This window comes from Enterobacter roggenkampii, from assembly GCF_001729805.1.
GTDB classification, from domain to species: Bacteria; Pseudomonadota; Gammaproteobacteria; order Enterobacterales; family Enterobacteriaceae; genus Enterobacter; species Enterobacter roggenkampii.
In genome coordinates this window covers 56,880-114,550 of record NZ_CP017184.1, presented here as the reverse complement: position 1 = coordinate 114,550, position 57,671 = coordinate 56,880, and the positions used below count along the sequence as shown (strand labels likewise).

General features: G+C 55.4%; 46 protein-coding genes, 1 tRNA gene and 3 pseudogenes (2 of these 50 cut by a window edge). 25 read left to right on the top strand and 25 right to left on the bottom strand.

Annotated elements, in window-relative coordinates; all coding sequences use genetic code 11:
- The 4 genes from BFV67_RS00500 to coaD form a co-directional block, all read left to right on the top strand.
- On the top strand, positions 1–778 hold the end of the coding sequence (locus BFV67_RS00500) for a sulfatase-like hydrolase/transferase (RefSeq protein ID WP_069597729.1). 857 nt of this gene lie to the left of the window's left edge; only the last 778 of its 1,635 coding nucleotides appear in the window; the start codon falls outside the window, past its left edge; the stop codon is at positions 776–778.
- A 156-nt stretch (positions 779–934) separates the two neighbouring features.
- Positions 935–2,209 (top strand): lipid IV(A) 3-deoxy-D-manno-octulosonic acid transferase, encoded by a 1,275-nt coding sequence (waaA, locus tag BFV67_RS00495; RefSeq protein WP_023294798.1) that lies wholly within the window; start codon positions 935–937, stop codon positions 2,207–2,209.
- Positions 2,209–2,979, top strand: coding sequence for a glycosyltransferase family 2 protein (locus BFV67_RS00490; protein WP_045406923.1), 771 nt, complete (start codon positions 2,209–2,211; stop codon positions 2,977–2,979). The genes waaA and BFV67_RS00490 overlap by 1 nt, the downstream gene beginning before the upstream one ends.
- Positions 2,980–2,982: 3 nt before the next feature.
- Positions 2,983–3,462, top strand: a complete 480-nt coding sequence (coaD, locus tag BFV67_RS00485) for a pantetheine-phosphate adenylyltransferase (protein ID WP_008502695.1) — start codon at positions 2,983–2,985, stop codon at positions 3,460–3,462.
- Between the two features lie 2 nt (positions 3,463–3,464).
- Here the strand turns inward: coaD and mutM are convergent, their stop codons facing one another.
- The 4 genes from mutM to radC all read right to left on the bottom strand — a co-directional run bounded on the left by mutM (position 3,465) and on the right by radC (position 5,660).
- On the bottom strand, positions 3,465–4,274 hold the full coding sequence (gene mutM, locus BFV67_RS00480; protein WP_008502694.1) for a bifunctional DNA-formamidopyrimidine glycosylase/DNA-(apurinic or apyrimidinic site) lyase: 810 nt from the start codon (positions 4,272–4,274) through the stop codon (positions 3,465–3,467).
- Between the two features lie 72 nt (positions 4,275–4,346).
- Positions 4,347–4,514, bottom strand: a complete 168-nt coding sequence (gene rpmG, locus BFV67_RS00475) for a 50S ribosomal protein L33 (RefSeq protein ID WP_003024094.1) — start codon at positions 4,512–4,514, stop codon at positions 4,347–4,349.
- A gap of 22 nt (positions 4,515–4,536) precedes the next feature.
- On the bottom strand, positions 4,537–4,773 hold the full coding sequence (rpmB, locus tag BFV67_RS00470) for a 50S ribosomal protein L28 (protein ID WP_002436699.1): 237 nt from the start codon (positions 4,771–4,773) through the stop codon (positions 4,537–4,539).
- Positions 4,774–4,991: 218 nt separating this feature from the next.
- A complete protein-coding gene (radC, locus tag BFV67_RS00465; RefSeq protein ID WP_008502693.1) occupies positions 4,992–5,660 on the bottom strand; it encodes a RadC family protein in 669 nt (222 codons plus the stop codon).
- A 172-nt stretch (positions 5,661–5,832) separates the two neighbouring features.
- Here radC and coaBC point away from each other — a divergent pair, with 172 nt between their 5' ends.
- From coaBC to slmA, 3 genes are all read left to right on the top strand, one after another.
- Positions 5,833–7,044, top strand: a complete 1,212-nt coding sequence (gene coaBC, locus BFV67_RS00460) for a bifunctional phosphopantothenoylcysteine decarboxylase/phosphopantothenate--cysteine ligase CoaBC (protein ID WP_025910617.1) — start codon at positions 5,833–5,835, stop codon at positions 7,042–7,044.
- Positions 7,022–7,480 carry a dUTP diphosphatase gene (dut, locus tag BFV67_RS00455; protein WP_008502691.1) on the top strand — a complete coding sequence of 153 codons (459 nt, stop codon included), beginning with the start codon at positions 7,022–7,024 and terminating at the stop codon, positions 7,478–7,480. Before coaBC ends, dut begins: the two co-directional genes overlap by 23 nt.
- A 120-nt stretch (positions 7,481–7,600) precedes the next feature.
- On the top strand, positions 7,601–8,197 hold the full coding sequence (gene slmA, locus BFV67_RS00450) for a nucleoid occlusion factor SlmA (protein WP_008502690.1): 597 nt from the start codon (positions 7,601–7,603) through the stop codon (positions 8,195–8,197).
- 82 nt (positions 8,198–8,279) lie between these two features.
- Here the strand turns inward: slmA and pyrE are convergent, their stop codons facing one another.
- Positions 8,280–8,921 carry an orotate phosphoribosyltransferase gene (gene pyrE / locus BFV67_RS00445; RefSeq protein ID WP_069597728.1) on the bottom strand — a complete coding sequence of 214 codons (642 nt, stop codon included), beginning with the start codon at positions 8,919–8,921 and terminating at the stop codon, positions 8,280–8,282.
- A gap of 67 nt (positions 8,922–8,988) precedes the next feature.
- Positions 8,989–9,705 (bottom strand): ribonuclease PH, encoded by a 717-nt coding sequence (gene rph / locus BFV67_RS00440; protein ID WP_006812424.1) that lies wholly within the window; start codon positions 9,703–9,705, stop codon positions 8,989–8,991.
- A 125-nt stretch (positions 9,706–9,830) separates the two neighbouring features.
- Between rph and BFV67_RS00435 the strand changes: the two genes are divergently transcribed.
- From BFV67_RS00435 to BFV67_RS00425, 3 genes are all read left to right on the top strand, one after another.
- On the top strand, positions 9,831–10,694 hold the full coding sequence (locus BFV67_RS00435; RefSeq protein WP_008502687.1) for a YicC/YloC family endoribonuclease: 864 nt from the start codon (positions 9,831–9,833) through the stop codon (positions 10,692–10,694).
- A 206-nt stretch (positions 10,695–10,900) separates the two neighbouring features.
- Positions 10,901–11,518 carry a trimeric intracellular cation channel family protein gene (locus tag BFV67_RS00430; protein ID WP_008502677.1) on the top strand — a complete coding sequence of 206 codons (618 nt, stop codon included), beginning with the start codon at positions 10,901–10,903 and terminating at the stop codon, positions 11,516–11,518.
- Between the two features lie 113 nt (positions 11,519–11,631).
- Positions 11,632–13,284, top strand: coding sequence for a phosphoethanolamine transferase (locus tag BFV67_RS00425; protein ID WP_008502676.1), 1,653 nt, complete (start codon positions 11,632–11,634; stop codon positions 13,282–13,284).
- On the opposite strand, the gene ligB is transcribed toward BFV67_RS00425, so the two are convergent.
- The gene (ligB, locus tag BFV67_RS00420; protein ID WP_069597727.1) at positions 13,281–14,951 is read right to left on the bottom strand and encodes an NAD-dependent DNA ligase LigB; all 1,671 of its coding nucleotides are present in this window, start codon (positions 14,949–14,951) and stop codon (positions 13,281–13,283) included. The two genes, BFV67_RS00425 and ligB, sit on opposite strands and share 4 nt — an antisense overlap.
- 251 nt (positions 14,952–15,202) lie before the next feature.
- Between ligB and gmk the strand changes: the two genes are divergently transcribed.
- Genes gmk through recG form a run of 5 tightly spaced genes read left to right on the top strand, consistent with a single transcriptional unit; the run spans position 15,203 to position 21,069 of the window.
- Complete coding sequence (gene gmk / locus BFV67_RS00415; RefSeq protein WP_008502674.1) at positions 15,203–15,826, top strand: guanylate kinase; 624 nt, start codon at positions 15,203–15,205, stop codon at positions 15,824–15,826.
- Positions 15,827–15,880: 54 nt separating this feature from the next.
- Positions 15,881–16,156, top strand: coding sequence for a DNA-directed RNA polymerase subunit omega (rpoZ, locus tag BFV67_RS00410; protein WP_000135058.1), 276 nt, complete (start codon positions 15,881–15,883; stop codon positions 16,154–16,156).
- A gap of 19 nt (positions 16,157–16,175) precedes the next feature.
- Positions 16,176–18,290 (top strand): bifunctional GTP diphosphokinase/guanosine-3',5'-bis pyrophosphate 3'-pyrophosphohydrolase, encoded by a 2,115-nt coding sequence (spoT, locus tag BFV67_RS00405; protein ID WP_069597726.1) that lies wholly within the window; start codon positions 16,176–16,178, stop codon positions 18,288–18,290.
- 4 nt (positions 18,291–18,294) lie between these two features.
- Complete coding sequence (gene trmH / locus BFV67_RS24080; protein WP_021242410.1) at positions 18,295–18,984, top strand: tRNA (guanosine(18)-2'-O)-methyltransferase TrmH; 690 nt, start codon at positions 18,295–18,297, stop codon at positions 18,982–18,984.
- Positions 18,985–18,987: 3 nt separating this feature from the next.
- Entirely contained in the window at positions 18,988–21,069 is a 2,082-nt protein-coding gene (gene recG / locus BFV67_RS00395; protein ID WP_069597725.1) for an ATP-dependent DNA helicase RecG, read from the top strand.
- A 2-nt stretch (positions 21,070–21,071) separates the two neighbouring features.
- Here recG and gltS read toward each other — a convergent pair whose 3' ends face one another.
- Positions 21,072–22,274: a sodium/glutamate symporter gene (gene gltS, locus BFV67_RS00390; protein ID WP_023293746.1), complete on the bottom strand. Its 1,203-nt coding sequence runs from the start codon at positions 22,272–22,274 to the stop codon at positions 21,072–21,074.
- 225 nt (positions 22,275–22,499) lie between these two features.
- On the opposite strand from gltS, the gene xanP reads away from it, so the two are divergent.
- Positions 22,500–23,891, top strand: a complete 1,392-nt coding sequence (gene xanP / locus BFV67_RS00385; protein WP_023326426.1) for a xanthine/proton symporter XanP — start codon at positions 22,500–22,502, stop codon at positions 23,889–23,891.
- 119 nt (positions 23,892–24,010) lie between these two features.
- Entirely contained in the window at positions 24,011–25,705 is a 1,695-nt protein-coding gene (locus BFV67_RS00380; protein ID WP_069597724.1) for an AsmA family protein, read from the top strand.
- Between the two features lie 128 nt (positions 25,706–25,833).
- Here the strand turns inward: BFV67_RS00380 and yicI are convergent, their stop codons facing one another.
- Both yicI and BFV67_RS00370 read right to left on the bottom strand, forming a co-directional pair.
- Positions 25,834–28,152, bottom strand: coding sequence for an alpha-xylosidase (gene yicI / locus BFV67_RS00375; RefSeq protein ID WP_069597723.1), 2,319 nt, complete (start codon positions 28,150–28,152; stop codon positions 25,834–25,836).
- Between the two features lie 12 nt (positions 28,153–28,164).
- Positions 28,165–29,556 carry a glycoside-pentoside-hexuronide family transporter gene (locus BFV67_RS00370; RefSeq protein WP_063453703.1) on the bottom strand — a complete coding sequence of 464 codons (1,392 nt, stop codon included), beginning with the start codon at positions 29,554–29,556 and terminating at the stop codon, positions 28,165–28,167.
- 290 nt (positions 29,557–29,846) lie between these two features.
- On the opposite strand from BFV67_RS00370, the gene BFV67_RS00365 reads away from it, so the two are divergent.
- Positions 29,847–29,941 (top strand) — tRNA-Sec (locus BFV67_RS00365).
- 224 nt (positions 29,942–30,165) lie between these two features.
- On the opposite strand, the gene BFV67_RS23065 is transcribed toward BFV67_RS00365, so the two are convergent.
- The 3 genes from BFV67_RS23065 to BFV67_RS23060 form a co-directional block, all read right to left on the bottom strand.
- Positions 30,166–31,668, bottom strand: a complete 1,503-nt coding sequence (locus tag BFV67_RS23065; protein WP_071965048.1) for an anti-phage dCTP deaminase — start codon at positions 31,666–31,668, stop codon at positions 30,166–30,168.
- Positions 31,669–31,734: 66 nt separating this feature from the next.
- Positions 31,735–31,914 (bottom strand): hypothetical protein, encoded by a 180-nt coding sequence (locus BFV67_RS24075; protein WP_127341526.1) that lies wholly within the window; start codon positions 31,912–31,914, stop codon positions 31,735–31,737.
- Positions 31,915–32,154: 240 nt separating this feature from the next.
- Positions 32,155–32,337: a toxin-antitoxin system HicB family antitoxin gene (locus tag BFV67_RS23060; RefSeq protein ID WP_071965046.1), complete on the bottom strand. Its 183-nt coding sequence runs from the start codon at positions 32,335–32,337 to the stop codon at positions 32,155–32,157.
- A 136-nt stretch (positions 32,338–32,473) separates the two neighbouring features.
- Here BFV67_RS23060 and BFV67_RS00355 point away from each other — a divergent pair, with 136 nt between their 5' ends.
- The 3 genes and pseudogenes from BFV67_RS00355 to rhuM all read left to right on the top strand — a co-directional run.
- Positions 32,474–32,815, top strand: coding sequence for a SymE family type I addiction module toxin (locus BFV67_RS00355; protein WP_069597721.1), 342 nt, complete (start codon positions 32,474–32,476; stop codon positions 32,813–32,815).
- Between the two features lie 58 nt (positions 32,816–32,873).
- Positions 32,874–33,122: a hypothetical protein gene (locus tag BFV67_RS24960; RefSeq protein WP_069597720.1), complete on the top strand. Its 249-nt coding sequence runs from the start codon at positions 32,874–32,876 to the stop codon at positions 33,120–33,122.
- Positions 33,123–33,341, top strand: a pseudogene (gene rhuM / locus BFV67_RS24955) (RhuM family protein); the annotation flags it as partial.
- Here the strand turns inward: rhuM and BFV67_RS00345 are convergent.
- The 3 genes and pseudogenes from BFV67_RS00345 to BFV67_RS00335 all read right to left on the bottom strand — a co-directional run bounded on the left by BFV67_RS00345 (position 33,331) and on the right by BFV67_RS00335 (position 35,502).
- Positions 33,331–33,786 (bottom strand): annotated as a pseudogene (locus BFV67_RS00345) (acetyltransferase). The pseudogenes rhuM and BFV67_RS00345 overlap by 11 nt on opposite strands.
- Before the next feature lie 66 nt (positions 33,787–33,852).
- Positions 33,853–34,899 (bottom strand): class I SAM-dependent methyltransferase, encoded by a 1,047-nt coding sequence (locus tag BFV67_RS00340; protein ID WP_069597719.1) that lies wholly within the window; start codon positions 34,897–34,899, stop codon positions 33,853–33,855.
- 78 nt (positions 34,900–34,977) lie between these two features.
- A complete protein-coding gene (locus BFV67_RS00335; protein ID WP_008500115.1) occupies positions 34,978–35,502 on the bottom strand; it encodes a lipocalin family protein in 525 nt (174 codons plus the stop codon).
- A gap of 117 nt (positions 35,503–35,619) precedes the next feature.
- On the opposite strand from BFV67_RS00335, the gene BFV67_RS00330 reads away from it, so the two are divergent.
- From BFV67_RS00330 to BFV67_RS00315, 4 genes are all read left to right on the top strand, one after another.
- Positions 35,620–36,345 carry a MerR family transcriptional regulator gene (locus tag BFV67_RS00330; protein WP_008500116.1) on the top strand — a complete coding sequence of 242 codons (726 nt, stop codon included), beginning with the start codon at positions 35,620–35,622 and terminating at the stop codon, positions 36,343–36,345.
- A gap of 99 nt (positions 36,346–36,444) precedes the next feature.
- Positions 36,445–36,855 (top strand): hydroxyisourate hydrolase, encoded by a 411-nt coding sequence (gene uraH, locus BFV67_RS00325; RefSeq protein WP_069597718.1) that lies wholly within the window; start codon positions 36,445–36,447, stop codon positions 36,853–36,855.
- Between the two features lie 102 nt (positions 36,856–36,957).
- The gene (locus BFV67_RS00320; protein WP_069597717.1) at positions 36,958–37,917 is read left to right on the top strand and encodes a YbgA family protein; all 960 of its coding nucleotides are present in this window, start codon (positions 36,958–36,960) and stop codon (positions 37,915–37,917) included.
- Between the two features lie 145 nt (positions 37,918–38,062).
- Positions 38,063–39,151 carry an AAA family ATPase gene (locus tag BFV67_RS00315; protein ID WP_069597716.1) on the top strand — a complete coding sequence of 363 codons (1,089 nt, stop codon included), beginning with the start codon at positions 38,063–38,065 and terminating at the stop codon, positions 39,149–39,151.
- 56 nt (positions 39,152–39,207) lie between these two features.
- Here BFV67_RS00315 and BFV67_RS00310 read toward each other — a convergent pair whose 3' ends face one another.
- The 9 genes and pseudogenes from BFV67_RS00310 to BFV67_RS00275 form a co-directional block, all read right to left on the bottom strand.
- Positions 39,208–39,459 (bottom strand): hypothetical protein, encoded by a 252-nt coding sequence (locus tag BFV67_RS00310; RefSeq protein WP_025910659.1) that lies wholly within the window; start codon positions 39,457–39,459, stop codon positions 39,208–39,210.
- A gap of 184 nt (positions 39,460–39,643) precedes the next feature.
- The gene (locus tag BFV67_RS00305) at positions 39,644–39,994 is read right to left on the bottom strand and encodes a hypothetical protein (protein WP_025910661.1); all 351 of its coding nucleotides are present in this window, start codon (positions 39,992–39,994) and stop codon (positions 39,644–39,646) included.
- A 295-nt stretch (positions 39,995–40,289) separates the two neighbouring features.
- Entirely contained in the window at positions 40,290–40,745 is a 456-nt protein-coding gene (locus BFV67_RS00300; protein WP_008500120.1) for a hypothetical protein, read from the bottom strand.
- A gap of 1,126 nt (positions 40,746–41,871) precedes the next feature.
- The gene (locus tag BFV67_RS23050; RefSeq protein WP_071530939.1) at positions 41,872–42,072 is read right to left on the bottom strand and encodes a hypothetical protein; all 201 of its coding nucleotides are present in this window, start codon (positions 42,070–42,072) and stop codon (positions 41,872–41,874) included.
- A 192-nt stretch (positions 42,073–42,264) separates the two neighbouring features.
- The gene (gene cdiI / locus BFV67_RS23045) at positions 42,265–42,627 is read right to left on the bottom strand and encodes a ribonuclease toxin immunity protein CdiI (protein ID WP_071965044.1); all 363 of its coding nucleotides are present in this window, start codon (positions 42,625–42,627) and stop codon (positions 42,265–42,267) included.
- A gap of 10 nt (positions 42,628–42,637) precedes the next feature.
- Positions 42,638–43,742: pseudogene (locus BFV67_RS00290) on the bottom strand (CdiA family toxin C-terminal domain-containing protein); the annotation flags it as partial.
- 214 nt (positions 43,743–43,956) lie between these two features.
- Positions 43,957–44,244, bottom strand: coding sequence for a hypothetical protein (locus tag BFV67_RS00285; RefSeq protein WP_045337177.1), 288 nt, complete (start codon positions 44,242–44,244; stop codon positions 43,957–43,959).
- Positions 44,219–56,752 (bottom strand): contact-dependent inhibition toxin CdiA, encoded by a 12,534-nt coding sequence (gene cdiA / locus BFV67_RS00280; protein WP_084833280.1) that lies wholly within the window; start codon positions 56,750–56,752, stop codon positions 44,219–44,221. Before cdiA ends, BFV67_RS00285 begins: the two co-directional genes overlap by 26 nt.
- Before the next feature lie 14 nt (positions 56,753–56,766).
- Positions 56,767–57,671: the 3' portion of a ShlB/FhaC/HecB family hemolysin secretion/activation protein gene (locus BFV67_RS00275; protein ID WP_235610634.1), read on the bottom strand. The gene runs 793 nt beyond the window's last position; the window shows 905 of its 1,698 coding nt (coding positions 794–1,698); its start codon lies beyond the right edge, outside the window — the gene reads right to left on this strand; it ends in the stop codon at positions 56,767–56,769.

Below are 57,671 nucleotides of genomic sequence, written 5' to 3'. Positions count from 1 at the left end.
GCTGGTGAATAATCTGCGCGAGCCGGATAACTACGGGGCCTATAAATCGAAATCCACCAATATCTTCGCCAACGCGAAGAAACAGGGTTATCAGACCGCCTTTATCTCCGCCCAGGGGCTGGAAGGGCTGAGCAACTGGATTGGCATCCATGATATCGATCTGTGGGAAGATACCCAGATCCGCCCGGCACCAGATGTCGGCGCAGACGTTGTTCTGACGCCATCCGTTGAGAAAGCAACCCTGGACTGGAACAAACCGTTCCTGATGGTGCTCAACAGCCGCGCGCCACATATCCCGTACGAGCGTAATATTCCGCAGGGCTTCGCGAAATTCTCTACGCCGCGTCTGAGTGATGATGTGGCGCAGAAGAAAAATGAGTATGACGATGCGGTCCGCCTGTATGACAAAGAACTCGCGTCCGCGATTCGCACCGCGCTGGCAAAATCCAAACTGCCGGTGCTGGTGTTTATCACCTCCGATCACGGTGAACGCGTGGGCGATAACGGTCTGTTTGGCCACTCGGTTGTTGAAATGCCAATTGCTCAGGTACCGTTCCTCTACTTCAGCAACGATCCGGCTTACGCCATGAAGGAGATCAGCCCGCAGGTACCTCTCAACCATTACCAGGTGGCAACGCTCATCAACAAGATGCTGGGCTACGACGTCACCAATCCGAATCAAAAAGATGACAGCTTCTTTATCACTGGCGGTGATATTCGCGGGCTTTCGGAGCGCGTAACCTACCATCTGAATGCCCTCCCCGAAGCGGAGCGCTAAACGGTCAGACATGAAACGGGCAAGAAATTGCCCGTTTTTTTTCAGGCGAATGAGCGTAACGCAGGCAAATGGGTATCTTAAAACACCAAAGAGATAGCTTTAGACGGCTCAAATGCTTAGAATTTGCCCGCCGAAACTAAAAAAACGGATAATCGCTTGGAATTGTTGTATACCGCCCTGCTCTACATTATTCAGCCACTGGTGTGGCTGAGACTGTTGCTTCGTAGCCGTAAAGCGCCTGCGTATCGTAAACGCTGGGCTGAACGCTATGGCTTCTGCCGCAATAAAGTCGCGCCGGACGGTATTTTGCTGCATTCCGTTTCTGTCGGTGAAACGCTGGCGGCGATCCCGCTGGTTCGCGCCCTACGTCACCGCTACCCGTCGCTGCCGATTACCGTCACGACGATGACGCCAACCGGCTCGGAGCGCGCGTTATCCGCTTTCGGCAAAGACGTTCATCACGTCTATCTCCCTTACGATCTCCCCTGCGCCATGAATCGTTTCCTGAATACCGTTCGCCCGAAGCTTGTGATTGTGATGGAAACCGAACTGTGGCCAAACATGATTTCCGCCCTGCATGCCCGTAAAATTCCGCTGGTGATTGCCAACGCGCGCCTGTCAGAGCGCTCGGCGAAAGGTTACGGCAAGCTGGGTAAATTTATGCGCCGCCTGCTGAGCAAAATCACCCTGATTGCCGCGCAGAATGAAGAAGATGCGGCACGCTTTATCTCTCTGGGCCTCAAACGCAACCAGCTTGCGGTGACGGGCAGCCTGAAATTTGATATTTCGGTTACCCCTGAACTCGCCGCCCGCGCCATCACGCTTCGCCGCCAGTGGGCCCCGCGTCGTCAGGTCTGGATTGCGACCAGTACCCATGACGGTGAAGAAGAGATCATCCTGCAGGCGCACCGCAAGCTGCTGGAAAGCTTCCCTGATTTACTGCTGATCCTCGTGCCACGCCATCCGGAACGTTTTAAAGATGCCCGCGAAATGGTTCAGAAAGCCGGTTTCAGCTTCACGCTGCGCAGCAGCGGGGAGATCCCGTCTGGCAGCACCCAGGTGGTGATTGGCGATACGATGGGCGAGCTGATGCTGCTGTACGGCATTGCTGACCTCGCGTTTGTCGGCGGCAGCCTGGTGGAGCGCGGAGGCCATAACCCGCTCGAGCCGGCAGCCCACGCGATTCCGGTGCTGATGGGGCCACACACGTTTAACTTCAAAGATATCTGCGCGAAATTACAGCAGGCCGATGGTTTAATTACCGTGACCGATGCGGATTCGGTAGTCAAAGAGGTCTCAACCCTTCTGACTGACGAAGATTATCGCCTGTGGTACGGGCGACATGCGGTCGAAGTGCTGCACCAGAACCAGGGTGCCCTGACCCGTCTGCTGCAACTTCTGCAACCTTACCTGCCCCAGCGGAGCCACTGATGTCAACGCGTCTGTCGGTCGTGATGATCGCCAAAAACGCCGCCGACCTGCTTCCGGACTGCCTGGCGTCGGTAGCCTGGGCTGACGAGATAGTCATTCTTGATTCCGGAAGTACGGACAACACGGTGGACGTTGCCCGGGCAGCGGGCGCAAAAGTCTTTATCAATACTGACTGGCAAGGCTATGGCCTCCAGCGCCAGCGCGCGCAGGGGTTTGCCACCGGAGATTATGTCCTGATGCTCGATACTGACGAGCGCATCACGCCGGAGCTTCAGCAGGCCATTCAGGCGGTGCTTTCCTCACCTCAACCTGATGCTGTATACAGCATTGCCCGCCGCAACTACTTCCTTGGCCGTTTTATGCGCCACAGCGGCTGGTATCCTGACCGCGTGACGCGCCTCTACGAGCGCGAGCGGTATCAGTACAACGACAATCTGGTGCATGAATCTCTGGCCTGCGACAACGCCCAGATCATCCCCCTGACGGGCGATTTGCTGCACCTGACCTGCCGCGATTTCGCAAGCTTCCAGCGCAAACAGCTCAACTATGCCACCGCATGGGCGCAGGAGCGTCACCAGCGCGGCAAGAAGGCCTCGCTGACCGGAATCTTCACCCACACGCTGGGCGCGTTTCTGAAAACGCTGCTGCTGCGTGGTGGCGTGCTGGACGGTAAGCAGGGCTGGTTACTCGCGGTGGTCAATGCCCAGTATACTTTTAACAAATACACCGAGCTGTGGGCGCTCTGCCGCGGCTACTCAGAGAAAACGTGAGCCATGAGCACAAAAGCGATTTATCCGGGTACCTTCGATCCGATCACCAACGGTCATCTTGATATCATCACCCGTGCGGCGTGCATGTTTGACAAGGTGATCCTGGCCATTGCCGCCAGCCCCAGCAAAAAGCCGATGTTTGACCTCCACGAGCGCGTGCAGCTCGCCACCGATGCCATTTCGCACCTGCCGAATGTTGAGGTTGTCGGATTCAGCGACCTGATGGCGAACTTCGCCCGGGCCCAGCAGGCGAACATTCTGATCCGCGGTTTACGCGCGGTGGCAGACTTCGAATATGAGATGCAGCTGGCGCACATGAACCGCCACCTGATGCCGGAACTGGAGAGCGTATTCCTGATGCCCTCCAAAGAGTGGTCGTTTATCTCGTCCACGCTGGTGAAAGAGGTGGCGCGCCATCACGGGGACGTAACCCATTTCCTGCCGGTTAACGTCCACCAGGCCTTGATGGAAAAGCTCAAGTAGCCCTATTTCTGGCACTGACGGCAGTAGAACGTGGCGCGCTGGGCGTGCTTCGTGGCAATAATGGGTGTGCCGCAGACTCTGCACGGTTCGCCCTTACGGCCATACACCTGCAGCTCCTGGGCAAAATAGCCCGGCTTGCCGTCACTTTGCAGGAAGTCCTTCAACGTTGTCCCCCCCTGCTCAATCGAGCGCAGCAATACGGCTTTAATCACCCGGACCAGCAGCTCGCACTCCTGCGCCGACAGCGACGAGGCCAGCCGATCGGGGTGGATCCCGGCCGCAAACAGCGATTCGCTGGCGTAGATATTCCCCACGCCGACCACCAGCTTGTTATCCATCAGCCAGGGCTTAATCGGGCTTTTCTTCTTCGCGCACTTCGCCTTGAGGTATTCCGCGTTAAACGCGTCTGAGAGCGGCTCCGGGCCCAGATGCGCCAGCACGTTATGCCCTTCCAGCTCCTTCGTCCACAGCCACGCGCCAAAGCGCCGTGGATCGGTGTAACGGAGCACTTTGCCGTTGCTCATCACCAGATCCACGTGGTCGTGCTTTTCCGCAGGCAGTTCTTCGGTAAGAACGCGCAGGCTCCCGGACATCCCCAGGTGGATAATGATCCAGCCGTCGGGCAGCTCCAGCAGCAGGTATTTCGCGCGGCGCTGCACGCTAAGGACGGGTTTATCGCTCAGGGCATGGATCTCATCGGACACCGGCCAGCGCAGACGCCCGTTACGGACAACCGCGTGAAGAATCGTCGCGCCGACCAGATGGGGCTCAATGCCGCGACGGCTGGTTTCTACCTCAGGTAATTCAGGCATGGTTCCTCCGTTGAGATACAGAATGCAAAAAACCCCGCAGTTGCGGGGTTTTTCGATACAAGGAGACTAAAATTATTTGATTTTAGCTTCTTTGTACAGTACGTGCTGGCGTACAACTGGATCGAATTTTTTCAGTTCCAGTTTTTCCGGCTTAGTACGTTTGTTCTTCGTGGTGGTGTAGAAGTGACCTGTACCAGCAGAAGAAACCAGCTTGATTTTCTCGCGAATACCTTTAGCCATGATTTATTTCCTCTTTAAGTACTTAGTACTTTTCGCCACGGGCACGCAGTTCAGACAGAACTGTATCGATGCCTTTCTTATCGATTACACGCATACCTTTAGCAGATACGCGCAGGGTGACAAAACGCTTCTCGCTCTCAACCCAGAAACGGTGAGAGTGCAGGTTCGGCAGGAAACGGCGTTTAGTCGCGTTCAGTGCGTGGGAACGGTTGTTACCGGTCACCGGACGCTTGCCAGTAACTTGGCAGACTCGGGACATGTCTATTCTCCAAAAATCAAATTAGCTCGAGCTTCGTATGGGGTATCGGCGCCTCGTCAGGCTTTACAGCCCGGTCATCGCATAGTTCTAAGTGAACTCTCGATTGCCAGGCCCAAATGCCAAACCCGAGATTCTCAAAGGTGGCGTAGTATACGCTGACTCGGCGGTGTGCTCAAGTCCCGAACAGACAAAGATCCCGATGGATCGCGAGAAATAGCCTAAATCCAGCCATGTTCTGCAAAAGAAATGTACTCTCCGCGGCCAATTATCAGATGGTCCAGCACACGAATGTCCATGAATTGACAGCATTTGATAATGCGCTCGGTGATTTCTTTGTCCGCTCTGCTCGGTTCTGCACAGCCTGAGGGGTGATTATGCGCGAGGATCACGCCCGCTGCATTCACTTTTATCGCTTCCCGCACAATTTCTCGCGGATGCACCTCAACGTGGCTTAACGTGCCGGCAAAGAGGCAGCTATGTTTCAGTACCCGGTTTCTGTTATCGACAAAGATCACCATAAAGATCTCGCGCTCGATATCGGTTAACTGGCTTTGCAGATATTCACGCGTCATCGCTGGCGTCAGGATCGGATCGTCCTTCTCCATGCGGACATTGTAAAAACGGCGGGCAAGTTCAGCAATGGCCCGCAACTGGGCATATTTCGCCACACCGATCCCTTCTACGTGCTTAAACTGCGCCAGTTCGGCGGTCAGCAAACCGTGCAGAGAACCGAAATGTACGATCAGCTCTTTTGCCAGCGTAAATACCGTTTTACCGGGCGTTCCGGTACGTAAAAAGAGCGCCAGCAGTTCATCATCTTTTAACAGGGTGACGTCATAGCGCAGCAGTTTTTCGCGCGGCAGCAGCGGCTCATCCTCTTCTTCCATGCTCTTTCTCCCTTTTTTAACCGCATGCTGCCACAGGCCAGTCAGGCACTCGACGACCACGTTGCGTTCTTGCGTAGCGCCTCGCAAAGTGGTCGAAGGACAAAATCACCCCGTTTTGGGGATTGTGATAAAATGCCCGCTCTCTGGTGAACCCCAACAGGAAAGAATCATGATGAGCCTGGCCGGTAAAAAAATCGTTCTTGGCGTGAGCGGCGGTATTGCTGCCTACAAAGCGCCGGAGCTGGTGCGTCGTCTGCGCGAGCGCGGGGCAGATGTACGGGTCGCGATAACCGAAGGCGGTAAAGCCTTTATCACTCCTCTGAGCCTGCAGGCCGTTTCAGGATACCCGGTATCTGACAGCCTGCTCGATCCGGCCGCCGAAGCCGCGATGGGCCATATTGAGCTTGGGAAATGGGCAGACCTGGTTATCCTCGCCCCCGCCACGGCTGATTTAATCGCCCGGGTAGCGGCCGGTATGGCAAACGACCTGGTCTCCACCATTTGTCTGGCCACACCTGCGCCTGTTGCCGTCGTGCCTGCCATGAACCAGCAGATGTACCGTAACGCGGCTACGCAGCACAATCTTGAGACCTTAGCCTCACGCGGCCTGCTTATCTGGGGTCCGGACAGCGGTAGCCAGGCCTGCGGCGATGTTGGCCCGGGCCGCATGCTTGATCCGCTGACGATTGTTGATATGGCCGCGGCCCACTTTTCGCCTGTCAACGATCTGCAACATCTCAACATCATGATAACCGCGGGCCCCACGCGCGAGCCGCTGGATCCGGTGCGCTATATCACCAACCATAGCTCCGGCAAAATGGGCTTTGCGATTGCCGCCGCCGCCGCGAAGCGCGGTGCGAACGTCACGCTGGTGAGCGGCCCGGTCTCTCTGCCTACCCCTGCGTGTGTGAAGCGAATTGACGTTACCACCGCGCTGGAGATGGAAGCCGCCGTGCAGGCACATGCGCAAAGCCAGCAGATTTTTATCGGCTGTGCGGCCGTTGCAGACTATCGTGCTGAGACGATCGCCGAGGCTAAAATTAAAAAGCAAGGCGATGAATTAACACTAAAAATGGTGAAAAACCCGGACATTGTTGCCGGTGTCGCCGCACTAAAAAGCCACCGTCCATACGTTGTTGGGTTTGCCGCAGAAACGAATAATGTGGAAGAATATGCCCGGCAAAAACGTACCCGCAAAAACCTCGATTTGATTTGCGCGAACGACGTATCGCTGGCCACACAAGGATTTAACAGCGACAGCAACGCACTGCACCTTTTCTGGCAGGATGGAGATAAAGTCTTACCGCTTGAGCGCAAGGAACTCCTGGGCCAACATTTACTCGACGAGATCGTTACCCGTTATGATGAAAAAAATCGACGTTAAGATTCTGGACCCGCGTGTTGGCGAGCAATTCCCGCTGCCAACCTATGCCACCTCCGGCTCTGCCGGTCTTGACCTGCGCGCCTGTCTCGATGACGCCGTAGAACTGGCCCCGGGTGCCACGACCCTGGTTCCGACTGGCCTGGCGATTCACATTGCTGACCCGTCGCTGGCAGCGGTTATCCTGCCGCGTTCTGGCCTGGGCCATAAGCACGGCGTTGTGCTGGGTAACCTGGTGGGCCTGATCGACTCCGACTATCAGGGTCAACTGATGGTCTCCGTCTGGAACCGTGGTCAGGACAGCTTCACCATTGAACCGGGCGAGCGTATCGCACAGATGGTCTTTGTACCGGTGGTACAGGCAGAATTTAACCTGGTGGCAGACTTTGACGCCACCGACCGTGGCGAAGGCGGCTTCGGCCATTCCGGGCGCAAGTAACGGCCCGACAAACACGTATCTCACAGCGTCATAATGCAATAACAAACCGCAAACGTCCGTTTGCGGTCGCTGTGTGGATGCCAGCCTGGCAAGTGCTTATTTTCAGGGGTATTTTGTAACATGGCAGAAAAACAAACCGCGAAAAGGAATCGTCGCGAAGAAATACTTCAATCTCTGGCTCTGATGCTTGAATCCAGCGATGGCAGTCAACGCATCACCACCGCTAAACTGGCCGCCTCTGTGGGCGTGTCTGAGGCGGCGCTGTACCGTCATTTTCCGAGCAAAACCCGGATGTTCGACAGTCTGATCGAGTTTATTGAAGACAGCCTGATCACGCGCATCAACCTGATTCTGAAAGACGAAAAAGACACTACCGCGCGTCTGCGTCTGATAGTGCTGTTAATCCTGGGCTTCGGTGAACGCAATCCGGGCTTAACTCGTATCCTGACCGGCCACGCGCTGATGTTTGAGCAGGACAGACTCCAGGGCCGCATTAACCAGCTTTTCGAACGCATTGAAGCGCAGCTGCGCCAGGTGCTTCGCGAGAAGAAAATGCGTGAAGGTGAAGGATACAGCATTGATGAAACGCTGCTGGCGAGCCAGATTCTGGCGTTTTGTGAAGGGATGCTTTCCCGCTTTGTGCGCAGCGAGTTTAAATACCGTCCAACGGACGATTTTGACGCCCGCTGGCCGTTAGTGGCGGCACAATTACAGTAACGCCATCGCCGGATGGCGGCTTCGCCTTATCCGGCCTACGAACGGGTAGGCCCGGTAAGCACAACGCCACCGGGCAATGCACTTAAACCCCGAACTCTTCGCGATACGCTTTTACCGCTGCCAGATGGTCCGCCATCTCAGGCTTCTCTTCCAGATACGCAATCAGATCTTTCAGGGTGATTATTGACGTCACAGTGCAGCTGTAATCCCGCTCCACTTCCTGAATGGCGGAAATTTCTCCGCGACCACGCTCCTGACGATCCAGCGAAATCAACACGCCAGCCAGCGTTGCACCGTTGGCCTGGATAATCTCCATTGATTCGCGGATTGCCGTACCCGCGGTGATCACGTCGTCCACCAGCATGACGCGGCCCTGCAGCGGGCTGCCGACCAGATTCCCGCCTTCACCGTGGGTTTTGGCTTCTTTGCGGTTAAAGCAGTACGGCACGTCGCGATCATGATGTTCCGCCAGCGCCACCGCGGTAGTGGTCGCAATCGGAATGCCTTTATAGGCCGGGCCAAATAGCAGGTCAAAATCAATCCCGGAATCCACCAGCGCTTCGGCATAGAAACGGCCTAACAGTGCCAGATCGCGCCCGGTATTAAACAGCCCGGCGTTGAAGAAATAAGGACTTTTACGCCCGGATTTCAGCGTAAATTCGCCAAACTTAAGTACCTGCTTGTTAAGCGCAAACTCAATAAACTGGCGCTGATACGATTTCATGGATTAGCTCCTTTGGTTTTTCTGTCTTACAGGCAAAAAAAAGGCGACTCATTGGTCGCCTTTAAAATCAATTTTCTAACGCCGCTTTCTGCGTCGTGACAATGGATTCGATTCCCCCTCGGGCCAACGCCAGCAGGGAGAGAAGCTCTTCGTGGGTGAACGGCTCGCCTTCTGCCGTGCCCTGCACCTCAATGATGCGACCGTCTTCGGTCATCACCACGTTCATGTCTGTCTCTGCAGCGGAATCTTCAACGTATTCCAGATCGCAAAGCGCTTCACCGTTAACGATGCCTACGGAGACCGCCGCAACCATGCCTTTCATTGGATTGGTTTTCAGCTTACCGGCAGCAACCAGCTTGTTCAGAGCATCGGCCAGCGCTACACAGGCGCCGGTAATAGAGGCCGTACGCGTGCCACCATCGGCCTGAATCACGTCGCAGTCCAGGGTAATCGTGAATTCGCCGAGGGTTTTCAGATCAACGGCGGCGCGCAGCGCACGCGCGATCAGACGCTGAATTTCCATGGTACGACCGCCCTGCTTACCCTTCGCCGCTTCACGGGCGTTACGGGTATGGGTCGCGCGCGGCAGCATGCCGTACTCGGCGGTGATCCAGCCCTGGCCCTGACCTTTCAGGAAGCGCGGAACGCCTTCTTCGATGGATGCGGTACACAGCACTTTGGTGTCACCAAACTCAACCAGCACGGAGCCTTCAGCGTGTTTTGTATAGTTACGGGTCAGGGTGACGGGACGCACCTGATTGGCGCTACGACCTGATGGACGCATGATGGATTCTCCGGCTTGAAACGAATGTGGCTGCGCATTATACGGATAAAGGACGCTTATTCCTATCCTGAGAAGCCCCCGAAAGCTATAATCCCCCCATCTCTCCTTTAAAAACGGGAATGTCTATGATCCGCAGTATGACCGCCTACGCCCGGCGTGAAATCAAGGGTAGCTGGGGTAGCGCTACATGGGAAATGCGCTCGGTAAACCAGCGTTACCTGGAAACGTATTTCCGTATGCCGGAGCAGTTCCGCAGCCTTGAGCCTGTTGTTCGCGAGCGTATCCGTACGCGTCTGACGCGCGGTAAAGTGGAATGTAACCTGCGCTTTGAGCCTGATGCCAGCGCACAAGGCGAGCTGATCCTCAACGAAAAACTGGCGAAACAGCTCGTGAATGCGGCGAACTGGGTCAAAATGCAGAGCGATGAAGGCGAAATCAACCCGGTTGATATTCTGCGCTGGCCTGGCGTCATGGCCGCCGGCGAGCAGGATCTGGACGCGATTGCCGCTGAAATTCTGGCCGCCCTCGACGGCACGCTGGATGACTTTATCGTTGCCCGCGAAACCGAAGGTCAGGCGCTGAAAGCGATGATTGAGCAGCGCCTTGAAGGCGTGAGTGCGGAAGTGGCTAAGGTTCGCACCCATATGCCGGAAGTGCTGCAGTGGCAGCGCGAGCGCCTGGTCGCCAAACTGGAAGAGGCAGAAGTTCAGCTGGAAAACACCCGTCTGGAACAAGAGCTGGTGCTGATGGCGCAACGTATTGATGTCGCTGAAGAGCTGGACCGTCTGGAAGCGCACGTTAAAGAGACCTACAACATTCTGAAGAAAAAGGAAGCGGTAGGCCGCCGTCTGGACTTTATGATGCAGGAGTTCAACCGCGAGTCGAACACTCTTGCGTCTAAGTCGATCAATGCGGAAGTGACGAATTCAGCGATTGAGTTGAAAGTGCTGATTGAGCAAATGCGCGAGCAGATCCAGAATATTGAGTAATGCCTTTTCGGGTGGTGCCGACGGCATCACCCATTATTATTTCTAATCCATTCCGGCACCTGATTTTGCATGCCACCGCCTTTCATCAAGCTTATTCAACATCATTTGATAAAAATTTATAGGGCAAACGCAGTCGCCTTAGAAAAACTCAATCGTGATCTTGCGCACAAATCGCTAACCTCCCCCGCGTTCACACCGGAGGAAATATGCTGCTTCACATCCTTTATCTCATTGGCATCACCGCAGAAGCCATGACCGGCGCACTTGCTGCCGGACGTCGCCGTATGGACACCTTCGGCGTGATCATTATTGCTACAGCGACCGCGCTGGGCGGCGGCTCGGTACGCGATATTCTGCTGGGACATTATCCGCTTGGCTGGGTCAAACACCCCGAGTACGTCATTATCGTGGCGACAGCAGCCGTGTTAACTACCATAGTGGCGCCCGTCATGCCCCATCTTCGCCGCCTGTTTTTAGTCCTTGACGCTTTAGGTCTGGTGGTTTTCTCGATTATCGGAGCACAAATCGCGCTCGATATGGGGGAAGGACCTGTTATCGCTACCATTGCCGCCGTGGTCACGGGCGTATTCGGCGGTGTGCTGCGCGATATGTTCTGCAAGCGTATTCCACTGGTTTTCCAGAAAGAGCTTTACGCCGGAATATCCTTTGCGTCTGCCGTTCTGTATATTGCTTTACAACATTATGTTTCGAGCCATGATGTTGTGGTCATTGCCACGTTATTATTTGGCTTTACGGCTCGCTTGCTGGCACTGCGCTTAAAACTGGGATTGCCTGTTTTTCATTACACGCAGGACACACATTGAATTCTCAACAAAACCACAACAAAGTAGTAAAAAGCACTTTTTGTTATCTCATATAACCGGGCCAAACGCGATAAACTGTCGCATCTTTGTCCCCATAAACTTGCGTTAAAACAATGTCCTTTGCCAAAACGTCAGCCCTGATTATTAATAAAAAACTCAGCAGCCATTTTTTAATTTTGCTGCTCGTTTCCGTGCTGATTCAGTTATGGCCAGTATTTTTAACGCAACCTGCACGATTCGCAGTGCGCATTGCGATTTGTAATGCGCTTTTACTGGTTTGCGCCGCAGCAATCTTTCGCTCGCTTCCCGGCAAGATCCTCGCATTTTTTTTAACCGCCCTGCTCACGTTAAATTTTGCGATTGCTTACAGTACCTGGAGCGTCTACCAGAGCGAATTTAACACGGTATTCGCGATGAGTATTCTCGGCACTCACGTAGCCGAAGCGAAAAGCATGTCAGGTTTATACCTGCACTGTTTACCAGCCGCGTTTGCTTACTTTATTGTCACCTGGTTCGCAATCAAAGCAGCTAGCGAGCATGTTTCTTCCCGCGTCAAAACTATCGGCTTCGTTCTGCTTGCCGTTTATTTTGGCTGGTATTCGACGGCAAATTGGCTAAAAAAACGCCACGACCTTGAAGTTTATTATCCGCTAAGCTCCCGGATTTTAACCAATACGCCATTTTACACCGGCGCAGAGTTCATTATTGCCCATCGCGATAACGCGCTGGCGGAGAAAATTAGCCAGCACAGCGTCAATTATCCTGCGTTGCAGTATCATGAAACGGGCATCGAAAACTATGTTGTTATCGTGGGTGAATCCGCACGTCGCAGCAATATGAAGCTCTACGGTTTTCACCAGGATACCACGCCAGTGGAATCCTTGCTGGCGAAGGACTCCCTCATTTTTAGCAATGCTATTGCCCCTGCGTCAGCCACCGTGCTTTCCGTGCCGATGATATTAAGTAAAGCTGATCCAGACCACTTCACCACCGATAAGCTTGCTGACAATATCGTTAGCGTCGCTAAAAAAACGGGCTATCACACCGAATGGATTAGCGCCCAGGGTAATACAGGCAAGAGCAATAACTATATTGTGGCGATTGCCTCTATTAGCCATAAAGCTCAGTGGATTGACACCCGTTATGACACCGAACTTTTACCTGCCCTGGATGAGGCGCTTAAAGCACCCGGCAGGAAGTTAATTTTCCTGCATATCAACGGCAGTCATGAGATGGCCTGCGATCGGTATCCGCCATCCGCAAATATTCTGCATACCGGCAACAAGTATGAAGATTGCTACAATAATGCGATTCTGTTTACCGACTACTTCATTGGCGAAGTAGCTAAACGTCTGCAGGGCAGCGCATCCTCTCTGCTCTATTTTTCAGACCATGGGCTGGAAAAAAACCCGCAACTGAACTCCATCTATATGCATGGCTCACGCAACCCAAGCAAAGAGGCTTACCAGGTCCCCCAGTTTATCTGGTATAGCCAGCAAGCCCTGAATGCTCAAAAAAGATCGGTGGGGTGGGTGCATGAAGCGTGGCCCACAGCAAGCAATTATGAGTTGATGTTGACGTGGCTTGGAATCACAACGGGTGTTGATCAATGCAGCTCGGTGCTTGCGGCGTGCTATCAGGCTCCCACACTTATCCCGGTAATTGATGGCGGCCGCCACATCTATGACTACGATCAGCTCCGCGAAACCTTCAGTTCGCCAGACAGACATACCCCCTGGCGCAAAGCTAAAGCAAGCTCGCTCTAAAATCCAGGCAGACCCTGCTTGCCTAACCAGGATGCCAGCCCGGCAACGCCAGGGTCGTGGATGAAGGCAACAATTTGTCGCGCCTTCCTCTCTCCCGTTCCCGGCAGGCTTTGCCAGTCCTTTGCGTTACGTCCGCTCAACGTCTGCCACGTTACGTTCCCCATCGCCTTCAGCGAAGCCTGTGTCAGCGGAACACCCAATGCCATGAGCCAGCGGATAAATGGCTTCTCGCGCACCAGATTAAATCGATGCCAGAGCGCCAGCCCGCGCGCGGAGGAAAAGCCAGGCGTAGCCTGCATTTGCGCCTGCGTTAATAACAGCCACGAAAAGAGGTGTTCAAAATGATGTGCCTGCCAGAGGGTGCGCCAGCCTGACTCGCCTAATCCTTCAATATCAAGTACCTGCTTTGAGCTGAGCCAGGTCAGTCGGGCAAAGAACTGTTCCATACATTCCGGAGAAGCATAGAAACAGCTCAGCGCATGATAACGCGAGGCTGGAGGCTCGGGTTTATGTCTGTCCGTCCCGCGCCAGACCACCTTATCAAACCGGGGAATACCCTGCCCGGCCAGGCTGACCTGTATCTGATCCCCTGAGGCAATATCCAGCCTCTGCCAGCGCTCCACCGAGCCCAGACTCACCCGCCGTACCTGTTTATCGTCCAATTGCACAGGTTCCAGTGCGGCTACAACGGACATTTTGCCCGTTCGCCCCACGGAAAAATGAATATCACTCACCTCGGTCACCTGGGCTGCAGGCGCATATTTCCACGCAACCAGCCAGTTGCCTTCGCCCGGTAACCAGCCTTCCCCTGCGGGCGCATCCTCCGAACGCACCACAATTCCATCCGTGGCAAAGGGTAATCCGGTTACGTGCCAGGCGGCGCGCTGTTTCTCGACGGCATCAACAGAATCGGCGGGTAGCGTATACCGTGCCGACAGCGTAAAACCGGCCTGAGACAGTTCAGCTAAAGATGTCTGCATATCTTTCGGCCCATCCGGCCAGGCCCAGATGAACACGCCGATCTTGCTCAAAACCGAGTTATCCTTTTGCCGCATCATCGCCCCCGCCACCTTTGCGCGAGCGTTCATCCCGCCCATCTGCCGCTGAATGTGATTGTCGCTTAGCCAGAAAAGCTCGCCCTGTAAGACGCTGTTCGCGAGCTTGCCGGTGAGCTTTTGCGGAATAGTCGGGATCAAACGCACCTTCCCGGTCCAGTCTTCCCCTTTCAGGCCATCACCACGACTGATGGCCTGGGTTAACGTTCCGTCACGATAGACCAGCGTTACCGCCACACCGTCAACTTTGGGCTGCATCCACAGATGCTGCCGCGCACGCATCCACTGTCTCAACTCCTCTTTGCTGGCCACTTTATGTACGCCCGTATGGGCAACAGGATGTTTTACGCTTCCCACCAGCGCAGGGAGTTTCTCCTCTGAAGGCTCACTGCCAAAACAGTGCTGCCACTGCATTAAGCGCCCGTTAAGCTGGTCGTAAACTTCGTCGTTGACCTCGCTCACGCCCTGCTTCCAGTAAGCGTCATCCCAGCGTTTGATTTGCGCGCTTAACGACGCCATCTCTTTCTCAGCTTTTGCCTGCGACCACACCGGGCACACCGCCGCGCCATAGCCACTCCACAAGAGCATTAACCCGCTTATCCATCGCCACATTGCTACTCCTCCTTTGTGTTGCAGGAGGTATATCCCGATGCCTGAAACAACGCTAACGGCAACGATTCACAATGCGAGACGCTATCCGGTATTTCTTTGGATTGCTGAAAACCCCAGATAAAACCTGAAAACGGCACGCAAAATTCAATAATCCAGGGGAAAAAGTGTGACAAAGGCTACGTCACACGGCAGTGACGTGTATAATAAGCCCGTATGTAGGACTTCTTTGTTAACACATACAAAAGACTCTCATGGCTCAAGGCACGCTTTATATTGTTTCTGCCCCTAGTGGCGCGGGTAAATCCAGCCTTATTCAGGCACTGTTAAAAACCCAACCGTTGTACGACACACAGGTTTCTGTTTCTCACACCACGCGTCAACCGCGTCCGGGTGAAGTGCACGGCGAACACTATTTCTTTGTGGATCACGACGAGTTCAGAGCGATGATCGGCAGAGACGCGTTTCTTGAACACGCGGAAGTATTCGGTAATTACTACGGTACCTCGCGTGAAACCATTGAGCAGGTTCTGGCCACGGGCGTGAATGTGTTCCTGGATATCGACTGGCAGGGTGCACAGCAAATTCGCAAGAAAATGCCTGACTCGCGCAGTATCTTTATTTTACCGCCATCGAAAGATGAGCTGGATCGCCGCCTGCGTGGCCGCGGTCAGGACAGCGAAGAAGTCATCGCAAAGCGTATGGAACAGGCTGTTGCAGAAATGAGCCATTACGCGGAATATGATTACCTTATTGTGAATGATGATTTTGATGCCGCACTGAGCGATCTCAAAACCATTCTTCGTGCAGAACGTCTGCGTATGAGCCGCCAGAAGCAGCGACATGACGCATTAATCACCAAACTGTTGGCAGACTGAACCCACTTTCAGTATCATGCCCAGTCATTTCTTCACCTGTGGAGCATTTTAAGTATGGCACGCGTAACTGTTCAGGACGCTGTAGAGAAAATTGGTAACCGTTTTGACCTGGTGCTGGTCGCCGCGCGTCGCGCTCGTCAGATGCAGGTAGGCGGTAAAGATCCGCTGGTACCGGAAGAAAACGATAAAACCACCGTTATTGCACTTCGCGAAATCGAAGAAGGTCTGATCAACAACCAGATCCTCGACGTGCGTGAGCGCCAGGAGCAGCAAGAGCAGGAAGCCGCAGAACTGCAGGCCGTAACCGCTATTGCTGAAGGTCGTCGTTAATTAAACCTGCGGGTCGCCCTTGTATCTGTTTGAAAGCCTGAATCAACTGATTCAAATCTACCTGCCTGAAGACCAGATTAAGCGTCTTCAGCAGGCGTATCTCGTTGCACGTGACGCTCACGAGGGCCAGACACGTTCAAGCGGTGAACCCTACATCACGCACCCGGTAGCGGTGGCCTGTATTCTGGCCGAGATGAAACTCGACTACGAAACGCTGATGGCCGCGCTGCTGCACGACGTGATTGAAGATACCCCTGCCACTTACCAGGACATGGAACAGCTGTTTGGCAAAAGCGTTGCCGAACTGGTGGAAGGGGTCTCTAAGCTTGATAAGCTGAATTTCCGCGACAAGAAAGAGGCGCAAGCCGAAAACTTCCGCAAGATGATTATGGCGATGGTGCAGGATATCCGCGTCATTCTCATCAAACTCGCTGACCGCACCCACAACATGCGCACGCTGGGCTCACTTCGCCCGGATAAACGTCGCCGCATTGCCCGTGAAACCCTCGAAATCTACAGTCCGCTGGCGCACCGTTTAGGTATTCACCACATTAAAACCGAGCTGGAAGAGCTGGGTTTTGAAGCGTTGTACCCGAACCGCTATCGCGTGATTAAAGAGGTGGTGAAAGCCGCACGCGGCAACCGTAAGGAGATGATTCAAAAGATCCTCTCTGAAATCGAAGGGCGCTTGCAGGAAGCGGGAATTCCGTGCCGCGTCAGCGGTCGCGAGAAACACCTGTACTCCATCTACTGCAAAATGGTACTCAAGGAGCAGCGTTTTCACTCGATCATGGATATCTACGCCTTCCGCGTCATTGTCCATGACTCGGACACCTGCTATCGCGTGCTGGGGCAGATGCACAGCCTCTACAAACCGCGTCCGGGGCGGATGAAAGATTACATCGCCATTCCAAAAGCGAACGGCTATCAATCTTTGCACACCTCGATGATCGGGCCGCACGGCGTGCCTGTTGAGGTGCAAATTCGCACCGAAGACATGGACCAGATGGCAGAGATGGGTGTTGCCGCGCACTGGGCCTATAAAGAGCACGGTGGCGAAAGCAGTACGACCGCACAAATCCGCGCCCAGCGCTGGATGCAGAGCCTGCTGGAACTTCAGCAGAGTGCGGGCAGCTCGTTTGAATTTATCGAGAGCGTGAAATCCGATCTCTTCCCGGATGAGATTTACGTTTTCACCCCCGAAGGTCGCATTGTCGAACTCCCTGCGGGTGCAACGCCGGTCGACTTCGCTTACGCCGTGCATACCGATATCGGCCATGCCTGCGTGGGCGCGCGCGTCGACAGACAGCCTTACCCGCTGTCTCAGCCGCTCGCCAGCGGCCAGACGGTGGAAATTATTACCGCACCGGGCGCACGTCCGAACGCGGCCTGGCTAAACTTTGTCGTGAGCTCCAAAGCGCGCGCTAAAATCCGTCAGCTGCTGAAAAATCTCAAGCGTGATGATTCTGTCAGCCTGGGGCGTCGTCTGCTCAACCACGCGTTGGGCGGCAGCCGTAAGCTGGCTGAGATCCCACCGGAGCATATCCAGCGCGAGCTCGACCGTATGAAGCTCACGTCTCTTGACGATCTGCTGGCGGAAATTGGTCTGGGCAACGCCATGAGCGTCGTGGTGGCGAAAAACCTGCAGCAGGGCGAAGCAATACCTTCTGCGCCAGGCGCATCCGGCCATGCTCATCTGCCAATCAAAGGCGCGGACGGGGTGCTGATCACCTTCGCAAAATGTTGCCGTCCAATTCCAGGCGACCCGATTATTGCGCACGTCAGCCCAGGTAAAGGGCTGGTTATCCACCACGAATCCTGTCGTAACATTCGCGGCTACCAGAAAGAAGCCGAGAAGTTTATGGTGGTCGAGTGGGATAAAGAGACGGCGCAGGAATTTATCACCGAGATTAAGGTGGATATGTTCAACCACCAGGGTGCCCTGGCGAACCTGACGGCAGCGATCAACACGGCCTCTTCCAATATTCAAAGCCTGAATACGGAAGAAAAAGATGGCCGCGTGTACAGCGCCTTTATTCGTCTGACCGCCCGCGACCGCGTGCATCTGGCGAATATCATGCGCAAGATCCGCGTCATGCCGGACGTGATTAAAGTCACCCGTAACCGAAACTAGTGGTATGAATTCACAACGTTACGCGCGGATATGCGAAATGCTCGCCAGGCGTCAGCCTGACCTGACGGTCTGCATGGAGCAGGTCCATAAACCGCATAACGTCTCTGCTATCGTCCGTACCGCCGATGCCGTCGGTGTGCATGAAGTGCACGCCGTCTGGCCGGGTCACCGGATGCGCACCATGGTCTCGGCGGCGGCAGGCAGTAACAGCTGGGTTTCCGTCAAATCTCACCAGACAATTGGCGATGCCGTTTCGCACCTGAAAGGGCGCGGGATGCAGATCCTTGCCACTAACCTGTCCGCTAAAGCCGTGGATTTTCGCGAGATCGACTACACTCGCCCGACCTGCATTTTGATGGGTCAGGAGAAAACCGGGATCTCACAGGAAGCGCTGGATCTGGCGGATCGGGACATCATCATTCCGATGATCGGCATGGTCCAGTCTCTCAACGTCTCCGTGGCGTCCGCGCTCATTCTGTATGAAGCGCAGCGCCAGCGTCAGAACGCCGGCATGTACGAGCGTAGCAACAGCATGCTGCCGGAAGATGAACAGCAGCGCCTGCTGTTTGAAGGTGGTTATCCGGTGCTGGCTCGCGTTGCGAAGCAGAAAAAATTGCCTTACCCCCACGTCAACGCGCAGGGCGAAATTGAAGCCGATGCCGAGTGGTGGGCCACCATGCAGTACGCCGGGTAAGCGATGAAGGGCCGCCTGCTGGATGCTATCCCGCTCAACAGCCTGACGGGCGTGGGCGCGGCTCAAAGCAGTAAGTTGGCCAAAATTGGCCTGCACACCGTGCAGGATCTCCTGCTTCACCTCCCCCTCCGTTATGAAGACCGCACCCAGCTTTATAAGATTGGCGATCTCCTTCCCGCCATTTACGCCACCGTTGAAGGCGAAGTCCTGAACTGCAACATCACCTTCGGCGGACGCCGGATGATGACCTGCCAGATCAGCGACGGCACCGGCATTCTCACCATGCGTTTCTTCAACTTCAGCGCGGCGATGAAAAACAGCCTGGCGACAGGCCGCAGAGTACTGGCCTATGGTGAAGCCAAACGCGGGAAATACGGCGCAGAGATGATCCACCCCGAGTACCGCGTGCAGGGCGATCTCAGCACGCCGGAACTGCAGGAGACGCTTACCCCGGTTTACCCGACGACCGAAGGCATCAAGCAGGCGACGCTGCGTAAGCTCACCGATCAGGCGCTGGAGCTGCTGGATACCTGCGCCATTCCCGAGCTGCTGCCACCCGAGCTGGCGCAGGGCATGATGAGCCTTCCCGAAGCGTTGCGAACCCTGCACCGTCCGCCGCCCACGCTGCAGCTCAGCGACTTAGAAAGCGGCAAACACCCCGCCCAACGGCGTCTTATCCTTGAGGAATTGCTGGCCCATAACCTGAGCATGCTGGCGCTTCGCGCTGGCGCGCAGCGTTTCCACGCTCAGCCGTTAAGCCAGAACGATGCGCTCAAAGATAAGCTGCTGGCCTCTCTGCCGTTTAAACCCACCGGTGCGCAGGCGCGCGTCACCGCCGAGATTGAACGCGATATGGCGCTCGACGTGCCGATGATGCGCCTGGTACAGGGCGATGTAGGCTCCGGTAAAACGCTGGTTGCCGCCCTTGCAGCCCTGCGCGCCATTGCCCACGGTAAACAGGTTGCGTTAATGGCGCCGACCGAGCTGCTGGCGGAACAACACGCCAACAATTTCCGCGCCTGGCTCGCGCCGCTGGGGATTGAAGTAGGCTGGCTGGCAGGAAAACAAAAGGGCAAAGCGCGCCTTGCGCAGCAGGAAGCCATCGCCAGCGGGCAGGTGCAGATGATTGTCGGCACGCACGCTATCTTCCAGGAGCAGGTGCAGTTCAACGGCCTTGCGCTGGTGATTATCGATGAACAGCACCGCTTCGGCGTGCATCAGCGTCTGGCGCTGTGGGAAAAGGGACTGCTGCAGGGCTTCCACCCGCATCAGCTGATCATGACCGCCACGCCGATCCCGCGCACGCTCGCGATGACGGCTTACGCCGATCTGGATACCTCCACCATCGACGAACTCCCCCCGGGCCGTACGCCGGTCACGACGGTTGCCATTCCTGACACGCGTCGCAGCGATATCATCGACCGCGTGCGCAACGCCTGCACCCACGAAGGGCGTCAGGCCTACTGGGTCTGTACCCTGATTGAAGAGTCGGAACTGCTGGAAGCGCAGGCTGCCGAAGCCACGTGGGAAGAGTTAAAGCTCGCCCTGCCGGAGCTAAACGTGGGTCTGGTTCACGGACGCATGAAGCCCGCTGAAAAGCAGGCGGTGATGCAGTCGTTCAAACAGGGCGAGCTGCATTTGCTGGTCGCGACCACGGTCATCGAAGTGGGCGTGGATGTGCCGAACTCCAGCCTGATGATTATCGAAAACCCGGAGCGCCTTGGACTTGCCCAGCTCCACCAGCTTCGCGGGCGCGTCGGCCGTGGCGCGGTAGCGTCCCACTGCGTCCTGCTCTACAAAGCGCCGCTCTCGAAAACCGCCCAGATGCGGTTGCAGGTGCTGCGCGACAGCAACGACGGTTTTGTGATTGCGCAAAAAGACCTGGAGATCCGCGGCCCCGGTGAACTGCTGGGCACGCGTCAGACGGGGAATGCGGAATTCAAAGTCGCGGATTTACTGCGCGATCAGGCCATGATCCCCGAGGTTCAGCGCCTCGCCCGCCACATTCATGAACGCTACCCCGAACAGGCGGCAGCGTTAATTGAGCGCTGGATGCCGGAAACCGAACGCTATTCCAACGCCTGATTTCAGGCGAACATCGGCAGCATCAGGTACAGCTTAATCACCAGCGCGTTGACGATATCAATAAAGAACGCCCCGACCATCGGAACCACCAGAAACGCCATGTGCGATGGCCCGAAGCGTTCGGTGATCGCCTGCATGTTGGCGATAGCCGTTGGGGTTGCCCCCAGACCAAACCCGCAGTGACCCGCCGCCAGCACCGCCGCATCGTAGTTTTTGCCCATCATCCGCCAGGTGACAAACATGGCGTACAGCGCCATAAACAGGGCCTGCACCGCCAGAATCGCCACCATCGGCAGCGCCAGGGAGGCCAGCTCCCACAGCTTGAGGCTCATCAGCGCCATCGCCAGAAACAGCGAGAGGCAGACGTTGCCAAGCACCGACACCGCACGTTCAAACACGCGGTAGAAGCCCATCAGCGCCAGGCCGTTGCTCAGAATCACCCCGATAAACAGCACGCAGACAAACGTCGGCAGCTCAAACGCGGAGCCCGCCAGCCATTGCGCAACCACTTTGCCCACGGTGAGGCAGATGGCGATCATCGCGATGGTTTCAATCAGCACCAGCGAGGTAATACTGCGCCCAACGTCAGGCTTTTCAAAGGCGGTCGGTACCAGCTCGTCGTCCGGCCTGCCGTTCGGCGTGGTGGAATGCTTCACCAGATAACGCGCCACCGGGCCGCCAATCAGGCCACCCAGCACCAGGCCAAAGGTGGCACAGGCCATCGCCACTTCCGTTGCATTTTCAAAACCGTAGCGCTCGACGAACAATTTACTCCACGCCGCCCCGGTACCATGACCGCCTGACAGCGTAATCGACCCCGCCAGCAGCCCCATCAGCGGGTCCAGCCCCAGCAAGGTTGCCATGCCGATGCCAATCGCGTTTTGCATCAGCAGCAGCCCCACCACCACAATCAAAAATACGCCGAGCACCTTACCGCCCGCCCGCAGGCTTGCCAGGTTGGCGTTCAGGCCGATGGTGGCAAAAAAGGCCAGCATCAGCGGGTCTTTCAGGGACATGTCAAAATCGATTTCCCAGCCCATGCTTTTTTTGAGCACCAGCAGGGCCAGCGCCACCAGCAGGCCGCCAGCGACAGGTTCAGGAATGGTGTATTTTTTCAGAAGGGAAACGCTATGTACCAGCTTACGGCCAAGCAGTAACACCAGCGTTGCGGCAACAAGGGTCGACAACGTATCGAGATGAATCATAGAAGGCTCCTTTTTTGCGCGTGTTCCATACACACGCGGCGTTATCCTGGGCCGGTTTGCGCTCTTCATGAGCTTCCGGCGCAAAAAGTGTAATTTTTTTTCCTCAGCGGATGTAGAAAACCTGCTCACAGCGGCAGATTTTCTTGTCTTTTTTTGCTGGCAATCGTTTGCTTTTACCAGGTGGTCAGATAAAATGCCCGCTTTTCCACCGTGGGATTGCCGCCGATGTCCGTTAACACCATAGAGTCGCCTGATGCGCAACCGATTGCGCAGAAGCAAAATAGCGAACTGATTTACCGCCTTGAAGACCGCCCGCCGCTGCCGCAGACGCTTTTCGCCGCCTGCCAGCATCTTCTGGCGATGTTTGTTGCGGTGATCACCCCGGCGCTGCTGATCTGTCAGGCGCTCGGTTTACCGGCGCAGGACACGCAGCACATTATCAGCATGTCTCTCTTCGCCTCCGGCGTGGCCTCGATTATCCAGATTAAAGCGTGGGGTCCGGTGGGGTCGGGTTTACTGTCTATTCAGGGCACCAGCTTTAACTTTGTGGCGCCGCTGATCATGGGCGGTACGGCCCTGAAAACCGGCGGCGCGGATGTCCCGACCATGATGGCGGCGCTGTTCGGCACGCTGATGCTGGCCAGCTGCACGGAGATGGTGATCTCCCGCGTTCTGCATCTGGCTCGCCGCGTTATCACCCCGCTGGTTTCCGGCGTCGTCGTGATGATTATCGGCCTGTCGCTGATTCAGGTGGGCCTCACCTCCATCGGCGGCGGCTATGCCGCGATGAGCGACCACACCTTCGGCGCGCCAAAAAACCTGCTGCTGGCGGGCGTCGTGCTGGCCATCATTATTCTGCTTAACCGCCAGCGTAACCCCTACCTGCGCGTCGCCTCGCTGGTGATCGCCATGGCGGCAGGCTACCTGCTGGCGTGGGCGCTGGGCATGCTGCCGGAGAACACCGCGCCAGCCAACAGCGCGCTGATCGCTGTCCCTACGCCGCTGTATTACGGTCTGGGCATTGACTGGGGCCTGCTCCTGCCGCTGATGCTGGTCTTTATGATCACCTCTCTGGAGACCATCGGCGACATCACCGCCACCTCCGACGTCTCCGAGCAGCCCGTTTCCGGCCCGCTGTACATGAAGCGCCTGAAAGGCGGCGTGCTGGCGAACGGTCTGAATTCGTTTGTCTCTGCGGTCTTCAATACCTTCCCGAACTCCTGCTTCGGTCAGAACAACGGCGTGATCCAGCTGACCGGCGTGGCCAGCCGCTATGTCGGCTTCGTGGTGGCGCTGATGCTGATCGTCCTCGGCCTGTTCCCGGCGGTGAGCGGCTTTGTGCAGCACATCCCTGAGCCGGTGCTGGGCGGTGCAACGCTGGTGATGTTCGGGACGATCGCGGCCTCCGGCGTGCGTATCGTCTCCCGCGAGCCGCTGAACCGCCGCGCAATCATGATTATTGCGCTGTCGCTGGCCGTCGGTCTGGGCGTTTCTCAGCAGCCGCTGATCCTGCAGTTTGCCCCGGACTGGGTGAAAAACCTGCTCTCTTCCGGCATTGCCGCGGGCGGTATCACCGCTATCGTGCTGAACCTCGTTTTCCCGCCTGAAAAGAACTGATCCCCTTCACGGCAGGCAGTCAATGTCTGCCGTGACATCTATTTACACCATTCCCGCCTTGAGGATTGCGCATAAATCGTGCATAACTCCCTTATGTGCGTTTTGCGGGATGGAAGACCATGAAATTTATTGGAAAGCTGCTCGTCTATCTTCTGGTAGCCCTGCTCATTGTGATACTGGCGCTCTATATTCTGCTCCAGACCCGCTGGGGCGCGACTCAGGTCAGCAGCTGGGTAACGGTGAATACCGACTACGAGCTCAGTTTCGACAAGATGAATCACCGCTTTTCGTCACCATCCCACATCATTCTGGAAAACGTCACCTTCGGCCGGGACGGTAAACCCGCCACGCTGGTGGCCAAAAAAGTGGATATCGGCCTCAGCAGCCGCCAGATAACCGATCCGCTGCACATGGATACCATCACCCTGTTCGACGGCACGCTGAATCTCTCCCCGCAGACCGCGCCGCTGCCCTTCCAGGCGGATCGCCTGCAGCTGAACAATATGGCCTTTAACAGCCCGAATACCGAATGGGATCTGAGCGCGCAGAAGGTGACGGGCGGCGTCAGCCCATGGCAGCCAGAAGCGGGCAACGTGCTGGGTAATCACGCGCAGATCCAGATGAGCGCAGGCTCGCTAACCCTCAACGGCGTACCGGCCACCAACGTGCTGATCGAGGGCCAGCTTAACGGCAAGGAAGTGGTGCTGAATACGATCGGCGCCGATATGGCCCGGGGCTCGCTCACCGGCTCGGCCCTGCGCAACGCCGACGGGAGCTGGATTATCGACACGATGCGCCTGAACGAGATCCGCCTGCAGAGCGATAAAACGCTGACGGCGTTCTTCGCACCGCTCGCCACTATCCCCTCTCTGCAGATTGGTCGTCTGGACGTGACCGACGCCCGGCTTCAGGGTCCGGACTGGGCGGTGACCGACCTCGATTTAAGCCTGCGCAACCTGACGCTGAGCAAAGGTGACTGGCAGAGCCAGGAAGGCCGCCTGTCGATGAACGCCAGCGAGTTTATCTACGGCTCGCTGCATCTTTTTGATCCGATCCTGAATGCGGAGTTTTCCCCGCAGGGCATGGCGCTGCGCCAGTTCACCTCCCGCTGGGAAGGCGGCATGGTGCGCACGTCCGGTAACTGGCTGCGCGACGGTAAAGCGCTGGTGCTGGACGATGTCGCCATTGCCGGGCTGGAGTATACCCTGCCGCAGAACTGGAAAGCGCTGTGGATGGCGCCTCTGCCGGAATGGCTGAACAGCGTCACGCTGCAAAAATTTGGCCTGAGCCGCAACCTGGTGATCGACATCGATCCCGCCTTCCCGTGGCAGATCACCTCTCTGGACGGCTATGGCGCAAACCTGCAGCTGGTGAAAGATCGCCAGTGGGGCGTCTGGGGCGGCAGCGCAACCCTGAACGGCGCGGCGGCGACCTTTAACCGAGTGGACGTGCGCCGTCCGTCGCTGGCGCTGAATGCCAACGCCGCCACGGTGAATATTACCGACCTGAGCGCGTTTACCGAGAAAGGTATTCTGGAAGCCACGGCGACCGTTTCCCAGCTGCCGCAGCGGCAGACCACGGTGAGCCTCAACGGGCGCGGCGTTCCGCTCAGCGTGCTGCAGCAGTGGGGCTGGCCTGCGCTGCCGATTGCAGGTGACGGCAATATTCAGCTCACCGCCAGCGGCAGCGTGCAGGCCAGTGCGCCGCTGAAGCCAACGGTGAATGGGAAGCTGAGCGCGGTGAATATGGATAAGCAGCAGGTAGAGCAGATGATGACGGGCGGCGTGGTGTCGGCGATGGCGCCGGCACAGTAAAAAGCCGGGTGGCGGCTTCGCCTTACCCGGCCTACGAGGTTTTGGTTCCCTCTCCCTGTGGGTGAGGGCATCAGACCGCATAATTACCGTAGGCCCGGTAAGCGCAGCGCCACCGGGCATTTTCCACCTCAGAGCTGAACCGCCACCTCATCCCCCTCGGCTTTCACCACCACGCCCCACTCGCTGCCCGCGTGCGAGCCGCCCTTCACGCCGCGCACTTTATGCACGTTGCGCAAACACACCGACCAGTTTTGCGCGTCTCCCGCGCCGGTAAAGGTCACGATGTCGCCCCGACGTGACGCCTTCAGCGTAAACGCCACCGCGCCGTCCGCCGCAGGCACTTCGCTTACCGCCGTTGCGCCATCGTCCAGGTTAAACAGCTGGAAGGCCGTCCCCTCGTGCCACGCGTAGTTCGGCTTCTGGTTATTGTTGCCCAGCGCCAGCAGCGTGTTGTCGCGCACGTAGACCGGCAGGCTCATGAAATCGTGCTGCTGCTTATGCCAGCGGCTGCCCTGAATTTCGTCGTTGTGCCACAGGTGCGTCCAGCGCCCTTCCGGCAGGTAGAACTGCACGTCGCCCGCCTCGGAGAACACCGGCGCCACCATTAACGAATCCCCCAGCATGTACTGACGGTCGAGGTAATCGCACGCCGGATCGTCCGGGAACTCCAGCATCATCGCGCGCAGCATCGGCGTGCCGAACTCGCGCGCCAGCGTCGCCTGACGGTACAGATACGGCATCAGCTGGCACTTCAGCTGCGTGAAGTGGCGCACCACGTCGCAGGACTCGTCATCGTACGCCCACGGCACGCGGTAGGATTTGCTGCCGTGCAGGCGGCTGTGGCTGGAGAACAGCCCGAACGCGCACCAGCGCTTGTAGACGTGCGCCGGGGCGGTGTTTTCGAACCCGCCGATATCGTGGCTCCAGAAACCGAAGCCGGACAGGCCAATCGACAGCCCACCGCGCAGGCTTTCGGCCATCGACTCATAGTTGGCGTAGCAGTCGCCGCCCCAGTGAACCGGGAACTGTTGCGCACCCACGGACGCGGAGCGGGCAAACAGCACCGCCTCTTCTTCTCCCACCGTCTCTTTCAGCACGTTCCACACCAGCTCGTTGTAGATGTAGGCGTAATGGTTGTGCATCTTCTGTGGATCGGACCCGTCGAACCACTGCACGTCCGTCGGAATACGCTCGCCAAAGTCGGTCTTGAAGCAGTCGACGCCGATCTCCACCAGGCCTTTCAGATTGTCGGCATACCACCGGCACGCGTCCGGGTTGGTGAAGTCGTAAATCGCCAGCCCCGGCTGCCATTTGTCCCACTGCCACAGGGAGCCGTCCGGACGCTTGAGCAAATAGCCCCTCTCTCTCAGCTCCCGGAAGATCGGGGATTTCTGGCCGATGTATGGGTTAATCCACACGCAGACCTTCAGCCCTTTCTCCTTCAGGCGGCGGATCATCCCTTCAGGGTCCGGGAAGGTCACCGGATCCCACTCGAAGTCGCACCACTGGAAGGCCTTCATCCAGAAGCAGTCAAAGTGGAACACGTGCAGCGGCAGGTCCCGTTCGGCCATGCCGTCGATAAAGCTGTTGACCGTCGCTTCGTCGTAGTTGGTGGTGAACGAGGTGGTGAGCCACAGGCCAAATGACCACGCAGGCGGCAGCGCCGGACGCCCGGTGAAGCGGGTATAGCGGTTCAGCACTTCTTTCGGCGTCGGGCCGTCGATCACGAAGTACTCCAGATACTCCCCTTCCACGCTGAACTGCACCTTAGAGACTTTCTCGGAGCCCACTTCAAACGAGACGTTTTCCGGGTGATTCACCAGCACGCCGTAGCCGCGGTTGGTCAGGTAGAACGGGATGTTTTTGTAGGACTGCTCGGTGCTGGTGCCGCCGTCGCGGTTCCAGGTTTCGACCGTCTGGCCGTTGCGCACCAGCGCGGTAAAACGCTCGCCCAGGCCGTAGACCGTTTCCCCCACGCCCAGATCCAGACGTTCGAACACGTAATTGCGGTGGGTATTGCTGTCCTGCACGTAGCCGTTGTTTTTCAGCTGGCTGCCGGTAATGCGCTGGCCGTTGCGCAGGAAATCCAGCGCCCAAAACTCGCCTTTGGTGACGCGCACGCTGACGCTGCCGCTTTTCAGCTCAGCAAATTCGGCGTTGTTTTCAATCTCGACCTTCACGTCTTTCAGAACGTTCAGCGGATAGTGCGGGCCGTTGTTCAGCGCGCCCTGGAAGTGCTCGATGCGCACCCCCACAATCCCTTCCTGCGGGGAAAACAGACGCACCGTGAACATCAACGTGTCGAGCTGCCAGGTGCGCTCGCGCACGTCGCGCGGCGCCACGTACACCACCAGGTCATTGCCCTGCTGCTCCACGTCGAACACCTGAACCGGACAGGTCACGTTCAGGCCCGGTTGAATAAGCCAGTTTCCATCACTGATTTTCATGCTTTCGTCCTCTTAGTTCTGCAATTCTTTGCTGACCGGCAGGGTTTCAAATTCCTGCTGATTGCGGCGCGCGCCCTGTGCCAGCTCGCCCAGGATTTTGGTCAGGAAGGGGGTTTTCAGCGTGTAGTAGCGTTTGGCGATGATGGCGCTCAGCACGTAGCAGACCGCCGGGGCCAGGGTAAACAGGCCGATAATGATGCTGATGGTCGCGCTGTTCTGGGTTTTGGCCGCCGCGTCGTAGCCGCCGCCTGCCAGCATCCAGCCGATCATCGCCCCGCCCAGCGCCAGACCCAGCTTCAGCACGAACAGCGTGCCTGCAAAGCTGATGCCGGTCAGGCGCTTGCCGTTGGTCCATTCACCGTAGTCGACGGTATCGGACATCATGACCCACTGGATCGGCGTCACCAGCTGGTGCAGCACGCCGATTACGAAGATAAAGGCGAACATCAGCACCGTGGCATGCATCGGCACGAAGAACATCGCCACGCTGACCACCGCCAGCGCGGCGTTGGTCCACCAGAAGATGCTGACCTTGCACTTCCAGTCGGTGAGCGGTTTCGCCAGCGCGGAGCCAATCAGGTTGCCGACGCAGTAGGTGGTCAGGAACGCGACGAACACTTCCGGCGAGCCCATGATCCAGGTGCAGTAGTACATCATCGCGCCGCCGCGCACGCAGACGGCGAGGATGTTGAGGATGGTAAGCACGCCGACGATGCGCCACTGGTCGTTGTGCCAGATGTCGCGCAGGTCTTCCCGCATGGAGGTGGTGCTCGGCGGCACCTGGATGCGCTCTTTGGTGGTAAAGAAGCAGAACGCCAGCATCAGGAACGCGACCACCGACAGCACGGCGATCCCGCCCTGGAAGCCGAAGGCTTTGTCATCTCCACCAATCAACTTCACCAGCGGCATCATCAGCACCGTAGAGAGCATGCCGCCCGCCGTCGCCAGCACGAAGCGCCAGGACTGAAGGGAGATACGCTGCGTCGGGTCACTGGTGATCACGCCGCCCAGCGCGCAGTAAGGAATGTTGACCACGGTATAGAGCAGGGTCAGCAGGGTGTAGGTAACGGCGGCGTAAACCATTTTGCCGTTAAGGCTGAGGTCCGGCGTGGTGTAGGCCAGCACGCAGACGATGCCGAACGGGATCGCGCCGAACAAAATCCACGGGCGGAACTTGCCCCAGCGGCTGCGGGTGCGGTCGGCAATCAGCCCCATGCACGGGTCGGAGATCGCATCCAGCGCGCGGGCCAGCAGGAACATGGTGCCGACAAATCCGGCGGGAATGCCGAAAATATCGGTATAGAAAAACATCATGTACAACATGACGTTATCAAAAATGATGTGGCTGGCGGCGTCTCCCATGCCGTAGCCAATCTTCTCTTTTACTGACAGTACTTCGCTCATCTTTTTTTATCCTTCACGCTGTAGGGGGCGCTGAGACCGGTTGCATTGGTTTTAAACCATTGTTTCAGATGGGGGTATTGCGTTTTCTGGTTAGCAGATTACGTTTCTTGTTTTTTGTGATCGCGGTAAATACTGGAGAGCACGAAAGGTTAACCTGAGGATTTTCTTAAGAATTAACTGAAACAGGGGGGTACAGGTCAAAAGAGAGGTGAAAAAAGTGGTGTGGGGTATGTGGTAAATGCCTGAAAGTAGCTATAATGCGCCCCGCCTCCATGTAGCAATGCAGGCGCGGAAGATCGTCATCTCCGGTGAGGTGGCTGGACTTCAAATCCAGTTGGGGACGCCAGCGTTCCCGGGCAGGTTCGACTCCTGTGATCTTCCGCCAAAATTTTCTTTTGTTCATTTTTAAAATTTTTTACCCCCCTTGTATTATCTATTCGTTATCTTATATTTTCACTGAAGTAATTTATTTCTCTTTTAGCCGTTCGTATTCTTTCATATTAAGTTTAGAAATAATGGATGTATATCATAAAATTTCACTCAATAAAAAAGGCAACGCGAATGATTCGTGTCACCTTTCTTGATGGTATAACATCTACTATAGTCTAACTAAAGATCGAACTTAGTTCTTAAATTACTAATGACTTTAGATTCATAATCACCATAGCTATCGAGATATTGCGTATCTACATGATAAGATTCTTCGATGCTATAGTTAATTGGTTTACCCTGTTCATCTTTTCTTTTCCTATTATAGGCAAAGAATTTAGCATACCGCTTAGGTGCAACACCTTCGAAGTTTTCAAATAAAACTTTCTCTGGGGATGGAGAATGATCTGGTTGACAGATGGTGTCATCATGCAATTGTAGAGCAAGGCTTTTTTCATAGGGCTCTATATAGACAACTCTCTTGATCCCAGCGGCAACGATATGTCTCGCACATACATGACAAGGATACGTAGTACAATATAAAGTATTTCCTATTGTACCAATGTTTGTATTACGTGCTAAAGAAACAATTGCATCCATTTCGGCATGTACAGCCCTAGAATATTCAATGAGATATTTTGCTTTCGTCTCATTCATTATTTCATCAGCCAATACATCGGCTTCATTTAAACTATACTTTGAGAGAATATTTTTAATTTCATTTTTTAACAAGGCTTTATGTTTATCATTATGACAACCATTTTTGTTAAAACATCTTTTATCTTTATTACTCTCTGCAGTATATAATCCACCACCAAATGCGGGAACGTCGTTACGACCAGTTGCAATTATATTCCCCTCAGTGTCCATTATAGAAGCGCCAACTTGACGAGATAAACATGCAGAACCTAAAGATGCAGAATATGCGCTATACATTCCTGATTCGTCTTTAGATGGGGTAATATGGCTAACACCATGAATTAAATCTATAAATCTTGAAACTGATTTTTTCATCACATCTGTATCTAAATTTTTGATGAAATAATCAGCTAACTGAAGGGTTTCTTCGACTTGTTGACCGTTCTTGTTTTTTGACTTTCTGTCTCGCTCTATAATTTTGGCTATGCTTTCTGGATTAATTCCCTCATCTTTCAAATTCTGTATTCTTTCAGAAACAGTCCGTAAAAGCCCAACAAGGTAAAAATTATTTTTATATACTTGATTAAAAAGTTCAACTTCTGAAGGATGCTTGATCTGGTCTATAATATAAGCAGTTTTTTTCGTATTTTTTGTAAGTTCAGAAGAATCGCTACCGTATATAGTCTCTCTTTTTTCTTGTATAGATAAAACTGCCAATTCTGCACATATAAAATGGCCGTGTTTACCACGTAATCCATCACCTAAATCCTGGAGAGTATTGTAACGTTCATAGTTATCTAAATGGTGCGTTTTACTCTTGCTATATGTTGCTATTAAGTCACTGATCCTAATATGTTCTACATGGTAGCCATTCTGTTTTAAACATAAAACCATTTGTTCTTTTAATGTTTTTATTCCAGAACCCATTGCTCCACACAATCCTACAATTAGCTCTTGAGAACGGCGGCCTTTTATATCATTAATACTATCCGAGTTATTTTTTTCCCAATGAACAGGTATAATATTTTCTGCTGTATCAGCCATGACATTGCTCCAAAGTAGTTAAAAATCAAGGCGAGGCATATGGAACTGAAATTAATTAGATAGAACTTACCAATTTATTTTTGAAGCTGCTTTGAGTATTTTGTTTCTTACAGAAGAGGACGCCTTTTTAATTCGATGTTCTGTGATACTTTCAATATTATTAACATATGACGAACGGCGAGCGACGGAATCATTAGATTCTTTATCGTTTTTATTTTCTTCCGTTATACGCACAATGTTAGTCATTTTCTTTCCTTATACCCGGAACATAAAAGCTGCACAATTATACAGTTGCAGCATTTTTTTTCAATGCTCACCTTATGCTTTACATCACAAAAAACGTTTGGGCAAGAAAATATGGATATTTTTTTGTAAATATCAATATGTAGTAATTTATTGAACCTTAAACCCTACATATAGATACTTGGCATTGAATTCATATTTTTAAGATTTCATGCAATAAAATAAGAAATTCATTATCAAGGACTACGACAATTTTCTTCGCTCAATTTCCTTCCTACCCAAAGACTTAAGCCAATTGCCTAAGCTCATCCCTTCAGCCTTCGCCGCAGCCTCAAACTGCGCCTTCAACTCCGGCGTAATGCGAATCTGAAAAGTCGGTGCTTTTCCGGATTTTGACTGATTAGGGTCACGTTTGGCTGTTGACATGTACGTACCTACAAGAGCAAGATATCATCATTCAGGTACGTACCTTAACACACGTGTACCTGAGATTGAAACGCCCTCGCCAGGTACTCGCAATACCGGACGAGAGCTAACCTCACCAACTATCAAGGAGTTGATTATGGCTGACTCGCATTCTACCCCAGACACCGACCAATCCGGAACCGAGCGTTCGTTAATTGTGGGATACCGCCCGAATGTTTACGACAAATCTACGCCAAAAATCATCCTTTCCGGCAAGTGGCTGCGCGCGGCGGGGTTTGATACCGGGCAGCAGGTCACGGTAAAGGTCATGAAAGGATGCATCGTTCTGGTGGCGTATAACGAGCAGGAGCAGCGTTTGCAGGATGATTATAAACGGACGAAGGCAAAGCTCGTTGAGATAGAGGACGCGCTTGCAGCGATCCAAATTCCGCATGCTGGAAAGCGCCTCGCAAAATCAAATACAAACCACCTGGCTTAGCGGCTGTTTCTGGCGTACTACGAGCTTACAGGCATCAACCTAATGAGGCGGGGGCAGCATGACATATGAAGAATTAATAAATTCGCCAGCCGGTGAGTTTGTCATGTTTGCCAGCAAAGATGGAAAAGTTCGCATTGAATGCCGCTTCGAAAGCGATACATTGTGGCTCTCACAGGCCACGATCTGTGAGTTATACGGCAAAGCCAAAGCCACGATCAGTGGCATATCAAGAATATTTTTGATGAGGGTGAACTGGTCGAAAATTCAGTTGTTCGGTTTTACCGAACAACTGCCAGCGATGGAGTAGGTATTTTTACGAGACTGGCAAACCAAACTCGATCAGTTCCTTCAATTTAGCGATCGGGGTGTTTTAAAAGGAGCAGGCAAAATCAGCAAGAAAGCGGCTGATGAAAAGGCGTGCTCAGAATACATTGAGTTTGAAAAAAAGCAGCGCCTGCTGAAAGAAGCCGAAGGTGAGAAAGATATTATCGGCTTATTAAAATGGGATAATCAGGCTAAGCGCTAATCCCGGTATTCCTGCTCAGCTTCATATGCAGCAACGGAAACGGATTCCCCTGCCCGTCCAGTTCCGAGCGTCCGATCTGCTCAAACCCCATATGGCGATAAAACGCGACGCCCTGCGGGTTTTGCTCATTCACGTCGACTTCGTTCGCGCCGAACGCTGCGATGGCGTGTTGCAGCAGCAATTTCCCGACGCCCTTCCCGCGGCTCGCGTCGTCAACAAACAACATTTCAATGCGGTTTTCATCCACGCCTAAAAAGCCGTGAATAACGCCTGCGTCATCGCGAGCAATCACAACCTTGAGATTTGGCAGATAGGCATTGAGCAATAGCGGGCGCAGCGCCGCAATATCGCTTTCCTATAAAAAGTGATGGGTGGCGCGGACGGAGGATTCCCAGATCGCGACCAGACGCTCGAAGTGTGTGGGGAGTGCGGTTTCAATTTTCATGGGGGAGATCATGATTGGAAAATCCTACTAATGCAAATCACGCTATGCGGCCTGTTCCCCCTCACCCTAACCCTCTCCCACAGGGAGAGGGAACTGACCGTGCGGTTTTTCATCCCCTACCCTGATCTCCATCACCGCATACACCCCGTCCTTCGGCACCACCACGGTGACGTTTTCCACCGGCACGCCGGCCGCGAGGTGGATGTCCTGAAGCTGCTGTAACGACCTCGGGTGAATATCCTCCCAGCCGATACCCCGCAGCACAAAGTCAATCTGCGGGCTGCTGGTGAGCATGTTCGACACAATCACCGCGCCGCCGGGTTTGACCAGCCGCAGCGCGCGCTGGAGAAAAATCACCGCGTCAGTATCGTTGAAGTATTCGAAAATCCCCAGCGCGTCGACCAGTTCGGCCTGATGCTCGCCCAGCTCCAGCAGCAGGTCCTCGTTACGCACCAGCGTATGGAGCAGGCTGCGCCTGAGCAGCGTCAGCTGTTCGCCCACCACAATGCCTTCCTGCGCCGCCATGGTTTCCGCCCAGCTCAGCGCTACGGGGTCTTTGTCCACCAGCGTGAGATAGACCTGCTGACCGTCGAGCTTTGCTTCGCGCAGCGCCTCCAGCACCGGAATGGCGGCACCGCTCGCGAGGCTGACCCAGTTGTTCTCGCTTTCATTATGAATGTACTTATCCACCAGCGCGGCCAGCACCCGGGCGCGGGAGCGCACGCCAATCGCATCGTTAGCATGGATAAACCACTGGCGGCTGTCGCTGTCCATTTTTGTGCCGTCGGGCAGGCGGTCCTCCAGCGGGTTTTGCACCACAAACAGCGCCAGCGCGGAGGGGACCAGCCGGGTGCGCCACGCGGTGAGCGCCGGACGGTTGCGGAAGGCCTGTTCGGAATAGCGGTTCTGCGGAACAAGCACGGCCAGCCCCCCTTCGTCGTATTCCACCCGCGGCGGCCGAAGCGCCGGCTCCGCTTTCAAGGCGCGGTCAAGGGAGGCGATCTCACGGGCAGCATCGTCTTTCATCGGCCACTGATCGCTGACGTCGGGAAATGACGCGCTGAAAATCGTCATATTTTCCGGTGCATCGCCGCGAAAAGGCTGCCAGTTCATGTCGTCTTCCCTCCGTTAGGCTTTTAACGGAAGTCTATCCAGGCGTGCCAGTAATGCCCCAGGAAGAAAGCACGATTTTTATTGTTTCACCCACACCAGCTGGTCAACCCGGAAGCCCAGGCTGCGCGCGGTGTTCAGGTAATCCTGCTTCACCGCATCCGGGATGGTCGGCGTACGCGACAGGATCCACAGATAGTCGCGGTTCGGGCCGCTCACCAGCGCGTACTGGTACTTATCGTCGAGTCTGATCACGTTATAGCCGCCGTAGAACGGGCCGAAGAAGGAGACCTTCAGCGCAGCGGTGGTCGGCTCGCCGGTGAAGTACGCTTTCCCCTCGCTCTCATTCCACTTGTTCTTCACCGGATCGTAACCCCGGTTAAGCACGCTAATACCGCCGTCGCTGCGCTTGCCGTAGGTCGCCGTCACCTGCTCCAGGCCGCGTTCGAAGCGGTTTTCCAGACGGGCGACTTCGTACCATTTGCCGAGATAGCGGCTGGCTTCGAAGTTGGTAATAGGCTGCACGCCTTTCGGCGGCGTGGGGGATTTACAGGCGACCAGCGTCAAAGCAATCGCAACACCGGTCACAACAGGCCATAGCTTCATGAGAATTCCTTTCATTTGCACGGTTGGATGTTAAGTGTAGTGCACCGTTTCGGCGCTTCATCCCCTTCGGGAAAATTCGTAGTATATTGAGAGTATTCCTCCACTCTGGACACGGACATGGCTTACTCCATCGGCGAATTCGCCAGACTCAGCGGCATCACCGCCACCACCCTGCGGGCGTGGCAGCGTCGCTATGGTTTACTCAAGCCACAGCGCACGGAAGGCGGCCATCGCCAGTACAGCGATGAGGACGTCCAGCAGGCGCTCAAAATCCTCGACTGGGTAAAAAAAGGCGTCCCGATCGGCCAGGTCAAACCGCTGCTGGAACGCCCGACGCCGGGCCGAACCAACAACTGGCAAACCCTGCAGCAGAACATGCTGCAACGCCTGCAGGACGGCAAAGTCGAGTCCCTGCGCCAGATGATTTACGACGCCGGGCGCGAATACCCAAGGCCGGAACTGGTCGCGAACGTGCTGCGCCCGCTGCGCCGCCAGGTCTCAGCTAACGTGGCCGCCGCCATGACCCTGCGCGCGATCCTCGACGGCATCATCATCGCCTATACCTCGTTTTGCCTCGAAGGCGATAAAAAAGCACCGGGCGATAACATTCTGCTTAGCGGCTGGCACCTGAACGACCCGTGCGAGATCTGGCTCGAAGCCCTAACGCGCACCGGGCAGGGCCACCGCATCGACATTCTGCCAGTTCCGCCAGACGCCCTGGCTCCGGACATTTTCCCGGAGCGAAAATGGCTGCTGGTCACCAGCGGTAAACTCACCGCCGGGCGGAAAAAGCAGGTGGAGCAGTGGCAGCAGCAGGTATCGCTTGAAGTGATTATCCTCTGATCATTTTCTCCTGCGGGAATCTTCACGAAAAGTTGAATATTTTCCCGCGCCGCAAATGCTAACGTTTTCCTGTGACGAATAACTCCACAGGAAAACACCATGAAAAAAACTGCCCCTCTGCTGATCCTGGCCTCAATGGCCTTTGCCCCCGCCGCCTTTAGCGCCCCTGCCGGTACGCTGAGCGTCCACATTCTCGACCAGCAAACCGGGATGCCGCCATCAGACGTGAGCGTTACGCTGGAGAAGCAGCAGCAGGACAAATGGACCCCGATCGCCAGCGGTAAAACTGACCAGGATGGACGCATCAAATCGCTTTATCCGCAGGATCAGGACATGCAGCCTGGCGTGTATAAAGTGACCTTCAAAACCGCTGAGTACTTCCACGGCAAAAAGCTGGACTCCTTCTTCCCGGAGATCCCGGTGCTGTTTACCGTGACCCGCACCAACGAGAAGCTGCACATCCCGCTTCTGCTGAGCCAGTACGGTTACTCGACCTATAAGGGCAGCTAAGACGCATTGATTCTAAAGGAATAAAAAAAATAGTTCCGCTAATACTTGGACAAATTAGTCATGTTGTGTAAGTTTTAATTATATGAACGGGAGGACCACACCATGACAACGAAACCTGTGCTCGGTATTAGCGGATGTTTGACCGGATCCGCCGTTCGCTTTGACGGCGGACACAAGCGTATGAGCTTCGTCATGGATGAGCTGGCCCAGTGGGTGAACTTCAGGCCCGTCTGTCCGGAAATGGCCATCGGCCTGCCGACGCCTCGCCCTGCGCTGCGTCTGATCGTGACGGAACACGGTGAAACACAGATGCGTTTTAGCCATGCACCTCACGAAGATGTTACGCAGAAAATGGCGGACTTTACGGCAGATTTTTTGCCGAAAATTGGCGATCTCGCTGGTTTTATCGTCTGTGCTAAATCCCCAAGCTGCGGCATGGAACGCGTGCGTCTGTATGATGAAAACGGCAACCGGGGCCGCAAGGAGGGGGTCGGGCTGTTCACCGCCGCCCTCCTTGAAACCTGGCCGTGGCTGCCCGTGGAAGAGGATGGACGCCTGCACGATCCGGTGCTGCGGGAAAACTTTGTCGAACGTGTTTTTGCCCTGCACGAACTGAACACGCTGCGTAAAAATGGCCTCACGCGCCGCGCGCTGCTGGACTTCCACAGCCGTTACAAACTCCAGCTGCTGGCGCACCATCAGGCGGGTTACCGTGAAATCGGCCCGTTCGTTGCCTCGCTGCACGAGTGGGAAGACCTGGACGCTTTCTTCGTGGCGTACCGGGAAAAGCTGATGACCATCCTGAAAAAACCCGCTTCGCGTAAGAATCACACCAACGTGCTGATGCATATTCAGGGGTATTTTCGTAATCAGCTGAACACCCGCCAGCGCGGCGAACTGCGCGACGTGATCCTGCACTATCGCAACGGACAGTTGCCTATCCTCGCCCCGATCACGCTGCTGAAGCACTACCTGGCCGAATACCCCGACCGGTATCTGATGACGCAAAACTACTTTGATCCCTATCCTGATGATTTGGGTCTGCGTCTGGCAGTCAAGTGATGAAAAAAATGCGAAGGCCCCATTGACCCGTAGAGGCCCAAAGCAGTACCCCGTTTAGACGACATCCTCACTGTCGTCTCTTTTTTGCATTTCATCTCAAAGACTGTGATTATATACAGGCTTATTCTGCAAAAGGGGCCTGCCTGTGATCCACACCCTGCACATCCAAAACTACCGCTCCATCCGCGAGATGTCGCTGGAGCTTGAGCAGCTCAATATCGTCTTCGGGCCGAACGGCACCGGGAAATCCAATATCTACAAGGCGATACACCTTATGCACAGCGCCGCGCAGGGGCAGTTTTCCCAGGCGCTGGCGAACGAGGGCGGCATTCTGAAGGTGTTCTGGGCAGGTAAAACCCGTAGCGACCAGCTGCGGCGGATGAACCTCGCGGTGGAAACAGAGACCTATGAATACGAGCTGCAGGTCGGGTTTGTGGAGAAGCTGCCTTACCCGTCGCAGTTCCAGCTCGACCCGGTGATCAAGGAAGAATCTCTCTGGCTGAGCGGCCAGCACCGACGCCCCTCGTCCCAGCTGATGAAGCGCAGGAATCAGGCCGTGTTTCTGAACAACGTGCATCACGAGAAGGTGACCCACAGCGGCACGCTGTACGAGAACGAATCGGTATTCGGACAGCTCGGCGAACCGCACCTTTACCCGGAAGTGTCGCAGATGCGCGAGTCCCTGCGTAACTGGCGCTTTTATCATGAGTTTTCTGTATCAATCGGCTCGGCGATGCGCGCCCCGCAGGTCGGTTTTCGCTCCCCGGTGCTGGCCAGCGACGGCGCCAACCTGGCGGCCGCGTTTCAGACCATCGTCGAGATTGGCGACGAGCTGCTGCTGATGCGCATCCTCGATCAGGCCTTCCCCGGCTGCGTGTTTTACAGCGACAACACCGGCGGACGTTTTCGCATGATGATGCAGCGCGAGGGGCTGAGCAGACCGCTGGAACCGGCGGAGTTCTCCGACGGCACCCTGCGCTTTCTGTGCCTGGCGGTAGCGCTGCTCAGCCCGCGCCCACCGGCGTTTATCGCGTTGAACGAACCGGAAAACAGCCTGCACCCACAGATGTTGCCCGCCCTGGCGAGCTTAATCGCCGAGGCCAGCCGCTACTCGCAGATCTGGCTCACCAGCCACTCGCCGGAGCTGGCGACGTTGATTGAGAAGCAGCGATCGTTTTCGCTGTATCAGCTGTCGATGACGGAGGGGGAGACACGGGTGGAGAGGCTGGGGTAAGCCGTATTCTCTTCCTTAGAAGCCCAACAAAAAGAAACACAGTCCCAAACTCGACATTACTCCGGGGGCTTCTTTCGTATCTTGCGCTCATCGAGTAAGGCATATAGCCACGATCTGACGCCTGCCGCGGTTGCTGCAATAGCGCTTACAACGACAACCTGCTTAATATCTGACCGGTCAAAAACAACGTCATGGCTGATGATGAATTTAACGACAATCAGGGCCAGAGAGAAAAACGCCAGGCAGCAAACAAACAGGTAGGCAATGCTGAACAATAACCTGGCGAGAGTAGGTTTATTTTTTGTCATTTTGTTCACATCATCTTTATCGGCATTATCGAAAACGCCCTTCTCAGAGAACCAAAAATATCATCAATATATACCTTTCCCGAGTCTGGTACAGGGCTAAACAGTGGTTGATATGAAAGGCCTGCAAATGTACGAACAGGGCTATAATTTTTATCTTCCCGATAGCAGTGTGTGGTTAATGAATTTAAGTTCTCTGCCCTGATTTATACACAGCAGATTCATTCTCTGCAGCTGCAAACCACGCGCTAAAGTTAGCTACTGCACCATGGTCCGCCCACCCCGGTGATGCAAAAGCATGAACATAGTAAACGTTAGGATCGCCTGATATAGAGTGGCCGTCAAAACAAGCAACATCGTCAGAGTCACTCTTTTTTGCAAATGGTATCAAATTTCGTTCCGGGTATTGCTTTTTAATTTCATCAAACCACTGCTGAGAATATCCCTCGAACTCGCACAGGAACCACCAAGGTTCCAGATCAATAAGATAGTCTTCATCTATAACATTCAGAAAGCTCTGCGGATACTGAAACCCCATGACAAACTCTTTATTCGACCAGTGGTCGCCTCACCCGTGTTGTTGGTGCTAACCTCTTTTTAGGTCGTAGAAATAGAATATTTCAGCCACTTTTAGTTTATCAATTGAATATCGCGTTGAACTAACCGGAAAACAGCCTGCCCCCGCAGATGCTGCCCGCCCTCGCGAGCTTAATCGCCGAGACCCGCCTCTACTCGCAGATCTGCCTTACCAGCTTCGATGGCGGAGGGGGAGACGCGGTGGAGAGGCTGGGGTAGTCTCAATGGGAACGGAGGCTGTTTTTTCGCATCTCGCTTCAGTGAAGCATGCCAATAAAGAACCCCAGATACCCGGCCCTGCTTAACCATATAAAGGGGCTGGTAAGGCCGGATCGCCGGATATTAATCAACTCTCTCATGGGGGCCAGGCCATCATTTTTGATAACGACATTTTTTGCACAATAGCGGCAATGCATAATCAGAAATAAAATTCCGGCGATCGCAAAACCAAAATAACTTTCGCGACTTCCCCAAAAATGGGTGCTTAATTTTAAATAAGTTAATCCCCAGATACTGACTAGAAAGACGATAAATGAAGATGCTGCGATGTTCATGTCTCGCTTACTACCCAGACCAAAAAAGAGCGCATCAAAGAAAAACATCGTGGTAAGAGGTGACTGAACGCTTCTTCCCGTCACTTTACTAAAACGGACAAACACGACAGTTCCGATGAAAAATGCGAACAGCGCAATTCCTAACAACAGATAAATCATTTGATTAGTCCTTCATTGCTTTCTGACATACAACCCCACTCGGATTGTCGGAACAAGACGCCATATCAACGCCATGCTGGCGTATCGTCGCGGCCTGAACATCTTCGCTACCGCCGAGTAAATCATCATCCGCAATAATTAATTTTTTTAAAAGAAAGATACTAACAACCTATACCAACAACAAGTCCACCAAATGAAGCACCCTTAATAACCCTCACTAAGTCAAAAATATTTATCTCAAAAGGAATATTACGAATGAAATAGAGACAGACTTTGAAAAAAATAAGTTAACAAAGCAATAATCTCCATTGTTAAAATCAGCGCCAGCAAAATAAAAAATATTAACCGTTTTTTTAGTTGATTTTGCTGCTCCATTATTGTTGTTAGCAGCCGTAATTTGCCGAGGCCCGCGGGCTGTTTTTTCGCATCTCACTCATACTATCTATTCTCAGCGACTATTTTTCCAGCGATACTCATGCAGTTTGTTTTTTAACCACACCCCTACACCTAATATTAATCCTGTAATACCCCCTTTTATTAATGCGATATGTAATGCCTTTTTCCATGAAAAAAAGAATTCACCATCGTTAAAATAGAAAATTATTGACACTCCGAACTGGCATGCGAAAAGAACAATAGTGACTAAAACTGTACAGTACATAACCAAGAAAAGAAGCCAAAAGATACCAACCTTACTGAAGATGCTCATTGCTTCTTCTCCCGTTTGTTTAACTCATCTTTTACCACTTTTCCTGGAAATTCAAAAGCAGTAGAACCTGTTACTACACCAATAACATCCTTTGTCACTTGATCAGCTACTGGAGACAATGAACCAAAAACTTTTGCTCCTAAACTACCAGCCGCACTTCCAAATCCACGACTTATCAGAGTGTTACTCGGGTCTTCCCTTTTAATCGCACTGCCAATCGCAGCCCCAATATTGATTGCCGCTCATACGTTCCAGCCTTTCCCCGTAGTTGCGGCAGATGCCACGCCCGGCATAATGGCATCAACGGGGAGCAGGTCAGTGAGAAGCAGGCTATCGTAAAATAGCCTGCCGGGATGAGTTCAGATATTTCCAAACAGTATTGCGTAACAAAAAAACGCCGCAGGAGCTGGGATCTTCTCAAGCCATCATATTGGCTAAAATTTGGCCTATATCATTAAGTAAGGCACAGACATCTTCTTTAGAAGCCCCAATCCTGGTTTCAAATTCAGGAACAGAGATACCATTACAGATTTCATTTAAAGCTGAATTCAGGATCAATAACTCATTTTCATCAATGGTTAATTGAGCTTGTTTCCCAGCAAGAGATATTACATTCATCACCTCAAATTATCGAAGTACGCCCTACCGTTTACAGGCCTAAAAACGGTTCCACCATCTGATGTTTTAGGATTGCGTGACCTGGCCGTTTTGGAGTACCGTCGCGGACGGCGGTACTCCAAAAACACATCTTGTCTGGAAGTGAAAAAGGCAGAGCAAAAAAATCCCGCGGACAGTTGGCTGGATTTGTACTCACACAGGTAGCCGAGCAAGTAAGCTATTTACCTTTTCCGTATCTTCCGGGTGAAGCAGCAAATACTTTTCACTTGCAAGTCGTACGTAGTGATAGCAGATTCCTTCACTAACGATAGTAGTATCTGCTTCAGAGGGAGGATAACCAACAGCAAATTCAACACCTTCAAAATGTTCACTTTCGTCATAACTTTCCATATCAGGAAAGAAGCAGTAAACCCCATCTCTTATAAATGAATGCTTTTTAATAATACTTTCAATAGACATCAAGAAAACACCATCATTATACATGAGGTCGAAGTAAGTTTTTATAACCACGTAAGGGTCTGATTTTATATAAGGTAAATCAAATAAAAATTTCATTCATTTAATCCTATTTGGGATGAAAGTTTGTGACTCGACCTGTATTTTTTTTCGAGATAAACTCTAAAATTCAACCCGCCAGCTGTAGCATCATATGCTGACTGACCATTGCGCATTGCATCTCTTTACCCTTTCATTGCAGCCTCTTGCCCAAGATCTAACATTACTTTGCCAGTATATATTTTCGGATCATAGATAGTTTTCTTTACTGGACTTGGTTTATATTCTCCAGTTAAATTCCCCGCGCGATCTTTGGTAGGAGCTAAGTATTCAACTTCAGAAATATCTTTAACTTTTGTAGGTTTATCACTTACGATTTTTACGCCATATTTTTTAACGGTATCATAAAACGCATCAGCATTATGCCCACCTGAGATCCCACTCTTTTGCGTAAACCCATCAACCGTTGCCAGATGTTTTGGTTGATCAATTCTGATATTCATCCCATCAGGATAAGTGATTGTCGTCATGCCCTTCTCTGTACTGGTTTTATATGGCAGCGAATTTCCGCCATACTGACCGCCAGGATACTCTACATCTTTAATATCCTTACCCGGTTTTACTGAATACTCGCCATCGCCTGCAGTCCATGTGATCGACGGATTTTCAGGAATAACTTTGTCTACTTTGGAAGTGACTTTTGCAACAATCTTCTCTGTCAGAGCCGTACCTGTTTTTGCAACACCAACACCACCGGCGACAGCAGTAATGAGATCGGACATGAGTTTACACGCCTCAAGACCTGCATTGTACGCACCTCCCGCACCTGCCCTCTGATACTCTGATTCCATCAGATTGATACGATCAATATAACTTTGTTTAACGGCATCCGACATCGTACTGGACATGTCGTCGCTCGTGATTAATTGCTTAATCGCATCATAAGTGGCGGCAGGATTTGTGACGGCTTTCGATAAACTCTCGACGGAATCACTAATCCCCTGAGGAACACCAACCAGCATACCAGCCCCGTAGGCGGCCTCCTGCCCGATATCAATAGCATCCCATTTAGCACCGACTTTCAACTGACATGAGGTGTTACCTTTACAGGCATCAAACTCTTTATCCCGCTCAGAACGTTGTTGGTTGCTAAGATAGTTATTCTCAACAACTCGTTCCGGTGCACATTGCTGCGATACACATGATTTTTCATTTTATTTCAGTGACTTACAATTTGTTTCGCCTGCTGTACTTCCGGCACAAGAACGTTTTGTCCTGATGTGTATTTTGCTAGTTGACCAAAATATTTCCTAGCAAGCGATCACAGGATAATCCCCACGACTGGTTGTAATAACATACCCGGCGATGTGGCCGAGATCTTACTGCTATTCAGGGAACTAATTGGATCGGGAAGGTTACTTTCCTGCCTTCAATGTAATCCCATATTATTTTATGCAACTTATTAAAAATTGAAGATTCATAAGGCATAAACTTCATTAAGAACGAGTGCAACTCGTCAGAACTGACCACCTTTATCTCCCCAACTTTTTTCACTTCTGCTGAGAAAATTTCTTTATTATCAATGCAGTTAAAATACAAAATGACTTTCCTATCCTCTTCCGAATATAAAATATCATTTATATATAATGAATTACTGGTTGAAGACGGCGTTTCCATTCCAGGTTCCTTTAAACTCTTTATCTGTCATTTTATAACTGGTTCCTTTCCACGGATCATAGATAGATACATTTCCTTTACTATCTGTACCCTTAACAACAACCCAATGCCCAATTTTGCTACCCTGATCCCACATCATTGCACTCCATGAACCTGTTTTGTTCAAAGCATCATAGGCTTCAAAACCAACAAATCCTCCACTCCAGCTACTTCCACTATTTTTAGCCAAATCTCTAGCTAACTGTTCAGGGCTTTTCAGTCCAGTACCTATTTGAGTTTGATCAACAAAGATATTCCTATCTTTCAGCATCATTTCACCGCAAGCACCGCCACAACCCGTTGGCGTTGATTGTTTCACCACATTTGGATCGACTATTTCATCCAGCACATTCCAGTTTCCACCGGCTCCGCCCTTGGGTGCAACGGGCTTAACAATAACTTTTGCCGTCGAGCTTCCTGAAGGAAGAAGCTTCGCCGGTATCAAAGCGCCAGATAATACCCCTGCAACATTCTCCAGCGCTTTCTGGTCACCATTCCAGGCTTTCACAACAGTCGTCTTGATGCCTTCCCACGCATCACCATTCATGATGCTATCCAGTACTTTCGCTGCTGCTGCATCTTTCTTCGCAATATCACTCTGCGCCTGGCTACAGTAGCTATCCCCTGTCGCACAGGCGGTTAACGCTGCTACCATATCAAACGCTGTATCGCCGCCCAGCACGGCTAAGTCGCCGGTTTCAGCAGCAACATTGACCAGACCATTCGCAATCTGGGAAACGGTGTTCTTACCCAGCTTGTCCCTGATCTGGTCCTTCCACCATTCCTTGCTCTCTTTAAGCGACTCCCGGCCTTTATCCCCGGCCATCGAGTTATTCTCAGCCGTCGTCTTGCCCGCCTGAGCCGCCGCTACCGCGTTCGCACTGCTGTCTCCGACAAGCCCGCCAGCCAGGCCAGAAGCCAGTGTCGCCAGCGCAGATACCGTCTGTTTTTCTTCCTCGCTCAGTTCGCTGACCTGTTTGCCAAAACCGTCAACCGCAATCTTACCGGCCAGCTTGTCTACCGCAATTTTGCCAACAAGCTCACCCACCGCTGCACCGGCTGCGGCCGACGCCGCATCTCTGCCGGAAGCGGCTGCAAGTGCGGCGTTGACAACCGCATGGGCCAGCACGCGTCCCTTAAGATCCTTCTCCGGGATGGCATTCGCGATGGCATTGGCGATATACGGCGCGGCACCGCCCGCAATCGCAGCTTTAATGTCACCACCTGCCAGCGCCTGAATGGCCGCCGTTGCTGCCGTGATGGCGCGCTGGGTGCTCTGCCCCGTTCCCATGCCAGACTGGTTAAACGCTTCGTTATAGAAGGTCTGGTACATCTGGTCATGAATCGCCTGATCGGTAACCTCTTTACCGTCTTTTTTCAGCTGGCTGATGGCGGCGTTACGCGCATCGCTCCCAGCGGTTTTCATCTTCTCGTTGGCCGCTTCCGTGGCCGCAATCTTGCCGTTAGTGCGCGCAATATCCGCAACCTGATTGCCGATCTCGCCAATCATTTGCGCGGTTTGCAGGCGTTTCTGCTCTTTCTCTTTGTTAAAGATCGGGTCGATGCTGCCGTTGGCATGGTCAGTGTCACGGCTGAGCGTGCTGACGTCCTGCTTCTGGTTAGCCTGGTCGCGAACAATGATAGCACCGTCGGCTACCGCTGATTGCGTGGTCCCTTCAGCATGGCCGCTGCCGCCCATTCCTGCCAGCATTGTGCTGGCCATGTTGCTAACCAGATTACCCGCAACCCCGGCGCCGCTGCTGAAGCCGACACCCTGATGTTCAACCTTATACTCCGCCTTATTGTTGATGTCCGTAAAGCCCAGCGTACCGGTCTCAAGGCGGTTTTTGTCTGCATCAGCACGGCTGGCAATCACCGCACCGTCCAGCTGCGTATGGTTGCCAACGTTAATATCAAAGCCGCCTTTGCCAGCGAAGATCCCGGTCTGCTCCTGGACCGAGTCGTAGTTGCTCTTCATCTTGTCGCGGCTGATGCTAAAGCTGCCGCTACCGCTGCCCGCTCCCCAGGTGTAGCTTGCACCCGCATTCATACTCTGCTGTTTGCTGTTGTATTTGTCGCTATCCTGCAGGCTGCTGAGGGTCAGGTCGCGCCCGACATCCGCCGTGACCTTATCGCCGTTGACCTGCGCGCCTTTAAGTACCGTATCGCGGCCGCTGGTCAGGTTGACGTTCTGTCCGGCATCCAGCGTCGTTTCGTTCCAGGAGGTTCCATTGCCTTTTTCGCTGCCTCTGGCGGCGTTTACGCTGGCAGAGACGGTGATGCCCGCGCCATTCGGACCGGCGGTAATACCGATCCCGATTGAGCCACCCTTGCTGGAGTTACTGCCCGTCAGTTTGTTGGTGTCGGCTGCACTCGTCAGGTTGATATCCTGAGCCGCATTGAGCGTCAGATCCTTGCCAGCCTTCAGCTGGCTGCCCGCCACGGTAATATCACCGCTTTTGGCAGCGTTGCCCTGACCTGTCGCCGTGATGGCGAGGTTACCCCCGGCATTCAGCGTGCTGCCGGTCGTTTTGTCCTGCTCCGAGTGTGAGGTGGATTTAGAGGACTGTCCGCCAATGGAGGCCATCACGCCGAACGCGCCATTGTTGGTGGGATCGCTGCCGTTAGCCGCTTCAGCGAGACGGTTGGCCTGCACGGCCTGAACACCCGACAGTGCCGCTTTGGTCGCCTGCAGTGCGGCGAGACGGCCATCGCTCTGGTCTTTCACCGCCATTGCCGTGCTGGCCGCAGTGTTCACCGCGTCACCCACTGCGCCGGAGAGGGCAATCGTCAGGCCACTGCTTTTCTGCTTGAAGGTTTGATCGCTGGTGAGCCTGTCGTGACCCGGCTCGATCGTCACGCTGTCGCCGGTGAGCGCCATATTTTTGCCAGCCACCAGATCCGCGCCGCCGACATGCAGCTGATTACCGGCGGCAATATCAACGCTCCCCCCCGTCGAGCCCACCGTACTGAAGCTCTGGCTCTGGGTGGTGCCCTTCTCACGGAGATCCTGGGTACTTTTGCTGCTGCCGATGGTGAAACCAATCCCGCCCGAGCCCATCAGGCCGGATTTTTTCTCTTCCTTAAAGCGCCAGGAGGTATCGCTGTTCGTGGCCGCCACGATATCGACGTTGTTGCCCGCCTTAAGCTTCACGTCGCCATCGCCCGCCACGGCGGAACCGTTCACCAGCAGGTTATTGCCCGCCACCACCTGCACGTTATCGCCGCTCAGCAATGAGCCGGATTCACGCGTCGCGCTGTTCTCCTCGATGGTGTGGGTGGTTTTCTTGCTCAGGAACCCTTTTTTGGTTTTGGTCTGCTCTTTGTAGTGATAATCGCTTTCGGTTGCGGTATTGAGAGTGACGTCGCGGCCCGCCGCCACGCCGATATCGCCCTTCGCCGTTACCTGCGCGGCTTCGGTGGTGACATCGCGCCCCGCGAGGATCTGGGTATTCGCCCCGCTGGCGATCTCGGTTCCCTGCTGGCGTACCGATTCGTTGATGACGGTTTTCTTGCCTGACTTATAGCTATCGCCCTGCGTGGTCTCTTCCGCCGCCAGATTCACGTCGCGACCCGCTTGCAGCCCGACGCTTTTCTCCGCTGCCAGCGCGGCGGCCTGAGCGTTGATATCCTGCCCGGCCTTCAGCACCAGGTTATCGCCTGCGGAAATCGTGGTGCGGTCGAGCCCGGTGCTGTGAGATTCCTTCTGCATCAAACGATCATCATTGTTGGATAGTTCAGAGTTCAGGTTAATATTTTTTCCTGCACTCAAAGTGACACTACCACTACTATTTAGATCGCTGGCATTAATATTAACGTCGTTCCTTGCATACGTGATAACGTCTCCTCCGGCGTTAACAACACTACTTTGCCAATATACTGAACTACGTCTAATATTCGAATGGTTTGATGCAAGTTCATTTTTAACTATGTTTGCATTGACGAAAACATCGCCCCAAGCATTAAGTAAAATGTCACCACCGGATTCAAGCTTGGCTCCAGTGAGCGTAATGTTCTTTCCTGAATCAACACTCAGCGTATCTTCGGCGATGATCGAAGATAATTCACCTGCTTCTGAATGATTGCTAGTTAAAAAGCCATACTTATTCTTTGCATTTCTATTTATTTGCTCTAAGAGCGTTATGTTATTGATATCGCCATTTATCGTTTCTAGCGCTACTGTTTTCCCGTAAATAGCAGAACCAATATTATTGATATCGCCGATGGCGCTCAGGTTCAGGTCGCCACCCGCTTTCATCAGGCCGTTGTTGAGGTTGCTGATGCTGTTCTGGCTGTCGAGCGTCAGGCTGTTTTTCGCCAGCAGCGAGCTGCCGCCGTTGGTGATGTCGCCGCCCTTCAGGGTGACGTTGTTACCCGCGATTACGCTGCCGTTATTGACGGTGACGTCCTTCGGCGACAGGTAGAGTTTCGGTACCATCACGGTTTCGCCGTTGACGGTGGCTTTCTCCCACCACAGCAGGCTGTGGTCGAGCGCGGCAATCTGATCGGCGGTCAGCGAGACGCCAAACTGCAGGCCCAGCGACTGCTGCGCCGCCGCGGCGTTGTCCATCAGATAGCGCATCTGATCCAGATCGGAGCCGATGCCGTTCAGGTAGCGGTTACCGGTCTGGTTGAGCACCACGTTGGAGACATAGCGGGTATCGAACGCCGCATCGCCGAGGAAGCGGTAGTCGTAATCCGGGTTCAGGTTGAGGCGGCCGAGCATGTAGGACGAGCCGAGGAACTGCTTCTCGTCGGTAAACGCCAGCCGCGTCTCCTGCGGTACCGTGGACGACGGTTTGACCCCGAGCATTGCGTTCAGGTCGGCAAACAGGGCGGGATCAAGCTGTCCGAGACCGTTCAGTTTCGGGTTGATGCTGATCAGGTACGGGCTTTTCGGGTTATCGGAGAAGACGAAATAGCCGTTGTTGCCCGACGGCAGCGGGTAAGCGCTGGTATCGACGCGCTGGACCTCATATTGCTTGCTGACGCTGCCTTTGATGGAGCTGAGTTCAGTGGTGGTAATCCCCGCCTCCGTCAGCGCCCCGAGTATCCCGAGGTTAGCGTCACCTTTCTGCGTAGTGGAAATCATACTGAGTGATGCATTTTCAGATCTATTCGTTTCGATCGGACCACTACCATTGAACTGTTTTAAGCTATCCTGTAACAGATCTTGCCAATCTGGCATGGCAGTCATATTATTTTCTACAGAAACAAGATCTAACGCTTTTGAAGCTGCAGGTGTACTGAGTAAATCAATCGATTGCAGAGTAGGTGGTGTGAAAGTAGGTGAAATAGTTCCTCGAACGTCTGTCGAATCACTATTATTAGTAACACTGCCAAAATTAAGCACAACATTTCCATTACCCTGTAGTACTCCTCTTAAAGAGGAGGATAAATCTGTTCTATATTCTTCGGTAGGATGGTAGGCAAGCGAGCCGTATAAGTCAGGTATATTATAAAGCGGTGTAGCGCTAAAGGTAATACCTAACTTTTCAATATAAACAGGATCAATTGTGTTATTAGAAATTAACCCAGCATCGGGTGTAAAACGCTGGTAAACCGTCTGAACCCCAGACTGATATGATTGATTATTAAGAACTTTACCGGAGATTGAAACATCTCGCCCTGCCAGTATATAGCTACCCAAGTTATCTAAAGTTCCTATCTCTCCATTGATATCTCGGCCAGAAACTATGCGCCCAGCATTTCCAGTCGCTACTGTTGAATAGGTGATTTTTGAAACAGCAATTTCTTTTTCTTTTGTAGGATTGACCAAGACAAAATATGAATATGGTTTTGCTTTTTCTTCTTGCATTCCAAAGTCGAGTGGTTTACTTACATTGACATACCTAACTTCATCTGAAGAAAAGAAAGACAATGGGATATTAACAGCACCAGGAATACTCCAAGCGAATTCCGGGAAGGTATTCTTTATATCTTCTTTTTGAGTTTCGCCCTTGGTAATACTTAGCCATTGGTTGATTAAGCGTCCAGTATTAACCGTAATATCGCCACCCTGCGTCTCAATATTCCCCGACGTATTCACCACCTGGCTGTTCGCATTCCCTGCCGCATCCCGCTGCATCCACAGGTTGTTTCCCGCCATGATGTCGCCGCGCTGGTTGGTGATGCTGTCGGCAAACAGCGCCAGGTTATTCGCCGCGTACAGCAGCGCGGTGTTGACGATGGCGCCCGGCGCGCTCAGGGTCAGCGAGCCGCGCGTGCCGGTGAAGCCGTCCACGGTAATGTTGCTCCGGCTGGCCACGGTGATGTCACCTCCGCCCTGCACCGAACCCGCGGCATTCAGCGCCACGCTGCTGCCGGAAAGCGTACTCGCGCCGCCGCCGGTGGTGATTTGTCCGTTGTTGCTGAGCTGCCCGCCCGCACTCAGGTTGACCGCCTGCCCCTGCAGCACGCTGCGGTTATCGATGTCGCCGCCGCTGTTGATAGTCAGGGTTCTGCCTGCCGCCACGGCAGTCCGGCTGGTAAACGCGTTCGTCAGCTGCAGCGTTAAGTCCCCCAGGGACACCAGCTGGCCGGTCAGGTCCAGCCCCCGGCTCTGCAGCCACAGGTTGCCGCCGCTCAGCAGCTTGCCGCCCGCGCTCTGGGTTACCTGGTCCGCACCAATATTCAGCTGCGTGTTGCCGAGCAGCGTGCCGCTGTTGTTCAGCTGGCTGTAGTTAACCGTCAGCTGTCCCGCCTGGGTGGTGCCCTGGCTGGCGAAATTGGTGCCGGTCAGGGTGGCGCGATCGGCCACCCACGTGCCGCCGTTGGTGGCGTTTGCCGCATTGAGGATCAGGTCGGTGGCCTGCAGCCAGCCGGTGCCGGTGAACTGCGGCGTGCCGAGCGTCAGGCGCGCGCCGGAGAGCAGCCTGCCGTCGTTACGCGCCTGCGAGGAGGCGGTCACGCGCGTCTCGCCGCCACCCTGGATCAGGCCGTAGTTAAACAGCGCGGGCGTGGTCAGCGTCAGCGCATCGCGGCTGACGATTTCGCCTCCGCTGTTGTTGGTCAGCGTCCCGCTGAGGGCCAGCGTCGCGCCGTTATCGCCCTGCAGACGTCCGTTGTTGGTGAGCGCCCCGGTGGTGATGCCGAGCGTGCCCCCCTGCATTTTGCCGTCGCTGGTGACGGAGGCCGCCGTGATGTTCAGCGCCCCGCCGGACAGCAGGGTGCCGCCAGACTGCTGGCTGACCGCGCCGGTCTGGCTGAGGGTCAGACCATTCACGCCGCTGATGGCGCCGCTGTTGCTGAGCGTACCGCCTGTCAGCGTCAGGTTTTTCGCCGCCCACTGCCCCTGGTTCGCCAGCGTCGCGGCCTGCAGCGTCGCCGCACCCAGCGCGGTGATCCTGCTGCCTGCGGTTCCGGTGAGCGTATCGGCCAGCGTCATCTGCAGCGCACCGGCGCTCTGCACCGCGCCGCTGTTGGTGAGCGACCGGGCGTTAAGCAGAATATTCTGTGCCTGCCAGCTGCCGGCGTTGGTCACAGCCCCGGACGCAATCGTCAGAGTACCCTGGGTGAGAAGCTTGCCGCCTGCGCCGTTCATCAGCTCCTGCTGCGGCGCGGCCATCGCCATGCGCGCCATCAGCCGCTGCTGACCCTGAACGGTCAGGCTCTGCAGACCGGTCAGGGTGCCCTGGTTGTTAATGCTGCTTTGACGCAGCGAGAGGGTGTTCCCCTGCACGGTACCGCTGTTTTTAAGCGTGCTGCCGCCGAGCGTCACATCGCCCTCGCTGAGGAGCTGCCCGCGGTTATCCAGCGTCTGGGCGGTGATATCCGCCCGGCCCTGGCTCATCAGCGAGCCGGCTGAGGTCAGCGTGCCGCCGGTCGTGGCCGTCAGCGTTCCCTGGCTGAGCAGAGACCCGCCGTGCGTCCAGTCGCTGGCGCGGATGTCCGCGCCGTTCCCCTGCAGCGTGCCCTGCGTGGTCAGCTGGCCTGCATCCAGCGTCAGCATGCCGCCGGAGAGGGTGCGCGAGGTCGCGCCCGTGGTCAGCGTGGTGCCGGTGAGCGCCAGGCCGTTCGTTCCCTGCATCAGCCCGCCGTTGTTCATATCGCGGGCGGTGAGGGACAGCGTACCGCCCGTGATGCGCCCCGGGTTCGCCAGGGTATCCGCGGTGAAGGCGGTCGCGCCGCCGCTCTGCAGCAGCCCGGTATTCGTTAACGCCCCGCTGAGCGTGCCGCTGAGTCCCGTCTGCCCGTTCACCGTGCCGCTGTTGGTGAGGGTGGTGCCGGTCATGCCCAGCGTGGCGCCCTGCAGCGTACCGGCGTTCGTCAGCTGTCCGCCCGCCAGCGTAAAGCCGCCGCCGGAGAGCCATTTACCGTTCAGCTCGTTGATAAAGCGGTCGGCGGTGGCGTTAACCGCGTTGCTGCCCTGCATCAGGCCGCTGTTGCGCAGCTCAGTACCGCCTGCTGTCAGCGTTTTGCCCGCCACCGTGCCGCTGCTGGTCAGCGTCGTCGCGTTAAGCGCGGCATTGTCGGTGGCAATGATGTTCCCCGTGTTGGTCAGGGCATTGCTCAGGCCCAAATCCAGGCTCTGCGCCTGAATATCGCCCCGGTTCGTCAGGTCGCTGCCCCGCAGGGTGAACCCGCCCTTCACCAGCAGCAGGCCGGCGTTATCGAGCGTGTCGAGGGATACGTTCAGAGGACTGCCGCTCACCAGCTGACCGGTGGCACCGTTGCTCAGCGCGCGGGTGGTCAGCGCCAGCGTGTCGTTACCCTGAAGGATCCCGGTGTTGTTCAGCTGCGCAGCCTTCACCGTGAGGGCTTTCCCGGCCAGCTGGCCGTCGTTGAACAGCTGCGCCGCCGTCAGCGTGAACAGGTTCTGGCTGAGCAGGGCGCCCGTGTTATCCAGCCTGCCGGTCGCGGAAAGCGTCAGGGCATCCAGCGTCTGAACGCTGCCCTGGTTGTTCAGGCTCACGGCGTCAAGCGTCGCGCTGCGCCCCTGAAGGCTGCCCGCGTTGCTGAGGGTTTGTCCGCTGAGCGTCAGGGTCTCGCCGCCCGTCACCTGGCCCTGAGGCTGGTTCGTGAAGGTGTTCCCGGACCAGGCCAGCGTGCTGCTGCCCTGAAGCAGGCCGCTGTTCTGCAGGTCGCCCCGCAGGGTCAGCACTTTCGCCAGCAGCTGGCCCCGGTTATCGGTCCTGTCGGCCTGGACGTCCAGCGCCTGCTGGCTGAGCACCTTACCGCTGTTGGTCAGCGTGCCGGTTACCGCCGCCGTCACGCCCGCTTCCCCCAGCGCGTTACCGGTATTCATCCACTCACCGGTGGCCAGGTTCAGGGTGTTGCCCTGCAGCAGCCCGGCGTTGTTCAGGGTGGTGTGGTGCAGGTCGAGCGCGCCGCCGGAGAGGAGCATGCCCGCCTGCTGGTTGCTGAGCTGTGTCCCGGTCGCCGTGAGGGAATGTGTCCCCTGCAGCGTGCCGCCGTTGGTCACCGACGCGCTGTTAAACTGCGCGTCGGTGCCGGCCATCAGCCCGCTGTTCGTCAGGCTGGCGGTGGTCAGCGTCAGGCCGTTCCGGGCAATCACCCGCCCGTCGGCATCGTTGCTGGCCTGTCGGGTCAGGTTCAGCAGCAGCGTGGTGGCGCTGAGCTCGCCGCTGTTGACCAGCGTGTCGCCGCCGAGCGTCAGCGTTCCGCTGCTGCGCAGCGCGCCACGGTTAGTGAGGTCTGCCACGCCGAGCGTCAGCGCCGAGTCCCCCTCGACGGTGCCCTGGTTTTGCAGGCTGTTCGCCGTGATGTGCAGGTCGCTGGCCGCAATATTGCCCGCGTTAGCAAACGCAGTGCCGTTAAGGGTGAGCCGGTCGTCCGCCAGCAGGCGTCCGGTATCGGTGTTGGTCAGGCTGAGGTAGTCGCTGCTCAGGCTGACGCCGTTGATTTCTCCCTGGTTTGTCAGCGTGTCGCCCCGGAGGCGCAGCGTGCCGTCGGTGGTGATAAGCCCGCTGTTAGACAGCACCGGAAGGTTCAGCGTTAAATCCTGCGTGCTGTAGACCGATCCGCCCGCGAGGTTTGTGAGTGACCCGGTCTTCAGGCCGAGCAGGGTGGTCCCCTGCAGCAACCCGCTGTTCTCCACCGAGGCAGCGTCCAGCGCCAGCGTACCGGCAACCAGCGTACCGCTGCTGGTGATGCGGTCAGGAGCCGTCAGGGTCATGCGATCCGCTTTTGCGACGCCGGACTGGAGGATGTTCTGTCCGCTGAGCGCGATGGCGCTGGCGGTAAGCTCTCCGCCGCTGGTCAGGTCGCCGGTTGCGTTAAAACTCAGCGCGTTACCGGTGGATTTCCCGGCGTGCGCAATCGTGCCCGCCGTCACCGACAGAGCACCCTTCGCCGCCTGCGTGCCGTTCAGCGCGGCATTCTGCGCCTGCAGGGTAAGCCCCTGCCCGCTCTGCAGATGCGCATCCCGGCCGGTGGTCAGGTCGCCGGTGCTGACGGTTAAGGCCCCCGCCGCGTCCGTCTGCCCGTTCAGGCTGGCGCTGCGGGTCGCGGAAATCTGTACATTGCCCTGGCTGGTGGTACGGGACGCCTGACCGCTGGTCAGGGTGCCGGCCTGCGCCGTCAGCGCCGTCGCGCCGGACAGGGTGCCGTTCTGCTCAAGCGCGTCTGCCGTCACGCTCATCGCCCCATCAGCCAGCAGGCTGCCGCTGTTACGCAGGGCCTGCTGCGCCGTGACGTTCGCATTGCCTTTCGCGCTCAGCGTGCCCCGCTGCTCCAGGGTATCAACGCTCAGCGCCAGGTTGCCGGCGCTCTGCAGGGTACCGCTGTTAGTGACCGTCTGCCCCTTCAGGGTGACGTCGTTACCCTGCACCGTGCCGCCGTTTGTCAGCTCTCCTGCGTTCACGTCAAGGTGGCCTTTCGCCGCCAGCTGGCCGCTGCTGGACACCCTGTCGCCGGAGAGGGCAATGTCACGCCCCGCATTCACCTGCCCCTGATTACTGACGGCGCTGCCCGTCAGGCGGACATCGCCCGTGGCATCGGCCCGGCTCTGGCCGTCCAGCACCAGCTGCCCGCCGCTCAGGGCCAGATTCTCTCCTGCCGAGACCGCACTGGCCGTGGATGACAGCGTGCCGCCGCTGCTGAGGGTCGCGCGGGTATCGCTACCGCTGCGGGTATTCGTCAGCGTGATATCTTTCCCGGCCGTCACGCTGAGCGCGCCTTTGCTGGTGACGCTGCCGCCGCGCTGCGTCAGGCTGCCGTCGGTGGACAGCGTGGTGTCGGCCTGACCCGTCAGCGTCGCATCCGCAAGCGCCATTCCCTGTTTGCTCGTGACGGTTAGCGCCCCGCCCTGAGCCGACACGCCGCCGCCGTTGACGGTCAGGGTAGCTTTACTGTCCAGCGTCGCCGCGCCGCGGGAGACCAGGGCGGTATTGCTGAGCGTCATCCCCTGCCCGCTGCTCACCGACAGCGCGCCCGCGCTGTTTGTCCCGCCGCCCGTCGTCTGCACTTTCCCCGTAGCGGAAAGGCGCATATCGCCCTGGCTGGCGAGCGTGCTGTTATTGAGTTCCACATCCTGCGAGCTGGCCACATTCAGCGCGCCACCGGCCTGATGGCTGCCGTTGAGGACCACTCCCGCGCCGTTCGCGGTAATCGAGCCGCTGGCCAGGCTGTTCGTGACCGTCAGTTTCCCGCCCGCGTCCAGCTGAATATCGCCCTGGCGCGCGGTGAGGTTGCCGAGGTTCACCCCCACGCCCGTCTCGCTGGAGACCAGGCGGATACGGTTCGCATACATCCCGCCGAGCGCGCCGGTATCCACGGCCACCACGGGCGCGGCGCCCTCACCGGCAATCGGCCTGACGCTGCCGTCCGTGCCCACGCGGTTCGCCCCTGCCGTCACCTTCAGGTCGTTCGCATGTATCGCGGCGTTCACTTCCGTCGCGCGCGCAATAATCGACAGCGCGTCGCTCTTGCTGGCATCCAGCCCCTGGCCTTCAACCGTGATGGCGCCTTTCGTCACTTCCAGCGCCTGCAGGTTACCGCTGGCGTCGAACTGCGGTTTCCCCGTGGTCAGGGTGACGTTCGGGGTGTTGATAAATCCGCACCCGTTACAGGTAATGCCGTACGGGTTGGCCACCATGACGTTTGCTGCTTTACCGGCGACTTCCGTATAGCCCTGCAGCTGCGAGCGGCTGGCGCCCGTGACTTCGTTGATAATGCCTTTCGCTTCCCGCCCGGCCTGCAGGTTGGGGTTGTTCTGGATAAGCCCGCCCAGCTGGGTCCGGGTTAAACGGTCCGTGCCGTTGTTGAGGATAAGCCCCTCTTTGCCGACGTTATACTCACCGAACTGGTTATGCGAGATACCCGCCCCGTTGGGCGTGGCGATGTTGACGACCGGCACCCCGTTCCCCGCCCGATCGACCGTGGTCTGCCCGGTCGGCGTAAGCGCCGCCGCGACGGCAGGTGCCATCGGCTGCCAGACCATCAAACCGCAGACAATCCAGCTGATCAGACGCTGCGAGAAACGAACGGGTGGGTGACGGGTATCCATAGTCGTAGAGTCTCTTAAAGCATGAAGGCAATGCGCCAGTTAACGCTCACATGATCCGGGCCGAGCCAGTCGGGGTAGTGCAGGGGCGTACCGACCGAAATCTGGCTGCTGTACCCGCGCCCTGCGCTGTTCAGTCCCACCGAAGCGCCCCACAACGTGCCGGAGGCAAAGCGGTCCTGACGGTCTTTTTCCAGCCAGCCGCCGTCAACGGCGACCGTTGCGCTCACCGCGCCAATCACCGGAAGGGTGAAGAGGGAATATCCCAGCTCGTTGCGCCAGTAGCCGCCGTTGTCCCCGGACAGGTACTGCTCTTTAAAACCGCGCACGGAGCTTTCGCCGCCGAGCGTCAGGCGCTCGGAGCCGTACAGCCGGTCGGGCGACCACTGGCCGTAGGCGCTGGTCAGCCACCAGGCGTTACGGGCTATCGGACGCTGGAAGCTGGCGTTCAGGCTCCATTTACGGAATTCCGCGCGCGGCATATCCCCGGACTTATCTTCGTCGGTTTCGGCATTGAACCACGGCATGCCGTGGCTCCAGGTCGGGTTGAAGGTCGCCACGCCGCCCAGCATTTTTTGCGTGTGCGTAATGCCCAGAATCAGGCTGGAGAGGTTGCGCGTGCTGCTCTGAAGCGGCGCGTCGTTGAGCCAGTTGCGGCTGGATCGCTGAACCACGCCTGCCGCAATGCCGGTTTTCACCTCCCCGTTGCGGAAGACCACCCAGGACGCGTTAAGGCGGTGGGTTTTGGTATCGCCCGTGGAGAGCCAGTTGAATCCCTGGTTACTGATGGTGGTCCGGTAGTTACTCCAGGCGTAGCTGTAGTCCAGTAATCCGTAGCCAAACGGCACGCTGACGCCCGCCTGGAAATTCTGCGCATCGTACGCGCTGGCAAAATCGCTGCTGCGCCCGCCGCTGACAAACC

Coding starts and splice junctions, on each gene's coding strand:
- BFV67_RS00490 (WP_045406923.1), top strand. CDS start 2,209: ATGTCAACGCGTCTGTCGGTCGTGATGATCGCCAAAAACGCCGCCGAC.
- coaD (WP_008502695.1), top strand. CDS start 2,983: ATGAGCACAAAAGCGATTTATCCGGGTACCTTCGATCCGATCACCAAC.
- mutM (WP_008502694.1), bottom strand. CDS start 4,274: ATGCCTGAATTACCTGAGGTAGAAACCAGCCGTCGCGGCATTGAGCCC.
- rpmG (WP_003024094.1), bottom strand. CDS start 4,514: ATGGCTAAAGGTATTCGCGAGAAAATCAAGCTGGTTTCTTCTGCTGGT.
- rpmB (WP_002436699.1), bottom strand. CDS start 4,773: ATGTCCCGAGTCTGCCAAGTTACTGGCAAGCGTCCGGTGACCGGTAAC.
- radC (WP_008502693.1), bottom strand. CDS start 5,660: ATGGAAGAAGAGGATGAGCCGCTGCTGCCGCGCGAAAAACTGCTGCGC.
- coaBC (WP_025910617.1), top strand. CDS start 5,833: ATGAGCCTGGCCGGTAAAAAAATCGTTCTTGGCGTGAGCGGCGGTATT.
- dut (WP_008502691.1), top strand. CDS start 7,022: ATGATGAAAAAAATCGACGTTAAGATTCTGGACCCGCGTGTTGGCGAG.
- slmA (WP_008502690.1), top strand. CDS start 7,601: ATGGCAGAAAAACAAACCGCGAAAAGGAATCGTCGCGAAGAAATACTT.
- pyrE (WP_069597728.1), bottom strand. CDS start 8,921: ATGAAATCGTATCAGCGCCAGTTTATTGAGTTTGCGCTTAACAAGCAG.
- rph (WP_006812424.1), bottom strand. CDS start 9,705: ATGCGTCCATCAGGTCGTAGCGCCAATCAGGTGCGTCCCGTCACCCTG.
- BFV67_RS00435 (WP_008502687.1), top strand. CDS start 9,831: ATGATCCGCAGTATGACCGCCTACGCCCGGCGTGAAATCAAGGGTAGC.
- BFV67_RS00430 (WP_008502677.1), top strand. CDS start 10,901: ATGCTGCTTCACATCCTTTATCTCATTGGCATCACCGCAGAAGCCATG.
- BFV67_RS00425 (WP_008502676.1), top strand. CDS start 11,632: ATGTCCTTTGCCAAAACGTCAGCCCTGATTATTAATAAAAAACTCAGC.
- ligB (WP_069597727.1), bottom strand. CDS start 14,951: ATGTGGCGATGGATAAGCGGGTTAATGCTCTTGTGGAGTGGCTATGGC.
- gmk (WP_008502674.1), top strand. CDS start 15,203: ATGGCTCAAGGCACGCTTTATATTGTTTCTGCCCCTAGTGGCGCGGGT.
- rpoZ (WP_000135058.1), top strand. CDS start 15,881: ATGGCACGCGTAACTGTTCAGGACGCTGTAGAGAAAATTGGTAACCGT.
- trmH (WP_021242410.1), top strand. CDS start 18,295: ATGAATTCACAACGTTACGCGCGGATATGCGAAATGCTCGCCAGGCGT.
- recG (WP_069597725.1), top strand. CDS start 18,988: ATGAAGGGCCGCCTGCTGGATGCTATCCCGCTCAACAGCCTGACGGGC.
- gltS (WP_023293746.1), bottom strand. CDS start 22,274: ATGATTCATCTCGATACGTTGTCGACCCTTGTTGCCGCAACGCTGGTG.
- xanP (WP_023326426.1), top strand. CDS start 22,500: ATGTCCGTTAACACCATAGAGTCGCCTGATGCGCAACCGATTGCGCAG.
- BFV67_RS00380 (WP_069597724.1), top strand. CDS start 24,011: ATGAAATTTATTGGAAAGCTGCTCGTCTATCTTCTGGTAGCCCTGCTC.
- yicI (WP_069597723.1), bottom strand. CDS start 28,152: ATGAAAATCAGTGATGGAAACTGGCTTATTCAACCGGGCCTGAACGTG.
- BFV67_RS00370 (WP_063453703.1), bottom strand. CDS start 29,556: ATGAGCGAAGTACTGTCAGTAAAAGAGAAGATTGGCTACGGCATGGGA.
- BFV67_RS23065 (WP_071965048.1), bottom strand. CDS start 31,668: ATGGCTGATACAGCAGAAAATATTATACCTGTTCATTGGGAAAAAAAT.
- BFV67_RS24075 (WP_127341526.1), bottom strand. CDS start 31,914: ATGACTAACATTGTGCGTATAACGGAAGAAAATAAAAACGATAAAGAA.
- BFV67_RS23060 (WP_071965046.1), bottom strand. CDS start 32,337: ATGTCAACAGCCAAACGTGACCCTAATCAGTCAAAATCCGGAAAAGCA.
- BFV67_RS00355 (WP_069597721.1), top strand. CDS start 32,474: ATGGCTGACTCGCATTCTACCCCAGACACCGACCAATCCGGAACCGAG.
- BFV67_RS24960 (WP_069597720.1), top strand. CDS start 32,874: ATGACATATGAAGAATTAATAAATTCGCCAGCCGGTGAGTTTGTCATG.
- BFV67_RS00340 (WP_069597719.1), bottom strand. CDS start 34,899: ATGAACTGGCAGCCTTTTCGCGGCGATGCACCGGAAAATATGACGATT.
- BFV67_RS00335 (WP_008500115.1), bottom strand. CDS start 35,502: ATGAAGCTATGGCCTGTTGTGACCGGTGTTGCGATTGCTTTGACGCTG.
- BFV67_RS00330 (WP_008500116.1), top strand. CDS start 35,620: ATGGCTTACTCCATCGGCGAATTCGCCAGACTCAGCGGCATCACCGCC.
- uraH (WP_069597718.1), top strand. CDS start 36,445: ATGAAAAAAACTGCCCCTCTGCTGATCCTGGCCTCAATGGCCTTTGCC.
- BFV67_RS00320 (WP_069597717.1), top strand. CDS start 36,958: ATGACAACGAAACCTGTGCTCGGTATTAGCGGATGTTTGACCGGATCC.
- BFV67_RS00310 (WP_025910659.1), bottom strand. CDS start 39,459: ATGACAAAAAATAAACCTACTCTCGCCAGGTTATTGTTCAGCATTGCC.
- BFV67_RS00305 (WP_025910661.1), bottom strand. CDS start 39,994: ATGGGGTTTCAGTATCCGCAGAGCTTTCTGAATGTTATAGATGAAGAC.
- BFV67_RS00300 (WP_008500120.1), bottom strand. CDS start 40,745: ATGATTTATCTGTTGTTAGGAATTGCGCTGTTCGCATTTTTCATCGGA.
- BFV67_RS23050 (WP_071530939.1), bottom strand. CDS start 42,072: ATGAATGTAATATCTCTTGCTGGGAAACAAGCTCAATTAACCATTGAT.
- cdiI (WP_071965044.1), bottom strand. CDS start 42,627: ATGAAATTTTTATTTGATTTACCTTATATAAAATCAGACCCTTACGTG.
- BFV67_RS00285 (WP_045337177.1), bottom strand. CDS start 44,244: ATGGAAACGCCGTCTTCAACCAGTAATTCATTATATATAAATGATATT.
- cdiA (WP_084833280.1), bottom strand. CDS start 56,752: ATGGATACCCGTCACCCACCCGTTCGTTTCTCGCAGCGTCTGATCAGC.